This is a genomic window from Exiguobacterium sp. s5, assembly GCF_018618075.1.
Taxonomy (GTDB): Bacteria; Bacillota; Bacilli; order Exiguobacteriales; family Exiguobacteriaceae; genus Exiguobacterium; species Exiguobacterium mexicanum_A.
Genome location: NZ_JACSLK010000009.1, coordinates 1 through 53,632, shown reverse-complemented (window position 1 = coordinate 53,632; position 53,632 = coordinate 1). Strand labels below are relative to the sequence as shown.

Below are 53,632 nucleotides of genomic sequence, written 5' to 3'. Positions count from 1 at the left end.
GAGCCAGGATCAAACTCTCCAAAGAATTTGATATAGCTCTTTAAAAATGACGAAGCTTGCGCTTCATTCAAAAATTGTAAAACATTTTTGCCTCATCGTTCAGTTTTCAAAGACCAAGTGTCTGTCGTGTTAGCGACTTTTTAATAATAGCGATTTGACTTTTGAAAGTCAACCGTTTTTTATTATTTTTTTCATCCGCTTTCTGTTGTTCAGATTTGAACAGCAGCGACGTTTATTAATATATCAGCGCCCCGCATTTTCGTCAACTGTTTTTCTAAAAAAACTTTATTTTCTTCGGGAATCTTTTTTCCAACGTTGAAAACCGACTTTCCTCACATAAAAACAACGTAGCGTCCTCCCACCTAGGGCGACGCTACGTTGTTGAAGAGTGTAACTATCGAGTGCTTCCGTTCCTATTGGTGTTAGGACGATTTAGAAGACACCCGTTTCTTAGATTTAGCTTTAGCCTGATTCTTCGTCGATGGTTTGGCATCCTCTGCTTGAGCAGGCGCTTGGAATCGATGTAGCATCAATACTTGATACGCGTTAGCAAATACGAGCGTCGCTAACGCTGGCCACAAGAGCGCAATCTCATCCGTCGCCTGAAGGGCTGGAATCCATTCGATCAATGTTATAACGATCATCAAGAAGAGCGTCGGGATGAACGCACTCGCGTTCGTCTGTTTCGCCTTACTCGTTGCGATAATCCATGAAACGATCACTAACACGACCATCTCCCCGATATACCGCCACATATGATCGTTACCAAAAGCGAGCATACGAAGGTAAACCGCATCAAATAGCGCGAAGGCGATTAACAGCACTTGTACACGATTCCATAGTCTTGGGCCACGGAACAAATCCAATCCGACCCGGTGGACAATCAAGTAGGCGAAGAAGCCCATCATGCTAATCCCGGTCCATGTGCTCGAGTAACTGAGTGCCGTCACGATTGCTTCCCACGATTGACTCACTAAATAGCCAGGATTGGCCAGCAAGTTCATAACGAACCCAAACAACGTCCCGAAGACGAGCGTCGTCCAAAATAACCTTAAAAATCCTTGTACCTTCATCTATAAACCATTACCCTTCTATCTGTTGAATGACCGCTTGCGCTAGTCCGTCGTATGTCTTCTCAAACGGATGCCCATCTCGGTAAACCGATGGTGCAAAGTCTTCTTCATTCTCATACGGCTGACCGAGCGGAATTTGCGCGAGCAATTTGCTTTTCAACGCTTCAGACAATTTTTCGCCGCCGCCATAGCCGAAGACGTACTCTTTCTCCCCTGTCACTTTACTTTCAAAATACGCCATGTTTTCGATGATACCAAGCACTTTGTGGTTTGTCTTGATGGCCATTGCCCCAGCACGCGCAGCGACAAAAGCAGCTGTTGCGTGTGGCGTCGTGACGATCAACTCTTGACATGCCGGGAGCATCGAATGAATATCGAGGGCGACATCACCCGTCCCTGGTGGCAAATCGAGGAGCAAGTAGTCTAGGTCGCCCCACTCCACATCGTTGAAGAAGTTATTAAGCATCTTCCCGAGCATTGGTCCACGCCAGATGACTGGAGCGTTATCTTCTACAAAGAAGCCCATCGAAATCACTTTCACGCCGAAACGCTCGACAGGAATGATTTTCTCGCCACGGACGACCGGCCGCTCTTCAATCCCGAGCATGTCAGGTACACTGAAGCCGTAAATATCCGCATCAATCAATCCGACCTTCTTCCCTGCCCGCGCTAGCGCGACTGCCAAGTTGACCGAGACTGTCGATTTCCCGACGCCACCTTTGCCCGAAGCAATCGCAATGAATGTCGTGCCAGCATTTTCACGGAGAATAGCAGGCTTCGTCGCTTCTTTCAAACTTTCGTCATTGAGCGCCTCGAAGCGAAGACCGACCGTCTTGAATCCTTTTCCTTTGAGCAACGTGACAATCTCTTGTTGAAGTTGGAGTTGCTCGCCGCTCCCGGTTTGACCGAGTGCCACTTTTACACTGACATAATCTTCTTTAATGCGAATATCCTTCACGCCAGCTGTATCTCCAAGCGTACGGTTGATTGTTGGATCGATCAACCCCGCCAATTCTTCACGAACTTGTTCTACTGTAAGCATGTGGTTTCCCCCTAATTTCTGTCTCGCTAACAGTATATCAAAAAAAGCGTTTTCTTGAGGGAATGGAAACCAACAATTTCATGAGCAACAAAAAAACTCTCTACCCCGATGGGCAGAGAGTTTGAACCAAATTGTTCGAAGATTAACGCTTCGAGAATTGTGGTGCGCGACGTGCAGCTTTAAGACCGTATTTTTTACGTTCTTTCATGCGAGCGTCACGAGTCAAGAAGCCTTTTTCTTTGAGGCTTGGACGGAATTCTGGGTCCGCTTGAAGAAGCGCACGCGATACGCCGTGGCGAATTGCTCCAGCTTGTCCAGTGAATCCACCACCGTTAACGTTAACGATTACATCGTATTTACCTTCTGTTTCAGTCAATACGAGTGGTGATTTTGCCATCATGATCAAAGTCTCATGTCCGAAGTATTCTGAAATATCACGGCCATTTACAACAACTTTGCCGTCACCTGCAACGAGGTGAACGCGAGCCACCGAGTGTTTGCGGCGGCCTGTTCCGTAGTAACGTACATCTGCCATCGTTTAGTTCCTCCCTGTGTCCCGATTAACCGCGAAGTTCGTAAACTTCTGGTTTTTGTGCTGCGTGGTTGTGCTCAGCTCCAGCGTAAACGTGGAGTTTAGTGAATGATTGACGACCAAGTGATCCTTTTGGAAGCATCCCTTTGATTGCGAGTTCAAGCATACGCTCTGGGCGTTTTGCGAGAAGCTCTTTTGCAGTTTGTGATTTCAAACCGCCTGGATGACCTGAATGACGGTAGTAAATCTTGTCGTTCATTTTGTTACCAGTCAAGTGGATTTTCTCAGCGTTGATGATGATGACGTGGTCTCCGCAATCAACGTTTGGTGTGAAAGTCGGCTTGTGCTTACCGCGAAGAAGTGATGCTACTTCACTAGTCAAACGACCAAGTGTTTTGCCTTCTGCGTCGATAAGGAGCCATTTGCGTTCTACTTCAGATGCTTTTGCCATGAATGTCGTGCGCATGTGGAATACCTCCTAAAATGTCTGTTTGCTTAATTTTTTTAGTGCTTGTTTGATGCTTTATCATAATCCTAGTTTACGGGGCTAAGATTGTGGTTCATCTCTCAATGTGAAAATGAAATGCCAATGAATATAATACGATTTTATAGGGGGAATGTCAATCTACTTTTTCATAATTCACATTCCACAAGTATAGACCGTGCGGTGGGGCTGTAATCCCAGCGCTACGCCGGTCTTTTGAGGCGAGCATCCGGCTCACGTCTGCCGGCTCATATTTCCCACGCCCGACCTCTAACAACGTCCCTACCATAATACGGACTTGGTTATAAAGAAAGCCCGAGCCGACGAAACGAATATACATCTCATCGCCCGCTTCGACGAGCTCCGCTTCATAGATTGTGCGGACACGATCCTCTACCTCAGCCTTCGTCACTGAAAAGGAGGTGAAGTCGTGAGTCCCGACGAGCATGCGTAGCGCCTGTCGGATCCGCTCATAGTCGAGCGTGTACGTGACCGTTACAGCATGGTGGCGCCGGAACGGGTCCGCGTCGCTTCGGAAGAAATAGCGATACTCTTTCCGTTTTGCCCCGTAACGCGCGTGAAACGACGTATCGACCTCTTCGGCGGACCGGACAAGAATATCATCGGGCAACATTGCATTCAGCGCTTTGACGAACCGGTCGGCTGGCATAGCGAGGTGCGTATCGAAGTGTAGCACTTGCCCCCGAGCATGCACACGGGCGTCCGTACGACCCGAGGCCACTACTTTGACGGTCTGACTATGCATCCGCGCCAGCACACCCTCTACTTCGGCTTGAACCGTATTTCCGTTCGGTTGGACCTGATAACCGGCATAGTTCGTTCCATCATACGCAATCGTCAATTTAATTCGCTTCATCCTATCCCTCGCAATCCAATCAAGATGAGTGTGATGACCACGAAGATGATGAGTAACACCGTGTCACGACGGTGCCACGTCATCTCACGCAAGCGCGTCCGTCCTTCACCCCCACGGTACCCGCGGGCCTCCATTGCCGTAGCGAGGTCCTCAGCACGTTTAAACGCCGACACAAACAATGGGATCATAAGCGGGACGACTGCCTTCAAGCGATCCTTGAGCGGACCGCTCTTCAAATCGACGCCTCGCGCCTGCTGAGCCTTCATGATGCGATCGGTCTCGTCAGCCAAGGTCGGAAGGAACCGGAGCGAGATCGACAGCATGAGGGCGATCTCATGGGCAGGCACTCGGAATCGTTCGAGGGGGCGGAGCCCTGCTTCAATCGAATCGGTCAGTTCCATCGGTGTGGTCGTCAGTGTGACGAGTGTCGTCAACATGACGAGATAGAAGAAGCGGAGCGAGACGATCAAGCCCATCCGGACGCCTTCCGAATAAATCGCGAACGGACCGAATGCAATCAACTCCGTCCCGTCCCGGTTAAAGAACAGTTGCAACAACAGTGTAAAAATGATGAGGAATAAAATCATCTTCAATCCATTCCATAAATACCGCCATGACAATTGAGACAGTCTCACGGCGAACAAGGTAAAGCCAAGCAAGAACACGTTCGTCCATAAGTTATCAGCCAAAAAGACGATGGGAATGAAGCCGAGGATGAACAACGTCTTGGCTCGCGCATCAAGTGTATGGAGCCATGAATGTCCGGGAATGTACTGTCCGATGATCATGTCGCTCTCCCCTTTCTCAATTCGAGCGCGATCCAGTCCGCCAATTCGCCTTCGGTCCGTAAGGCCGGTGTCGCAACACCGAACGCAGGGGCAAGCTCACTCGCGAAGCGAAGCACATGTGGGATTTCAAGCTGGAGCCCTTTGACAAGCGCCTCATCTTTGAACAAGTCAAATGGATTCCCATCAAAGGCGACCTCGCCCCGTTCCATGACGACGACTCGTTCTGCGTACGCTAACACGTCGTCCATATCGTGCGAAACGAGAATGAGCGTCAAATCGAGTTCTTGTTTTAGCCGTTTGAATAACGCCAGCATCTCACGACGGCCGAGCGGGTCGAGTCCGGCCGTCGGCTCATCTACGACGAGAACATCAGGCCGACTAGCGAGCACGCCGGCAATGGCGACGCGACGCATCTGTCCGCCCGAGAGATCGAACGGGGAACGGCCCCATAACGTTTCATCCAGGCCGACGAGGCGCAACGCAGCATGAGCCCGCTCTTTCGCTTCGTCTTCAGACGCCCCAAAGTTTCGTGGACCAAACATGACGTCGCGTTCGACCGTCTCTTCAAATAGTTGATGCTCCGGATATTGAAAGACGAGCCCAACGCGGCGCCGAAGCGGTAGCAGGCTTTGCTTTTTGTCGCGACGCTTCGTAATCGCACGGACTTCGATGTCATCGACGACGACACGCCCTTTTGTCGGTCGCAGCAGTCCGTTCATATGTTGAACGAGCGTTGACTTGCCTGACCCAGTATGGCCAAGAAACGCAACAAGCGCCCCCGACGGAATCATTACATTCACATCGCGCAGCGCGGTTCGTTCAAACGGAGTATTCAATTGATATTGGTAAGTCACTTCTTCAATGCTAATCGGCATAGATGGTTCACCAACTCCGAATGTTGTAGCATCAGACGATCGAGTGGTATGCCCCGTTCCTTCAGTTCGAGTTGCATCCGGACAATAAACGGTACGTCGAGCTGAATGGCTCGTAACGCCTCCGGATTTTGAAACACGTCTTCGGGTGTACCGGTCATCGCAATCTTGCCTTTTGACAATGCAATGATACGGTCGGCAAACAACACTTCGTCGAGCTCGTGGGTAATGGCGACAACGGTCATCCCTTCTGAGACGAGCTGTTGTACCGTTTCAATCACCTCTTTGCGCCCAATCGGGTCGAGCATTGAGGTAGCTTCATCGAGCACGAGGACATGCGGGCGCATTGCGAGTGCCGAAGCAATCGCAACGCGCTGCTTTTGTCCACCGGATAACTGATGCGGTTCACGGTCCGCTAGTTCCGATAATCCAACGCGCGCTAGACTGTCATCAATTCGACGAACCATTTCTTGACGTGGAAGTCCCATGTTTTCGAGAGAAAATGCCACATCATCGCGCACGGTCGCCCCGACAAACTGGTTGTCAGGATTTTGGAAGACGACACCGATCCGTTTCCGAACGTCCCACACGTCTGTGGCGTCCGTTGGATCGAGTGTCTCAACCCGGACTTCTCCTTCTTGAGGAAGCAAAAGCCCATTCCACAACTTCGTCAAAGTCGACTTGCCAGAACCGTTATGGCCAACGATAGCGAGCCATTCCCCTTTGTATACGTCGAGTGACAGCCCGTTTAAGGCTGGCTCGGTTTGTCCCGGGTAACGAAACACGATATCGCGTACCATAATTTGAGATTCCATCTGCCGACTCCTTTCCGATGTGGAAACAGGGCAATACGTCACCGCATGCCCTGTTGACTGCCTAATGAATTAGACGAGTTCGATGATTACGACTTCTGCACCGTCACCGCGGCGTGGGCCGACTTTCATGATGCGTGTGTATCCACCTTGACGTTCAGCGTAGCGTGGTGCCACGTCTTCGAACAATTTTTGGATTGCGTCTTTTTCTCCAGCGTTCTCTTTACGAACGAATGAAGCTACTTGACGACGGGCATGAAGATCGCCACGTTTCCCAAGAGTGATCAATTTTTCAACGACTGGGCGAAGTTCCTTCGCTTTTTGTTCAGTTGTTTGAATGCGCTCGTTGATAATAAGGTCAGTTGCAAGATCACGTAAAAGTGCCTTACGTTGTGAGCTTGTACGGCCGAGTTTCGAATAAGCCATTACATTTCCCTCCTTCGGTTGAACTTAGTCTTCTTTACGCAAGCCCAAACCGAGCTCGTCCAACTTGAGTTGAACTTCTTCGAGTGATTTACGTCCGAGGTTACGAACTTTCATCATCTCTTCCTCTGATTTGTTTGCGAGTTCTTGAACAGTGTTGATGCCCGCGCGCTTCAAGCAGTTGTACGAACGAACTGAGAGATCGAGTTCTTCGATCGTCATTTCGAGTACTTTTTCTTTTTGGTCTTCTTCTTTCTCGACCATAATTTCTGCATTGAGAGCCTCGTCAGTCAAGCCAACAAAGATGTTCAAGTGTTCTGTCAAAATTTTCGCCCCGAGCGATACCGCTTCTTCCGGACGGATTGAACCATCTGTCCACACGTCTAATAGAAGCTTATCGAAGCTAGCATCTTGACCGACACGTGTTTTATCTACTTCGTAGTTCACGCGTTGAATCGGTGTGTAGATCGAATCGATTGGAATAACGCCAATCGGCATATCATCACGTTTGTTATCTTCTGCCTGGACGTAACCACGACCACGGCGAGCAGTCAAACGCATGCGAAGCGTCGCGTTGTCAGCGAGAGTCGCGATGTGGAGCTCAGGATTCAAGATTTCAACGTCGCTATCATGGGTAATGTCTGCCGCAGTGACAGCACCGGCACTTGAAACGTTAATCTCAAGCGTTTTCTCTTCGTCCGAGTACACTTTGAGAGCCAACTTCTTGAGGTTTAATACGATTTGCGTGACGTCTTCGACGACTCCGTCAATCGTAGAGAACTCATGAAGAACGCCATCGATTTGAACCGCTGTTACCGCTGCACCAGGGAGCGATGACAAAAGAATTCGACGTAGTGAGTTGCCGAGAGTAGTGCCATATCCACGTTCAAGCGGTTCCACCACGAATTTACCAAACGTAGCATCCTCGCTGATTTCGACCGTTTCGATCTTTGGTTTTTCAATCTCGATCATCTGAACCCCTCCTTGAGTGTATCCTGCCATGCAGCGCGAGCTGCATTGTATATGCTGTTTGTGCTAGGTAAGCCCTTCACACGCACAAGCGATTATACGCGGCGACGTTTTGGAGGGCGGCAACCGTTGTGCGGAACTGGTGTTACGTCACGGATTGCAGTTACTTCAAGACCAGTAGCTTGGAGGGCACGGATAGCCGCTTCACGTCCAGCACCAGGACCTTTAACGTTAACTTCTACTGTACGCATACCGTTGTCCATTGCAACTTTCGCTGCAGTTTCAGCAGCCAATTGTGCTGCGAACGGAGTCGATTTACGTGATCCTTTAAATCCAAGGTTACCAGAAGTAGCCCATGAGATCGCGTTACCTTGCGTGTCAGTGATTGTAATGATTGTGTTGTTGAATGTAGAGCGGATGTGTACCACACCGACTTCAACATGTTTTTTGACTTTACGTTTTGAACGTACATTTTGCTTACGTTTCGCCATTGTTCAATTCCCTCCTTTACTTCTTCTTGTTCGCTACTGTACGGCGTGGGCCTTTACGAGTACGCGAGTTGTTCTTCGTGTTTTGTCCGCGAACAGGGAGACTACGACGGTGACGAACACCGCGATATGCGCCGATCTCGATCAAACGTTTAATGTTGAGTGAAACTTCACGGCGAAGGTCACCTTCAACTTTAATTCCGTCAATTGCTTCACGGATACGGTTGATTTCGTCTTCTGTAAGATCACGTGTGCGTGAATCTTCAGATACGTTTGCAGCCTTCAAAATTTCTTGTGCTCTTGTTTTACCAATACCAAAGATGTATGTGAGCGAAATAACGATACGTTTTTCGCGTGGAATATCTACACCAGCAATACGTGCCATGTGTGCACCTCCTCTTAGATTAACCTTGTTTTTGTTTGTGTTTCGGGTTTTCGCAAATTACCATTACTTTACCCTTACGACGAATAACTTTACATTTTTCGCAGATCGGTTTTACCGACGGTCTTACTTTCATGATTATACCCTCCTCCTGGAAAAATCGGAGTTACTTGTAACGGTACGTAATCCGCCCGCGAGTCAAGTCGTACGGAGACAACTCGACAGTTACGCGGTCACCTGGAAGGATTCGAATGTAGTGCATCCGAATTTTCCCTGAGACGTGCGCGAGCACCGTGTGGCCGTTTTCTAACTCCACTTTAAACATTGCGTTTGGAAGTGGTTCGACAACAGTGCCTTCCACTTCAATGACATCTTGTTTCGCCATCATTTATTCCCCTTTCTATATGAAGATATTTAGGAGCACAGACGATCTATCGCATTGTACTGTGAGAGAAGGATCCGTAACGGATCAGCACGAAGCAATAGAGCCTCATTCACCGGAATCGAGTTTCGTTAAAATCTCGTATCCATCGTCTGTGATGGCGATGGTGTGCTCAAAGTGGGCGCACATGCTACCGTCCACTGTCACAACTGTCCAGTTGTCAGCCAGTGTCCGAACATAGCGTTGACCAGCGTTGACCATTGGTTCAATGGCTAACGTCATTCCAGTCTTCAGGCGCGGCCCTTTCCCCGGTGGACCATAGTGCGGAATTTGCGGTTCTTCATGCAAATTTTGTCCGACACCATGACCGACGTATTCGCGGACGACAGAGAAATCATGAGATTCCACATACGCTTGAATCGCATGCGAAATGTCTGTCAAACGCTGTCCAGCCTTAGCGTGCTCCAATCCTTTATACAGACTTTCTTCAGTCACGTCAAGTAACTGCTGTGTCTCTTCCGAGATTGTTCCCACTGGATACGTCCAAGCGGAATCTCCATGGTATCCGTTATAGTAGGCACCGATGTCGATCGAGATGATATCCCCATCGTTCAATACCCGTTTTCCGGGAATCCCATGAACAAGCTCTTCGTTCACTGAAGCACAAACGCTACCGGTAAACCCGTTATAGCCTTTGAACGACGGTGTCGCACCTTGGCTGCGAATGTATTCTTCCGCGATCCGGTCGAGCTCAAGCGTCGTAATACCTGGTTTGATGTGCTCTTTGAGCACCTGGTGTGTTCGAGCAACAATTTGCCCAGCCTCACGCATAATCGCTATTTCACGAGGCGTCTTCGTGATGATCATTCAGTACCACCGAGTAACGCTTTGACATCGGCGTATACGACATCGATTGGACGATCTCCATCCAATGTACGAAGATACCCTTTTTCAGCGTAAAAGTCAATGAGTGGTTTCGATTGCTCGATGTTGACGTCAAGGCGACGGCGGACCGTTTCCTCTTTATCGTCTTCACGTTGCATGAGAGCCGACCCATCCACATCACAGATGCCTTCCACTTTAGGTGGGTTGAAGATCACGTGATATGTCGCACCACACGTCGGGCAGATCCAACGACCTGTCAAACGCGGGACGAGAATTTCCGCATCCACATCGATATTCACGACATGGTCAATCTGTTTTCCCAAATCTTTAAGCAAACTTTCGAGTGCCTCTGCTTGAGCAACAGTACGCGGGAATCCATCGAGCAGGAAGCCGTTTTTCGTATCATCTTGACTCAAGCGTTCGCGTACGATTCCGATTGTTACCTCATCCGGTACGAGTTCGCCTTTATCCATGAACGATTTTGCTTCTTTGCCGAGTGGCGTTCCGCCTTTGATTGCCGCACGAAACATGTCGCCTGTCGAAATGTGTGGGATTTGGTACTCTTCAACGATTTTAGCCGCTTGAGTCCCTTTCCCTGCACCCGGTAAGCCCATGAGTACTAGATTCATCTCAGTTAGCCTCCAGTTTTGATTTTCACAACACGTCGTAAACACGACAGGAAGGAAGGGTGTACCCTTCCTTCCGCTTTAACGGATAAAGCCTTTGTAGTGTCGTTTTACGAGTTGACTCTCGATTTGTTTCATCGTTTCGAGGGCTACCCCGATGACGATCAACAAGCTCGTTCCTCCGATTTGCACCGAAGTTGGGAGACCGGCAAGCTTAATGAAGATTGTCGGCATGATCGCTACGAGCGATAAGAAAATCGCTCCGAAGAAAGTCAATCGATAAAGCAACTTCGTGATGTACTGTTCTGTTTGCGCCCCAGGACGAATCCCAGGAATATAGCCACCTTGCTTCTGCAGGTTTTCTGCCATCTGTTCAGGGTTTACCTGAATGAATGTATAGAAGTAAGCGAACGCGATGATGAGCGCTACGTAGATCGACATTCCGATTGGAGACGTCGTATCGAAGTAAGTCTGCAACTTCTGCGTCGTTTCCGGAGAAGCAATGAAGCTTGCAACAGTTGGTGGTGTCACCATGAAGGAAATCGCGAAGATGACCGGGATGACACCGGCAGCGTTTAGTTTGATTGGCAAATGCGTTGACTGTCCGCCCACAGGGGTACGGTTCGCCGTGCGTTTTGCGTATTGAATCGGAATTTTGCGAGCGGCCTGTTGAACATAAATGATCCCCATGGTCACTGCAAGAATGACGAGCAATAGCACAACCAAGTAAACGATGTTAATGAATAACGCGTCTCCAGCATTTTGGAGCTTCGTTTCATAAATCTGCGTAAAGATTCTTGGGAACCCAGCGACGATACCGGCGAAGATAATGATGGAAATACCATTCCCAACACCTTTCTCCGTCGTCATCTCACCAAGGAACATCAAGAACGCCGTACCTGCAGTCAGCACGATCGCGATCACGAAATAGGTTGCCGTGCCCCACGTCTCGTTGACGAGACCTGGATAGAGGCGGTTAAACCCGAACGACAATGACGTCGCTTGGATAAACCCTAACATGATCGTCCCATAGCGCGTGACCGTCGCTAGCTTTTTACGCCCAGACTCGCCTTGTTTTGCCCATTCGGCAAACTTCGGAACGACGTCCATTTGTAAGAGCTGCACAACGATCGATGCCGTGATGTACGGCATGATCCCCATTGCGAACAGGGAGAAGTTCTGTAAAGCATTTCCTCCAAACAAGTTCAAGAAGTCTAAAAGACCACCTGAGTCAAAACGCAACACATCCGTATTCACCATCGGCACCGGGATATGGGCCCCGATGCGGAAAATGATGATGATTGCGAGTGTGAAGAGAATACGCTGTCGAATATCTTTCACGCGCCACATATTGGAGATCGTCTGAAACATCAGATCACCTCAACTGAACCGCCAGCTGCTTCGATCGCTTCTTTCGCTGCACCCGAGAATTTGTTGGCTTTTACAGTCAATTTTGTTTCAAGCTTGCCGTTAGCAAGCACTTTGATTCCGTCTTTAGCAGAGCTGACAACACCAGTCTCAATTAAGAGTTCTGGAGTAACTTCAGTACCTGCCTCGAAACGGTTAAGCGTGTCTAGGGAAACAACTGCATACTCTTTACGAGTAGGGTTGTTGAAACCGCGTTTTGGAAGACGACGGTAAAGTGGGTTTTGCCCACCTTCGAATCCTGGACGAACGCCACCGCCCGAACGAGCTTTTTGACCTTTATGTCCACGGCCAGAAGTTTTACCGTTACCAGTCGCCATACCGCGACCGACACGGTTGCGTTCGTGACGCGAACCTGGAGTTGGCTTCAATTCATGGAGTTTCATAGTGGCACCTCCTTATTTAGTAAGATCTTTATTATTCGTTGATTTCGTTTACAGTCACAAGGTGCGACACTTTTTTGATCATACCGCGCATCGCTACGTTGTCAGGGACAACGACAGTCTGATGCATTTTACGAAGACCGAGTGTACGTACTGTTACACGCTGATCTTCCGGACGACCAATAGTGCTGCGTGTGAGGGTGATTGCGAGTTTCGCCATGTCTAATTCCCTCCCTTATTTAAGAAGTTCTTCTACGCTTTTACCGCGTAGTTTAGCAACTTCCTCTGCTTTTTTAAGCTCTGTCAAGCCTTTAACCGTCGCACGGACGATGTTGATTGGTGTGTTAGATCCAAGCGATTTCGAAAGGATGTCACCTACACCTGCGAGTTCGAGCACTGCACGAACTGGACCACCAGCGATAACCCCAGTACCTTCAGAAGCTGGTTTCATGAATACACGACCTGCTCCGAATACTCCTGTGATTTCGTGTGGAATTGTTGTACCGACCATCGGTACTTGAACCATGTTTTTCTTAGCGGCTTCAATAGCCTTGCGGATCGCTTCTGGCACCTCTTGTGCCTTACCTGTACCGAAACCGACGTGACCATTTTTGTCACCTACGACGACGAGAGCGGCGAAACGGAAGCGACGGCCACCTTTCACGACTTTCGCGACGCGGTTTACGGTAACAACGCGTTCTTCAAGTTGTTCCATGTTAACGTCTAACTGGCGCATCGAGTGTCCCCTCCTTTTTGTTAGAATTTAAGACCTGCTTCACGAGCTGCTTCAGCAACAGCTTTGACGCGGCCATGATAGAGGTATCCACCACGGTCGAACACAACAGTGTCGATACCTTTCTCGAGTGCACGTTCAGCTGCAAGTTTACCAACAGCTTTCGCTGCTTCAACGTTGCCGCCGTTTGTAAGATCGAGAGCTTTATCTTTCGAAGATGCTGACACAAGCGTTGTTTGTGCTGCATCATCGATGAGTTGAACGTAGATGTGCTTGCTCGAGCGGAATACGTTCAAACGTGGACGAGCTGCTGTCCCTGTGATCGTACGACGTACACGAGCATGACGTTTCTTACGAACTGCATTTTTGTCTGCTTTTGTGATCATTTATGCCACTCCTTTCCGTTCATTTCGTGACGAATTACTTACCAGTCTTACCTTCTTTACGGCGAATACGTTCATCAGAGTAACGAACACCTTTACCTTTGTAAGGTTCTGGAGCACGGTACGAGCGGATTTGAGCTGCAACGTGACCGACGCGCTCTTTGTTAATCCCTTTAACGACGATTTGCGTGTTTGAAGGAACTTCGATCTCGATACCTTCTTCAGCAACGTACTCGATTGGGTGCGAGTAACCGAGACTGAGGACGAGTTTGTTACCTTGCTTAGCTGCACGGTAACCAACCCCTGAGATCTCAAGTGTTTTCTGGAATCCGTTAGACACACCTTCCACCATGTTGGCGATAAGGGCACGTGTCGTCCCGTGGATCGTACGGTTCTCTTTCGAGTCATCCGGACGAACGACGTTCAATTCGTTCTCTTCAACTTTGATTTCCAAGGCTGGGTTAGCTGAAAGCGAAAGTTCACCTTTAGCACCTTTTACTGTGACCGTGTTGTCTTCTGCAACCGTGACAGTAACGCCAGCTGGAATCGTAACTGGTTTTTTACCAATACGTGACATTGATTACACCTCCGTTCTTGTTAGAAAAGTGACTTACCAGATGTAGGCGAGCACTTCGCCGCCGACTTGTTGTTGGCGAGCTTCTTTATCAGTCATAAGACCTTTTGATGTCGAAAGAACTGCGATACCGAGTCCTCCGAGTACTTTTGGTACTTCATCAGCTTTTGCGTATACACGAAGACCTGGTTTCGAAATGCGTTTGAGACCAGTGATAACACGTTCGTTGCTTGCTCCGTATTTAAGGAACAGACGAAGTGTACCTTGCTTAGCGTCCTCGATATATTCAACATCGCGAATGAAACCTTCACGCTTGAGGATCTCTGCAACCTCACGTTTGATATTAGAAGCTGGAAGCTCTAATTTTTCATGGCGAACCATGTTAGCGTTACGGATACGTGTAAGCATATCTGCAATTGGGTCTGTCATTACCATGCGATGTACCTCCTTTCACACTGTTAGTGGATTACCAGCTTGCTTTTTTAACACCAGGGATTTGACCTTTGTATGCAAGATCACGGAACTTGATACGGCTGATCCCGAATTTACCCATGTAACCATGTGGACGACCTGTGATACGGCAACGGTTATGAAGACGTACAGGTGAAGAGTTACGTGGCAATTTGCTGAGTCCGATGTAGTCGCCTTCAGCTTTCAATTGTGCACGTTTCTCAGCGTACTGGGCAACGAGTTTCTCGCGTTTGTGTTCGCGATTCACCATTGACTTTTTAGCCATGTTGTCGACCTCCCTTTAGATTATTTTTGGAATGGCATTCCGAGAAGTGTGAGCAATTCACGAGCTTCTTCGTCTGTGTTCGCTGTTGTAACAACAACGATGTCCATACCGCGTACTTTCGTTACTTTATCGTAATCGATCTCAGGGAAAATAAGTTGCTCTTTCACACCAAGCGTGTAGTTACCGCGTCCGTCGAATGCTTTCTTCGATACACCGCGGAAGTCACGTACACGTGGAAGTGAAACAGTTACCAATTTGTCGAGGAAATCGTACATACGCTCGCCACGAAGAGTAACCTTCGCACCGATTGGCATGCCTTCACGAAGTTTGAAACCAGCGATTGATTTCTTAGCCTTCGTTACGAGTGGTTTTTGACCAGAAAGAATTGATAATTCTTCCACTGCCATGTCAAGAGCCTTCGAGTTCGAAACAGCGTCACCTACACCCATGTTGATGACGATCTTGTCGACCTGCGGGACTTGCATGACTGAGTCATAGTTGAATTTATCCATCATCGCTTTCACGATGTCGCTTTTATACTTCTCTTGCAAACGGTTCATAGTCGAATGGACCTCCTTTCGTCACGTTCTTCTTATTTATCGAGTACTTCGCCCGATTTCGCGACACGAACTTTTTTACCATCGACTACTTTGAAACCAACGCGAGTCGGTTTGCCCGTTTTAGGGTCGAGTGGCATGACGTTCGAGACGTGAATTGGTGCTTCGATTTCAAGGATACCGCCTTGTGGATTCGCTTGTGATGGTTTCGAGTGTTTTTTAATCACGTTGATACCTTCTACGACTACGCGGTTCTTGCTTGGCATAGCTTTGAGGATAACCCCTTGCTTGCCTTTATCTTTACCAGACATTACCTGGACTGTATCGCCTTTTTTAACATGCATCGTTTTGCGCACCTCCTTATAGGATTGAAATTGGAAATTAAAGTACTTCCGGTGCCAACGAAACGATCTTCATGAATTCTTTTTCACGAAGTTCACGTGCAACTGGCCCGAAGATCCGAGTGCCGCGTGGGCTCTTGTCATCTTTGATGATGACTGCTGCGTTCTCATCGAAACGGATGTACGAACCATCTTTACGACGAGCGCCGCGTTTTGTACGAACGACAACTGCTCTGACAACGTCACCTTTTTTAACAACGCCACCTGGTGTTGCTTGTTTTACCGTCGCGACGATGATGTCACCGATGTTGGCAGTCTTACGACCTGAACCACCGAGGACTTTAATTGTCAACAGTTCACGCGCGCCAGAGTTGTCTGCTACTTTCAAGCGAGATTCTTGTTGAATCATGCGAGTGTACCTCCCTCCGGATGTTTATAGATCCGAACTGTTATTAGATGATTACTGATTCTTCTACTACTGTTACGAGACGGAAACGTTTGTCTTTAGAAAGCGGACGTGTTTCCGCGATACGGACGACATCGCCGATTTTAGCGACATTGTTCTCATCGTGCGCTTTAAATTTCTTCGTGTAGTTTACACGTTTGCCATAAAGCTTATGACGTACTTTTGTTTCAACTGCAACGACGATCGTTTTGTCCATTTTGTCAGACACGACGCGTCCAGTGAGTACTTTACGCTTATTGCGTTCCATGAGTGTTACCTCCTCTTAAAGAATCCGATTAGATTAGCCGTTGTTGATGCCGAGTTCGCGTTCACGAAGAATCGTTTTAGCACGCGCAATCGACTTGCGTACTTCACGGATACGAGCAGGATTCTCAAGCTGACCTGTAGCTAATTGGAAACGAAGGTTAAAGAGTTCTTCTTTCCACTCGCCTACTTTACCGTTGAGCTCTTCAGTTGTTGATTGACGGAGATCAGTTGCTTTCATTCGTATCACCACCATTTTCTTCACGTTTCACGAACTTACATTTCACTGGAAGTTTGTGCGCTGCAAGACGAAGTGCCTCACGTGCAACTTCCTCAGATACACCCGCGATTTCGAACATTACTTTGCCAGGCTTAACTACAGCTACCCAGCCTTCTGGAGCACCTTTACCCGAACCCATTCGGACTTCGAGAGGCTTTTTCGTGTATGGTTTGTGTGGGAAGATCTTGATCCACACTTTACCACCACGTTTCATATAACGTGTCATTGCGATACGTGCTGATTCGATTTGACGGTTTGTGATCCAGCTCGCTTCGAGCGATTGGAGACCGAATTCACCGAAATGTACTGTTGTGCCGCGTTTTGCATTTCCGCGCATTTTACCACGGTGTACACGACGATATTTCACGCGTTTAGGTAACAACATAGTGTGTTGCCTCCTTCCTGAAAGAGTGTTTATTATTCAGCGTTTTTAGCTGTGTTGTTTTTTGTTGGAAGAACTTCACCATGGTACAACCAGACTTTAATTCCGATTTTACCATAAGTTGTGTCAGCTTCAGCTGTTCCGTAATCGATATCGGCACGGAGTGTGTGAAGTGGAACTGTTCCTTCCGAGTACTTCTCTGAACGAGCGATATCAGCGCCACCAAGACGACCAGAAACTTCTGTTTTGATCCCTTTGATGCCAGTGCGCATCGAACGTTGGATTGATTGTTTCATTGCACGACGGAATGACACACGGCCTTCCAATTGACGAGCGATGTTTTCAGCAACAAGTTTAGCGACAGCGTCCGCGTTTTTCACTTCAACAACGTTGATGTGAACACGTTTGCCTTCAGCAAGCTTGATGATGTTTTTGCGGAGTGACTCGATTTCCGAACCACCCTTACCGATAACCATACCTGGTTTCGCAGTGTGAAGCGAAATGTTCACGCGATTTGCAGCGCGTTCGATTTCTACTTTAGAAATACTAGCATCCTTCATTTTGTTTTCGATGTATTCACGAATAACGAAGTCTTCATGAAGGAGATCTGCGTAGTCTTTCTCAGCGTACCAACGCGAATCCCAGTCTTTGATAATACCAACGCGAAGACCGTGCGGATTTACCTTTTGACCCACTACATATCCCTCCTTATTTCTCAGTTACCACGATGTGGATGTGGCTTGTGCGTTTGTTAATACGGCTTGCGCGACCCATCGCACGTGGGCGGAAGCGTTTGAGTGTTGGACCTTCGTTGACGTAGATTTCCGACACCACAAGGTTCTCAATATTCATATCGTAGTTGTGCTCTGCGTTTGCAATCGCTGACTTCAATACTTTTTCAACGATTGGCGACGCTGCCTTGTTCGTGTGAGCAAGGACAGAGAGCGCTTCGCCGACTTGTTTCCCGCGAATTAAGTCTACAACGAGACGTGCTTTGCGAGGAGCAAGACGGACCATATTAGCTGATGCTTTAGCTTGCATGGATTTGACCTCCCCTCAAATTACCGTTTCGTTTTCTTGTCTGATCCGTGACCTTTGTACGTGCGTGTTGGAGCGAATTCACCAAGTTTGTGACCGACCATGTCTTCTGTCACGAATACTGGTACGTGTTTACGACCATCGTGTACACCGAACGTGTGACCCATGAATTCTGGGAAGATTGTCGAGCGACGTGACCAAGTTTTGATGACTTGCTTCTCACCAGATTCGTTGAGTTTGTCAACTTTAGCGAGCAAATGGTGATCTGCGAATGGACCTTTTTTCAAGCTGCGACCCATGATAGAACCTCCCTTTGGAATGATTCGGGAACGGCTCTTTCGAACCGCCCGAGAATCATGTAGTAATTATTTCTTGCGACGACGAAGAATGTACATGTCGCTCGATTTGTTTTTCTTACGAGTTTTAAGACCAAGAGCTGGTTTACCCCAAGGAGTAAGTGGGCCCGAACGACCGATTGGCGCACGACCTTCACCACCACCGTGTGGGTGATCAACCGGGTTCATTACAGAACCACGTACTGTTGGGCGTTTGCCTAACCAACGTGAACGTCCTGCTTTACCGATGTTTACGAGTTCGTGTTCTTCGTTACCAACTGAACCGACTGTCGCGCGGCAAGTGCCGAGGAACAAGCGTGATTCACCTGATTGAAGACGAACGATGACGTACTTGCCGTCACGTCCTTGGATTTGTGCCGATGCACCAGCCGCACGAACAAGCTGACCGCCCTTACCAGGCTTAAGCTCGATGTTGTGGATAGTAGTACCGACAGGGATGTTCACGAGTGGAAGAGCGTTCCCCACTTTGATATCCGCCTCAGGACCAGACATGATTTCCATGCCTACTTTGATGCCCTTAGGAGCGAGGATGTAACGTTTCTCACCATCTGCATAGTTGATGAGGGCGATGTTCGCTGAACGGTTTGGATCGTATTCGATCGTAGCAACGCGTCCGACGATGCCATCTTTGTTACGTTTGAAATCGATGATACGGTATTTGCGTTTGTGCCCGCCACCTTGGTGACGTACAGTCAAACGACCTTGGTTGTTACGACCGCCTTTTTTCGAAAGCTTTTCAGTTAACGATTTTTCAGGACGGTTCGTTGTGATCTCTGCAAAGTCGAGAGATGTCATGTTACGGCGACCGTTAGTGGTCGGCTTAAACTTTTTAATTGCCATCGAGGATTCCCTCCTTTTCTTCTAAGGTAGTAAATTAACCGAGGAAGTCGATTGTGTTGCCTTCAGCAAGGGTTACGATCGCTTTTTTACGACGAGCTGTGTAACCAGAGTGACGACCGACACGTTTCGCTTTCGGTTTCATGTTCATTGTGTTTACCGAAGCAACTTTCACATTGAAGATTGTTTCGATAGCGTACTTCACTTGCGATTTAGTCGCTTTAACGTCGATTTCGAAAACGTATTTGTTAGCTTCCATGAGGCTAACAGAACGCTCAGTGATGATAGGACGTTTGATGATATCGTATGCTTGAGCCATTATGCAAGCACCTCCTCTACCTTCGCAACCGCATCTTTAGTGAAGATGACTTTGTCGTTAGCAACGAGGTCAAGAACGTTAACGCCTGCTGCCTCGATCACAGTCACTCCTGGGATGTTACGAGCTGCGAGAGCGATAGTCTCATTGTAGTCCGCTGTGACTACAAGAGCCTTACGTTCTACTGACAAGCTGTTCAAAACAGCAGCCATGTCTTTTGTTTTTGGTGCATCGAAAGCAAGGCCTTCGAGGACGATCATTTCGTTGTTTTTCACTTTCGACGAAAGCGCCGAGAGAAGTGCTAAACGACGAACTTTTTTAGGAAGCTTGTAAGAGTATGAACGTGGTGTTGGACCGAAGACTGTACCACCACCAACCCATTGTGGTGAGCGGATAGAACCTTGGCGCGCACGACCAGTTCCCTTTTGTTTCCATGGTTTACGGCCGCCACCGCGTACTTCCGAGCGACCTTTCGTATCGTGAGTACCTTGACGGCGTGATGCTTGTTGCATGACGATCGCGTCGTAAAGTACTGAGTCGTTAGGCTCGATACCGAAAATGGCTTCTGCCAATTCGATCTCGCCAACTTGTGAACCTGTTTGGTTAAGCAAAGCTACTTTAGGCATTCGTAATTCCTCCTTTCCGTGCAGTTAATTAGTTACCTTTTACCGCTGTTTTGATGATGACGTTCGACTTGCGAGCGCCTGGGATTGCGCCTTTAACGAGTACAAGGCCGCGTTCCGCGTCAACTTTGACAACTTCAAGGTTTTGAATCGTTTTACGCTCGCCACCCATTTGACCAGGAAGAAGCTTCCCTTTAAATACGCGGTTAGGAGCTACAGGACCCATCGAACCAGGACGACGGTGGTAGCGCGAACCGTGAGCCATTGGTCCACGTGATTGTCCGTGACGCTTGATCGCACCTTGGAATCCTTTACCTTTCGATGTACCTGTTACGTCTACTAATTCACCTGCAGCGAAAATGTCCGCCTTGATCTCTTGACCGATTTCGTATCCTTCTACTGAAGTACGAATCTCTTTCATGAAGCGCTTAGGTGTCGCACTTGCTTTCGCAGCGTGACCTTTTGCCGGTTTGTTTTGACGTGATTCTTTGATGTCGCCGAAACCGAGTTGAACTGCTTCGTAACCGTCTGTTTCAACTGTTTTAAGTTGAAGAACGACGTTTCCTTCGACAGCAACTACTGTTACCGGTACGACTTCGCCTGCTTCGTTGAAGATTTGAGTCATACCAAGTTTTGTTCCTAAGATTCCTTTAGCCATGAGATACACCTCCTGTTTAATAATTATTGTCTCTTCTGGCTAGTATCTACTATATGAAGAATTAAAGTTTGATTTCGATGTCAACACCTGATGGTAATTCGAGGCGCATAAGCGCATCAACCGTTTTTGGTGTTGGGTTAACGATGTCGATCAAGCGTTTGTGTGTACGCATCTCGAACTGCTCACGAGCATCTTTGTACTTGTGAACCGCACGAAGGATCGTGTAGATCGATTTTTCAGTTGGAAGCGGGATTGGTCCCGAAACCTTTGCACCTGAACGCTTCGCAGTATCAACGATTTTCTCAGCTGATTGATCGAGTACGCGATGGTCGTATGCTTTTAAACGAATACGGATTTTTTCATTTGCCATGTAAGTTTCCCTCCTTTGTCGCCTATTTTTAAAAATAGACAGTTCTCCGCGGAAATTTCCACACCGGCCATGGCAAAGCTGCCTGGCGTGTCATAACCTCCCGCTTCATCGCAGCGTGCTTGTGTCAGCAGAGGTATCCGATCATTGCAAATCAACGATTGGACCCGATTTCTGCTGTAAAGTCTCTCACCACTCGCACAAACACTTAATCATTATATCGAATCTACATATGAAATGCAAGATTTGATTTTTAAATTGCGCCGGATGTCTGATGAGTTGTTCAACGTTCACTAATGTAACAAGATTTGAACCCATTTGCAAGCTATTTTCCTTCTTTTGTTGAACTATTTGTTACAAGAACCGCCATGCCAACTCTACCTAGCGTTTCATACGTGCTCCGAAGCGTTCCGTGACGGATTCGATGACCGAGGCTGGGGCTCGTTTCAAGCAGGTTTGGACGATCGTTTCATTCATTGGATGAGTCTCGAAGTATTGACTTAACCGTTCAAGCTTATCGATACGGTTCATTACCGTATACAGTACGACCCACTCTTCGAGATGCATCCAACTGCCGACCGGTTCAATATATGGATGTGTATAGATCCCATCGGTGCACTTCATCCGAAAGCTGGCCATCACATCAATGTCTCCGCCCTCGAACTCATATTCGCCAAAATAGGTCGTCACGTAATCTGGATGAGGCGTCGACTCGACTTTCTTTCCAGCACGGCTCAGTACTTGATCGACTCGCTCGAATTGATCCGGTTCGACAAACACATCCAAGTCGTTCGCCGTTTCAATTAGCCCATGATGCTTCAGTAACGTCGACCCACCGAACCGACACGCGATCCCGTTCAGCCGACATAACGTTTCGACTTGCTTCTCCATCTTCGTCTCCCCTTTCGTTCGACATATGTCCCATCTTACCACGTCTTGCCACAAAACAAAAAAGCAGCCCGCAAAATGCGGACTGCTTGAAAGGTCAGTGAATCAATCGATTACTCGATGATTTCAGTTACTGAACCAGCGCCTACTGTACGGCCACCCTCACGGATTGAGAAACGTGTTCCGTCTTCGATCGCGATTGTAGAAATCAATTCGATCGTCAACTCGATGTTGTCTCCTGGCATTACCATTTCAGTACCTTCTGGAAGGTGAACGATACCTGTTACGTCAGTTGTACGGAAGTAGAACTGCGGACGGTAGTTCGCGAAGAATGGCGTGTGACGGCCACCCTCTTCTTTAGAAAGAACGTAGATTGAAGCTTTGAATTTTGAGTGCGGCGTGATTGAACCTGGCTTAGCAAGTACTTGTCCACGCTCGATGTCTTCACGTGATACACCACGGAGAAGAGCACCGATGTTGTCGCCAGCTTCAGCGTAGTCGAGAAGCTTACGGAACATCTCTACACCAGTACATACAGTTTTCTTAGTTTCTTCTGTAAGACCAACGATTTCAACTTCGTCGTTGACGCGGAGAACACCACGCTCAACACGACCAGTCGCTACAGTACCGCGACCAGTGATTGAGAATACGTCCTCAACTGGCATCATGAATTCTTTGTCCGTGTCACGAACTGGCTCAGGGATGTACTCATCAACTGCGTTCATGAGTTCCATGATTTTTTCTTCCCACTGAGCTTCGCCGTTAAGCGCGCCAAGTGCTGAACCTTTGATTACAGGGAGGTCGTCGCCTGGGAAGTCATATTCAGAAAGAAGTTCACGGATTTCCATTTCAACGAGCTCAAGGAGTTCTTCGTCGTCAACCATGTCAACTTTGTTCATGAATACGACGATGAAAGGAACACCTACTTGACGTGAAAGAAGGATGTGCTCACGTGTTTGTGGCATTGGGCCATCAGTTGCCGAAACAACGAGGATCGCGCCGTCCATTTGTGCAGCACCAGTGATCATGTTTTTAACATAGTCAGCGTGACCTGGGCAGTCAACGTGTGCATAGTGGCGTTTTTCTGTTTCGTACTCGATGTGAGCTGTTGCGATTGTGATACCGCGCTCACGCTCTTCAGGAGCACCATCGATTGCGTCAAACTTTGTAGCTGTTTTCCCTTGTGCTTTTGAAAGTACAGCTGAGATCGCTGCAGTCAAAGTTGTTTTACCGTGGTCGACGTGGCCGATTGTACCAACGTTAACGTGCGGTTTAGAACGGTCGAATTTTTCTTTACCCATTCTAGATTCCTCCTCTATTAGACAATTAGTTTTTTATTTAACTAGGAAGACGTAGGCTACTTTTAACATACGTCCTCCTTAGCTTACAACAATCAATTAAGCGTTACAACCGTTATTAGCCGTTCGCTTTTTTGATGATTTCTTCTGCGATTGACTTCGGTACTTCTTCGTAGTGATCGAAGTGCATCGAGTACGTTCCGCGTCCTTGCGTACGTGAACGAAGCGATGTCGCATAGCCGAACATTTCTGAAAGTGGAACCATTGCTTTAACGACTTGAGCGTTACCGCGTGCTTCCATACCTTCTACGCGTCCACGGCGTGACGTGACGTCACCCATGATATCTCCCAAGTATTCTTCTGGGATGACAACTTCAACACGCATCATTGGCTCAAGGATAACAGCTTTCGCTTGCTCCTTAAGTTGTTTAACCGCCATCGAAGCAGCAACTTTAAACGCCATCTCGTTCGAGTCGACATCGTGGTACGATCCGAAGACGAGGGCAGCTTTAACGTCAACTACTGGGTAACCAGCGAGGATACCGTTTTCGAGAGCTTCTTCAATCCCGTTTTGAACAGCTGGGACGTATTCACGTGGTACAACACCACCGACGATCTTGTTCTCGAATGCGAATCCAGCGCCTTCTTCGTTCGGCTCGAATTCTACGACAACGTGACCGTACTGACCGCGTCCACCAGATTGACGTACGAATTTCGAATCGATCTTCGCAGCGCCACGGATTGTCTCACGGTAAGCAACTTGTGGTGCACCGACGTTTGCTTCTACTTTGAATTCGCGACGCATACGGTCAACGAGGATATCAAGGTGAAGCTCACCCATACCAGAGATGATTGTTTGACCAGTCTCTTGGTTTGTTTCAGTGCGGAAAGTTGGATCCTCTTCTGCGAGTTTCGCGAGGGCTTGACCCATCTTGTCTTGGTCAGCTTTCGATTTAGGCTCGATAGCGACCGAGATAACTGGTTCTGGGAATGTCATTGACTCGAGAACGACGTTGTCTTTCTCTGAGCAAAGTGTATCACCAGTCGTAGTATCTTTGAGACCAACAGCCGCGGCGATGTCACCAGCGTATACCATTGGAATCTCTTCACGGCTGTTCGCGTGCATTTGAAGGATACGACCGAGGCGCTCACGCTTACCTTTAGTCGAGTTCTTCACATACGAACCAGCTTGTGCTGTACCAGAGTACACACGGAAGAACGTCAATTTACCGACGTAAGGATCCGTCATGACTTTGAACGCAAGTGCCGAGAACGGCGCGTCATCTGAAGGCTCACGCGTGATTTCTTCTTCTGTGTCGAGGTTGATCCCTTTGATTGACTCAACATCAACTGGTGATGGGAGGTAATCAACAACAGCGTTCAACATCAATTGAACACCTTTGTTTTTGAAGGCCGAACCAACGAGTACAGGGTAGAATTCTACGCTGAGTGTTGCTTTACGAATACCAGCTTTGAGTTCGTCGATTGAGATCTCTTCGCCTTCGAGGTATTTCATCATCAACTCTTCGTTGTAGTCTGCGACCGCTTCGATCAATTGACCGCGAAGTTCTTCAGCTTGGTCAGCCATGTCAGCTGGGAAGCCATCTGTTACTTCGATGTCAGTACCGAGGTCGTTCGAGTACATGTACGTCTTCATTTCGACGAGGTCGACGATTCCTTTGAATTCGTCTTCCGCACCGATTGGAAGTTGGATTGGGTGTGCATTTGCATGCAAGCGCTCGTGAAGTGTTTTCACCGAGTACAAGAAGTCCGCACCGATCTTATCCATCTTGTTGACGAATACGACACGTGGAACACCGTAAGTCGTCGCTTGACGCCATACAGTTTCTGTTTGTGGTTCAACACCTGACTGAGCGTCAAGTACTGCAACTGCGCCATCAAGTACACGGAGTGAACGTTCAACTTCAACCGTGAAGTCTACGTGTCCAGGTGTATCGATGATGTTTACACGGTGGCCATTCCACTGTGCAGTTGTCGCAGCAGAAGTGATCGTGATTCCACGCTCTTGCTCCTGCTCCATCCAGTCCATTTGTGAAGCTCCTTCATGAGTTTCACCAATCTTGTGGATACGACCTGTGTAATAAAGAATACGTTCAGTTGTTGTCGTCTTACCGGCATCGATGTGAGCCATGATCCCGATGTTACGAGTATTCTTTAGGGAGAATTCTCTTGCCATACTGGGTATTCTCCTTCCGCATGTGTTTTTCGTGTGCTGGCACACGATATGATTATACCCGAAAGCCACTCCATTAAGCCACCGCTTGGTGACGTGGAGTGGTCTTTACGTTTAACTTACCAACGATAGTGAGCAAACGCTTTGTTCGCTTCTGCCATCTTATGCATGTCTTCGCGTTTCTTAACAGACGCACCAGTGTTATTGGCTGCATCCATGATTTCATTCGCGATACGTTGCTCCATCGTTTTCTCGTTGCGGAGACGAGCGTAGTTCACGAGGTAACGAAGACCAAGTGTCGTACGGCGCTCTGGACGAACTTCAACAGGAACTTGGTAGTTTGCTCCACCAACACGGCGAGCTTTAACTTCAAGTACAGGCATGATGTTGTTCATTGCTTCTTCGAACACTTCCATAGGCTCTTTGCCTGAGCGTTCAGCGATGAGGCCAAATGCGTTGTAAATGATAGTTTGAGCTGTACCTTTTTTACCGTCTAACATGACACGGTTAATGAGGCGAGTTACCAATTTCGAGTTGTAGATCGGATCTGCGATAACGTCACGACGTTCTGCACGGTTTTTACGCATCCGAGTACCCTCCTTTCAAAATTTCAGTAGTTTTTAGTTTTGCGAGAATTACTTCTTCGCAGCTTTCGGACGTTTCGTACCGTATTTAGAACGGCCTTGCATACGTCCGTCAACACCTGCAGTGTCAAGCGCACCACGAACGATGTGGTAACGTACCCCTGGTAAGTCTTTTACACGTCCTCCACGGATAAGAACAACGCTGTGCTCTTGAAGGTTGTGGCCAATACCTGGAATGTACGCAGTCACTTCGATTTGGTTAGTCAAACGAACACGAGCATACTTACGTAATGCCGAGTTCGGTTTCTTCGGAGTCATTGTACCAACACGTGTACAAACACCACGTTTCTGTGGCGAGCTCACGTTAGTTTGTGACTTGATGAAACTGTTGTAACCTTTGTTAAGTGCTGGAGAGTCAGATTTAACGACTTTCGATTTACGTCCTTTACGGACTAACTGGTTGATAGTAGGCATCTTTGAAGATCCTCCCTTCCTGAATTATGCTATTTTCTAGACCCACCGACCCGGGTGGTTCATTTAAGGTCATAACGAAACGCTTTTACGAGGCGTAGGCATTCCATGACCTCGCAAAAACGTGAGTTATACCTTGAAAGTGGCAATAATAGCAGCCAAACCTTTCCGAAGAAAGATCGGGTGACGTCCGAGTAGCTTGCCGACTGCTGGACACCGTTGTCATCGACAACAACCGATTGGCGGCACTAAATCATAGTAGCACCGCCAACCTATGCTGTCAAGACGTTTTTATTCTACAGTCGTGTCTTCGAGGACGGCTTTCGTCTCATCTTCTTTGAGCTGTACATCGCGGTAAACCGGCATCCCAGTACCAGCTGGAACGAGTTTCCCGATGATGACGTTCTCTTTGAGTCCGAGAAGATAGTCGCGCTTGCCTTTGATGGCAGCATCTGTCAACACACGAGTTGTTTCTTGGAACGAAGCGGCCGAGAGGAACGAATCTGTCTCAAGCGACGCTTTCGTGATTCCGAGAAGGACCGGTTTCGCTGTTGCCGGGCTCTTGCCTTCGCGGAGCGCATCTTTACATGCTTCTTTGAAGACGCTGATGTCGACGAGCGAACCAGGGAGGAGCGGCGTATCACCAGACTCGATGACTTTGACGCGGCGAAGCATTTGGCGAACCATAACTTCGACGTGTTTGTCGCCGATCTCTACCCCTTGCATCCGGTAAACTTTTTGTACTTCTTGGAGAAGGTAGTTTTGTACGCCAGATACACCACGGACGGCGAGCAATTCTTTCGGATCGATCGAACCTTCCGTGAAGACTTCCCCAGCTTCTACCGTATCTCCGATTTGAACACGAAGACGTGCTCCAAACGGAATCGTGTACGTACGTGTCTCGCTAAGTCCTTCGACCGTGAGTTCACGTTTGTCACGCGATTCTGTGAAATCGATGACCGTACCCGGGATTTCCGAGATGACCGCTTGCCCTTTCGGGTTACGAGCCTCGAATACCTCTTGGATACGCGGAAGACCTTGTGTGATATCATCTCCGGCTACCCCACCTGTGTGGAAGGTACGCATTGTAAGCTGCGTTCCTGGCTCACCGATTGATTGCGCGGCGATGATTCCGACAGCTTCGCCGACTTCAACGTTCGAGCCAGTCGCCAAGTTGCGGCCGTAACATTTTTTACATACGCCGTGTGACGTGTTACATGTAAAGGCTGTCCGGATTTCAACTCGTTCGATTCCAGCGTCGACGATGTCGCGAGCGAGATCTTCGGTAATCAATTGGTTCTTCTCGACCATGACTTCACCCGTTTCCGGATGTGCCACTGTCTCGAACGCTGTACGGCCGACGAGGCGGTCATACAAGTTTTCGATTTCTTCCGTGCCTTCGCGGAGAGCGGCGACGCGGATACCGCGGTCCGTTCCACAATCTTCTTCACGGATGATGACATCTTGGGCTACGTCAACGAGACGACGTGTCAAGTAACCTGAGTCAGCCGTCTTAAGGGCTGTATCGGCAAGACCTTTACGCGCACCGTGTGTCGAGATGAAGTATTCCTGTACCGTCAGACCTTCACGGAATGAAGATTTGATCGGAAGTTCGATGATGCGGCCAGATGGAGCGGCCATCAAACCACGCATCCCTGCGAGCTGCGTGAAGTTGGACGCGTTACCACGGGCACCTGAGTCAGACATCATGAAGATTGGGTTCAAGCGATTGAGGGATTTCATCAATCGTGATTGAATCTCATCTTTCGCTTCGTTCCAAGAGCGTACAACGCGCTCGTAACGCTCATCTTCAGTGATGAGACCGCGACGGAATGACTTCATGATTTGATCGACTTGGGCTTGCGCTTCATCGAGAATTTCTTGTTTGTCCGGAAGAACGATGATATCAGCGATTCCGACCGTCACACCGGCTTTCGTCGAGTGTTTGAAGCCGAGATCTTTCATCCGGTCAAGCATGCGGCTTGTTTCAGTCGTTTCAAACTTCTGGAACACTTCCGCGATGACTTTTCCAAGGAATCCTTTTTTGAACGGTTCGATGAGTGGACGTGAGGCGATTTCTTCCGCCACGTTGGCACCTTTGTCGATGAAGTACTTATCAGGCGTTGCTTCCTGCAAGTTTTCCATCGTCGGTTCGTTCAAGTATGGGAACGTGTTCGGTAAAATCTCGTTAAAGATCATCTTACCGACCGTTGTGATCAACAATTTCTCGTTTTGCTCATCTGTGAACGTCGGGTTGTTAAGCGTCCGTGCTGGAAGAGCCACACGTGTATGCAAGTGGACGTAGCCATTTTGATACGCGATGAGCGCTTCGTTCACGTTCGACAACACTTTCCCTTGTCCGATGGCATCGTCGCGTTCAAGCGAGATGTAGTAGTTACCGAGGACCATATCCTGCGATGGTGTAACGACTGGTTTTCCATCTTTCGGGTTCAAGATGTTTTGCGCCGCGAGCATAAGAAGACGAGCTTCGGCTTGCGCTTCGGCAGAAAGTGGTACGTGGACCGCCATTTGGTCACCATCGAAGTCGGCGTTGTAGGCCGTACATACGAGCGGGTGAAGACGAATCGCACGACCCTCGACGAGAATCGGTTCGAAAGCTTGAATCCCTAGGCGGTGAAGCGTAGGGGCACGGTTCAAGAGAACCGGGTGCTCACGAATGACTTCTTCGAGGACGCCCCAGATTTCTGGTTGCATCTTCTCAATCTTACGTTTGGCGTTCTTGATGTTCGAAGCAATGCCGCGACCGACAAGTTCTTTCATCACGAACGGTTTGAAGAGTTCAAGCGCCATCTCTTTCGGGAGACCACACTGGTACATCTTCAAGTTCGGTCCAACGACGATAACTGAACGTCCTGAATAGTCGACCCGTTTACCAAGAAGGTTTTGACGGAAACGACCTTGTTTCCCTTTCAACATGTGTGAAAGTGATTTCAATGGACGGTTACCTGGACCTGTTACCGGACGACCACGACGACCATTGTCGATGAGGGCGTCAACCGCTTCTTGAAGCATACGCTTCTCGTTTTGCACGATGATGTTCGGCGCGCCGAGGTCGAGCAAACGTTTGAGACGGTTGTTACGGTTGATGACTCGACGATATAAATCGTTCAAGTCAGATGTCGCAAAGCGTCCACCGTCGAGCTGCACCATCGGGCGAAGCTCAGGCGGAATGACAGGAAGTACTTCGAGGATCATCCAATCTGGATCATTGCCTGATGTGAAGAATGCATCGAGCACTTCAAGGCGTTTGATCGCACGTGTACGACGCTGACCTTGAACTGTCTTCAATTCTTCGCGGAGTTCTCCGACTTCCTTCTCGAGTTGCACGTCTTGAAGGAGTGTCCGGATTGCTTCCGCACCCATGTCTGCTTTGAAGTCACTACCGTATTTTTCACGGTAGAGACGGTATTCTTTTTCCGAGAGAAGTTGTTTCTTCTCGAGCGGAGTGTCACCTGGCTCCGTCACGACGTACGACGCGAAGTAGATCACTTCTTCGAGTGCACGTGGTGACATGTCGAGAACAAGCCCCATTCGGCTTGGAATCCCTTTGAAGTACCAGATGTGCGAAACTGGTGCCGCGAGCTCGATATGGCCCATACGCTCGCGACGCACTTTCGCTTTCGTCACTTCAACGCCACAGCGGTCACAAATGACTCCTTTATAACGGATCCGTTTGTACTTTCCACAGTAACATTCCCAGTCTTTCGTAGGACCGAAGATTCGTTCACAGAACAATCCGTCCTTCTCTGGTTTGAGTGTACGATAGTTGATCGTTTCCGGCTTTTTGACTTCCCCGTAAGACCACGAACGGATCTTCTCAGGTGAAGCCAAGCCGATTTTCATATATTCAAATCGATTAACATCTACCAAGGGGCCGACCTCCCTTTTCGCCTTATTCCTCTTCCGTAACAGTCGGTTGAACGACTTGTTCTAACGCCGATGTTGCGTTCGGGATGTTGTCGTCATCTTCATCTTTCATTTCAACTTCTTCATCGTCCGCAGACATCATCTTGACTTCCATACCGAGCGCTTGGAGCTCTTTGATCAAGACGCGGAACGACTCAGGAACGCCCGCTTTCGGAACGCTCTCACCTTTCACGATGGCCTCGTATGCTTTCACACGGCCCACCGTGTCATCCGACTTGATTGTAAGGATCTCTTGGAGCGTGTAGGCTGCGCCGTACGCTTCAAGTGCCCATACTTCCATCTCACCGAAACGCTGTCCACCGAACTGTGCTTTACCACCGAGCGGTTGTTGTGTGACGAGCGAGTATGGTCCTGTCGAACGAGCGTGAAGTTTATCATCAACCATGTGCGCGAGTTTGATCATATACATGACACCGACCGAGACGCGGTTATCGAACGCTTCACCAGTACGACCGTCATAGAGACGAGTCTTGGCATCTTTGTCCATTCCAGCTTCTTCAATCGTTGCCCATACGTCTTCCTCACGCGCACCATCGAATACAGGTGTCGCCACTTTGATGCCGAGCTTTTTAGCCGCCATTCCAAGGTGGAGTTCGAGTACCTGACCGATGTTCATCCGCGATGGTACACCTAGTGGGTTAAGCATGATGTCAATCGGTGTGCCGTCCGGCATGTATGGCATGTCTTCTTCAGGGAGGATCCGCGAGATAACACCTTTGTTACCGTGACGTCCCGCCATCTTATCCCCTTCGTGAATCTTACGTTTTTGAACGATGTAGACACGAACCATTTGGTTCACGCCCGGTGAGAGTTCGTCACCGTTTTCACGATCGAACACTTTGACGTCCAAGATGATGCCGTCGCCGCCGTTTGGTACACGGAGTGACGTATCACGGACTTCACGTGCTTTCTCACCGAAGATCGCGTGCAAGAGACGCTCTTCCGCCGTCAATTCAGTCACGCCTTTAGGCGTTACTTTACCGACGAGGATATCGCCATCCTTGACTTCCGCACCGATGCGGATGATTCCACGATCGTCCAAGTTGCGAAGCGCGTCATCGCCGACGTTTGGAATATCACGTGTGATTTCCTCAGGTCCGAGTTTCGTGTCGCGTGATTCTGACTCGTACTCTTCGATATGAATCGATGTGTACACGTCATCTTTCACGAGACGCTCACTCATGATGATCGCATCCTCATAGTTGTAACCGTCCCATGTCATGAAGGCGACAACGACGTTACGGCCGAGCGCGAGCTCACCCATATCCATCGATGGACCGTCAGCAAGGATTTCTCCTTTTTCGACACGGTCGCCAGCAGCGATGATCGGCTTCTGGTTGTAGCATGTCCCTTGGTTCGAACGAACATACTTTTGAAGTTTGTAGCGGTCAAGGTCACCCGACACCTCAGAACCGTTCACGTCAGACGTGCGGCGGACCAAGATTTCGCGCGCTGTGACACGCTCGACGACACCTGGGAATTTCGCGATAATCGCGGCTCCAGAGTCTTTCGCTGACACGTACTCCATACCAGTACCGATAATCGGTGAATCAGGTTGGAGAAGCGGTACAGCTTGACGTTGCATGTTCGCTCCCATGAGGGCACGGTTCGAGTCATCGTTCTCGAGGAACGGGATACATGCCGTCGCGGCAGAAACAACCTGTTTCGGCGAAACGTCCATGTAATCGACTCGGTTTGGCTCAACTGACAAGTTTTGTCCGCGGAAACGGCAAAGGACTTGTTCGTTGGCGAAACCGCCTTCTTCTGTGAGCGGCATGTTCGCCTGGGCGACGACGTAGAGATCTTCTTCATCCGCCGTCATATATTGAATCTCGCTCGTGACGAGACCTGTTTCTGGGTCGACTCGACGGTACGGTGCTTCGATGAAGCCGTACTCGTTTACTTTCGCATAAGACGAAAGCGAGTTGATGAGACCGATGTTCGGTCCTTCTGGTGTTTCGATTGGACACATCCGACCGTAGTGCGAATAGTGAACATCTCGAACTTCGAAACCGGCACGCTCACGTGTCAAACCACCCGGTCCAAGTGCAGAGAGACGACGCTTGTGCGTGAGCTCTGCGAGCGGGTTTGTTTGGTCCATGAACTGTGACAACTGCGAGCTACCAAAGAACTCTTTTAGCGACGCGATTACCGGGCGAATGTTGATGAGTGCCTGTGGTGTGATCGCGTTTTGATCTTGAATCGACATCCGCTCTTTAACAACACGTTCCATACGAGAAAGCCCGATCCGGAATTGGTTTTGGAGAAGTTCTCCGACTGAACGAAGACGACGGTTTCCTAGGTGGTCGATGTCATCTGTTGTTCCGACTTCGTGTAGCAAGTTAAAGAAGTAGTTGATCGATGCGATGATATCAGCCGGCGTGATGTGTTTCACACTGCGGTCGATATTGCCGTTACCGATAATGTTCAAGATACGCTCTCCATCTGGGTCATCTGGTGAGATAACTTTGATCGATTGAAGACCGAACGGTTCACCTTCAGCGACGCCGCCTGTCGGCTCAGCATCCATATAACCGAGGCCGTTTTCCAAATGTGGAAGAACGCGGTCAAGGTTGCGACGATCGAGGATTGTTCCAGCTTCAGCGATGACTTCGCCTGTTTCTGGGTCAACGAGCGTCTCGGCCAATTTTTGACCGAAGAGACGGTTTTTAAGATGAAGTTTTTTGTTCATCTTGTAGCGACCGACGTTTGCAAGGTCGTAACGTTTTGGGTCGAAGAAACGAGATACGAGAAGTGACTTCGCGTTCTCAACCGTTGGTGGTTCACCAGGGCGGAGACGCTCGTAAATTTCGATCAACGCTTTTTCTGTTGATTCTGTATTATCTTTTTCAAGGGTATTGCGAAGATATTCATCATCCCCGAGAAGGTCGATAATCTCTTGGTCCGTACCGAATCCGAGGGCACGCAACAACACCGTTACCGGGATCTTACGGGTACGGTCGATACGAACGTAAACGATATCTTTGGCATCTGTCTCAAGTTCGAGCCATGCACCGCGGTTCGGAATGACTGTCGCACCGAAACCACGCTTACCGTTTTTATCGAGTTTGGCGTTGTAATAAACGCTCGGCGAACGAACAAGCTGGGAAACGATAACGCGTTCTGCACCGTTAATGATAAACGTTCCCGATTCTGTCATGAGTGGGAAATCTCCCATGAACACTTCTTGTTCTTTGAGCTCACCTGTTTCTTTGTTTTGCAGACGTACTTTTACGCGCAATGGCGCAGAGTAAGTAACGTCTCGCTCCTTCGATTCATCAATCGAATACTTCGGCTCACTGAGCGAATAATCGATGAACTCGAGCACAAGGTTTCCAGTGAAGTCGGAGATTGGCGAAATGTCCGTAAACATCTCTTTCAATCCTTCACGTAAGAACCACTCGTAAGAAGCAGTTTGAATTTCAATCAAATTCGGAAGCTCTAATACCTCACTGATACGGGCAAAGCTTCTTCTCTGACGGTGACGACCGTACTGAACAAGTTGACCAGTCAACTGATTCACCTCTCAGACCCCCAATTCTCTATCGAATTTTTCGGGCGTAATAATCGAACATTGTCATTGAATGTCGTCTCTTTTCCGCGTCTAAAAAGCGGCAAACGCGGCAGTTCAAGGCGAATTCCATTCCAATGGCATTTTATAATGTTAGCATATACGTTATAGCGAGTCAACAAGACTTCACCGTTTGTCAAGAGCGAATTGCTCGGAAAATGAAATAGCCTTTTTCTTTCACAACCGTCTCGACTTGACCAAACACATCTTCAAGCAACTTCTTGGCAGAAGGCGCTCCTTGTTTCTTTTGGATGACGACATAGAGCGCTCCACCTACGACGAGATGCGCATGCGCGCCTCGCAAAATCGTGTGGACCACTTGCTTTCCGGCCCGAATTGGCGGATTGGTCACGATTGCGGCGAACTGTTCGTCACCGACCGCGTCGTAAGCGTGGCTGAGCCGCGTCTCGATCGTCACTCCGTTCTGGGCGGCGTTTTGCTCTGACAAGGCAAGCGCTCGCTCGTTCACGTCGACGAGGAGTGCTTCACGCCCAGAGGCATCGGCAAGCGAGATCCCCATCGGACCGTAGCCACAGCCCACATCTAAAATGCGCCCTTCGACGTCAGGCACTTCAAATGATTCGATTAAGAGACGTGACCCAAAATCGACCGATCCTTTCGAGAACACGCCGCGGTCCGAGGTGAAGCGATATGTCTTCCCTCGCAACTCGTACGTCCATGTCTCAGGGGCACTTTTCGAACTAGGGTCGTTCGTATAGTAATGATCTCCCATGCATTGAACCTCCTAACCCACTCTTCAAGGAAATAAAAGAAGCTCGCCATAGCGAGCTTCTATAGGTTGTGAAGTAAAAGTTGGATTACTTAACTTCGACAGTTGCGCCAGCTTCTTCAAGCTTAGCTTTGACTGCGTCTGCGTCTTCTTTAGAAACGCCTTCTTTGACTGGAGCCGGAGTTCCGTCAACGAGTGCTTTCGCTTCTTTAAGACCGAGGCCTGTAAGTTCACGAACTGCTTTGATGACGTTGATTTTACCAGCGCCAGCGTTTGTGAGGATTACGTCGAATTCAGTTTGCTCTTCAGCTGCTGCTGCGCCTGCACCTGCAACTGCTACTGGAGCTGCTGCTGATACGCCGAATTCTTCTTCGATTGTTTTTACGAGTTCGTTAAGTTCGAGAACCGTCATTGATTTGAGGTCTTCGATGAATTGCTCTTTGTTGAAAGCCATTATGGTTTTCCTCCTTTGATGTTGTAAAGATTGGTTTTGGTTACGCTACGAGACAAAAATTAAGCAGTTTGCTCTTCTTTTTGTTCTGCGATTGCGTTTGTTGCGACTGCGAGCCCACGGATTGGAGCTTGAAGTACGCTGAGAAGCATCGAGAGAAGACCATCGCGTGATGGAAGTTCTGCAAGGGCTTTAACTTCTTCGAGTGAAGTTACTTTGCCTTCGATGATTCCGCCTTTCAATTCGAGCGCTTTGTGCTCTTTCGAGAAGTCGTTCAAGATCTTCGCAGGGGCAACAACGTCTTCGTTAGAGAAGGCGATTGCTGTAGGACCTGTGAAGACTTCGTCAAGACCTTCGAAGTTCGACTGAACTGCCGCGCGGCGAAGAAGACCGTTTTTGTATACTTTGAACTCGATTCCAGCGTCACGGAGTGATTTACGGAGTGTAGTCACTTCTTCAACTGTAAGTCCACGGTAGTCAACAACGATTGTTCCGACGCTCGCTTGCATTTTTTCAGCGATCTCATCGACGAGTGCCGATTTTTGAGATACGATTTTTTCGCTTGCCATGTGTTTGCACCTCCTAGTCAATTCTTATACCGGACGAGAGGCTGCTCTCCAAAAAGAAATCCCTCGTATGAAGACATACGAGGGCGTAATTGTTTGAAAGTAAACCTGTGACAACAGGCTCAAGTTCGAGCAAAGACACCTCGGAAGGGTTTACGGACCGATGTCCACCTTCTGTCTACGGTAATCCAACATATTCGGTTGAACGTGTATTACTTTAACAGCGGTATCACACGTTGTCAACAGTTTATTTCAAGTAGATTACTTGATGAAGTCGGCAGTCGCGACACGGATTCCAGGACCCATTGTCGAAGAAAGCGCGATGTTTTTAAGGTAAGTTCCTTTTGCAGTAGCAGGCTTCACTTTCATGAGTGTCTCGATGATTGTCTCGATGTTCTCAGAGAGTTTTGTTGCTTCAAATGACTTCTTACCAACTGGTACGTGGATGTTACCGGCTTTGTCAACGCGGTACTCTACTTTACCAGCTTTGATGTCCGCGATTGCTTTCGCAACGTCGAACGTGACTGTGCCTGTTTTCGGGTTAGGCATGAGGCCTTTTGGTCCGAGAACGCGACCAAGTTTACCAACTTCACCCATCATGTCAGGTGTCGCAACGATTACATCGAAGTCGAACCATCCTTGTTGGATTTTAGTGATGAACTCAGAGTCACCGACGTAGTCAGCGCCAGCCGCTTCAGCTTCTTTAACTTTTTCGCCTTTTGCGAAGACGAGAACTTTTTGTGTTTTACCAGTACCGTGTGGAAGTACGACGGCACCGCGGATTTGTTGGTCCGCTTTCTTCGGATCTACGCCGAGACGGACAGCAACTTCGATTGTTTCATCGAATTTAGCAGTAGCTGTTTTCTGAACGAGTTCAACGGCCTCAGCGAGTTCGTATGACTTCATGCGGTCAACAAGCTTAGCTGCTTCTTGGTGTTTTTTACCCATGATTCTTTTCCTCCTTGTGGTTAGCGGAATTTCCTCCCACATAATGAAGGGATTGAAGGTGAGCATAATATTCACCGACAATCCCAGAGACTAATAAATTAGTCTTCGATTACAATACCCATACTACGCGCAGTACCTTCAACCATAAGCATCGCTGTTTCAACAGACGACGCGTTAAGGTCAGGCATTTTAAGTTCAGCGATTTCGCGAACTTTATCACGCTTAACCGTTGCTACCTTCTTACGGTTTGGTTCACCAGAACCGCTCTCGATACCAGCAGCTTTCTTCAAAAGAACTGCAGCTGGTGGAGTTTTCGTAATGAATGTAAACGAACGATCTTCGTATACCGTAATGACTACAGGAATAATCAATCCGGCTTGGTCTTGTGTACGAGCGTTGAACTCTTTACAGAATCCCATGATGTTAACACCTGCTTGACCAAGTGCTGGACCTACTGGTGGTGCTGGGTTAGCTTTACCAGCTGGGATTTGAAGTTTAACGAGTTTAGTAACTTTTTTCGCCACGAGACACACCTCCTTAAGTCTAAAATGTGGTTTCTTGGACGTTGTGCGCCCTCCCACTCAATCTATTAGGTCGAGTTTGTACCGAAATATAGCACAACATCAAACATTTCCGATTGTACCATCCGTTTCCGAGAATGGCAAGTGGGTATTAGTTAATTTTCTGAACTTGTTCGAAATCAAGCTCAATTTTTGTTTCACGGCCGAACATGTCAACGACAACTTTGAGCTTCTCTTTATCGGCTTCGATTTCATCAATCGTACCTTCAAAGTTCTCAAATGCGCCTTCTTTGACACGGACGAGGTCGCCGAGTTCGTAGTTGTAACGATCTTTCTTCTCGATGAGACCCATCTGTGACAAGACGTTCGTCACTTCGTCCGGTTGAAGCGGGATCGGCTTGGCGCCGCCGCCTGTTGAACCGAGGAAGCCGGTGACGTTCGGCGTGTTCCGCACGACATACCACGAGTCGTCAGTCATGACCATCTCGACGAAGACGTAACCTGGGAAGCTCTTCACTTCTTTTTCTTTAATCTTCTTCTCGCCACTCTTGAGCGTGACTTCTTCTTGCGTTGTTTCAGTCGGAACGAGGACGCGGAAAATTTTATCTTCCATGTTCATCGAACCGATCCGACGTTCTAGGTTTTCTTTGACGTTGTTTTCAAATCCAGAATACGTCTGGACAACAAACCATTGTTTCTCCACGGCTTTCACCTCTTTCCTTAGTTGATTAATAGGTTGACGAGATAGCTGACACCAGTATCTACGCCGAACACGAACAGGCCGATCACGACGACCGTCGCGATGACCGTGATGGTATATTTTGTGAGCTCTTTACGAGTCGGCCAACTCGTTTTCTTTAACTCTTTCCATACATCGCGCAAAAAGTTCATGGTAGCTTCCTCCTACGTTGAATGCCAATCTACATTACTTCGATTCTCGGTGTGTCGTATGCGCATTGCAACGCCGACAGAACTTTTTCAGCTCGAGCCGTGTCGTCACGTCGTCTTGTTTCATGGTCGAATAACCGCTCGACCCGCAATCTGAACACGCGAGACTTACTTTCTTTGCCATTCATGAGCGCCCCTTTCGACAGCTCTCCTATAAAAAAGAGCGAAAAAAAAACGCCTCCTGTAAATGGCGTCTACGGACAAGGCGCTGCCTTAAAAGTATCACATAGGAGGCGTGCGGTCAATATCGGTTAGCTCGTCATCGTTTTGACGTCGACATGCCGCTCAAACTTTTTCTTCACGCGCTGTAACGCATTATCAATCGATTTCACATGACGGTCGAGGTCGTCCGAGATTTCTTGGTACGAACGGCCGTCCAAATAAAGACGCAACACTTTTCGTTCCAAGTCACTCAGGAGCTCTTCCATCTTTTCTTCCATGAACAGTTGTTCTTCTCGCGTCACGAGCAAATCCTGCGGGTCCGTCGGATGCGGCGGCAAGATCACATCGAGCAGTGTCCGATCCGACTCGTCGTCAAAGATTGGCTTGTCGAGCGAGACGTAAGAATTGAGCGGGATATGCTTTTGACGGGTCGCCGTTTTGATGGCAGTGATCATTTGACGGGTGATGCACATCTCGGCAAAACTTTTAAACGAGGCGAGCCGCTCATCGCGGTAATCCCGGACACCTTTATACAGACCGATCATGCCTTCTTGCACGATGTCCTCGTGATCGGCACCGATCAAAAAGTAAGACCTTGCCTTCGCCCGGACGAAATATCGGTAACGTTCAATCAAAAACTCAAGAGCGTCGCTATCCCCCTCATTACGCGCAAGAAAGACCAGCTCTTCGTCGGACATGCTTTCAAATTGCTCGTATGGCCATCCGTTCATGTTTCATACCCCCCGGCGATTGATGAACTTATGTAAGTTTGTGCTCTCATTATAGGCGTCGGTTAAAACGACCGTCAAATAAAATTCTAAAAATTCCGTCAATTACATATCGTGTAACTCATACATCTATTAGTATACAACATTTCTTTCCAAATAAATGTCAAATTAAAAACAAAAGACGAGTCCATTTGATGAACTCGTCTGTGATATCCTTCACCGCCTTATTTACGACGGCGTATTTCTTCCAATCGGGCTCTTATGTCTGGTGAAAGGTCAATCGTTTTTCGATTCGACCGGTCCTGTTCGAGTGCCGACCGTTCTTTTTCAATCAACACCTGGGCGTGCTTCCAATCCTTCAGTAACTCATTGGCAGGAACCCGGAGCGCTCCTTGTCCGAAGATAACCCACTGTTCGGTGAAGTCGTTCGTCGCGACAAACAACGTCACGAGCCGATCATCGACAAGGGCGTGCGCACGGCGTTCAATCCATTCATCCGCCGTCTCGTTTTCTTTCGTATAGACGACCGCGACACGACTCTGATTCGCTTTCGATTCCCGCCCGTATCGCATATGGGCATCGAAGACGATTGTCACTTCGCGACCCGTGACCGCTTGGTACTCGGCCATCGCTTCAATCAAATCGTTTCGCGCTTTCTCAAAATCGATGTCGCGCAGCTTTCGAAGGTGCGGCCATGCGCCAATAATGTTATATCCATCCACGAGGAGCAATTCCCGTTTCTTGATGCTCATGACAATGGGTTACGTGAGCGATGCACTTCATACAAGAGAAGCGCGGCCGCGACCGAGGCGTTCAGCGATGTGACGTGACCGACCATCGGCATGTGGACGAGGAAGTCACACGATTCGCGTACGAGGCGGCTCATCCCTTTACCTTCACTACCGATGACAACGACGAGCGGCATGTTCCCATCGAGGCGACGATAATCTTGGCTCTCGCTCGCGTCTGTCCCGACAACCCATAGTCCTTTCTCTTTCAGTTCTTCAAGCGTCCGCGTCAAGTTTGTGACGCGTGCGACCGGAATGTACTCGATCGCGCCTGTCGAAGCTTTCGCCACCGTCTGCGTCAAACCGACCGAGCGGCGCTTCGGAATGATAATCCCGTGCGCCCCGACCGCATCCGCTGTCCGCAAAATCGAACCGAGGTTATGCGGGTCTTCGAGTTCATCGAGCAGGATGAACAACGGCGTTTCTCCTTTTGACTCGGCAAGGGCGAACATATCTTCGATCGACTTATATTCGTAGGCGGCGACCGCAGCGACGACACCTTGGTGATGTTCGCTACCGGCCATCTTCTCGAGTTTCGTTTTCGGGACGAACGAGACTTGAACCGATGCCTCGTTGGCCATGCCGATGATTTGAGCGAGCGGCCCTTTCTGTTGCCCTTCCATAATAAAGACCTTGTTCATATCGCGACCGCTCCGGAGCGCTTCCATCACCGGGTTGCGCCCGTAAAGGAAGTCGATTCCTTCCTCGAGCACGTCGACTTCTTGATAGTCTGGTCGTTCTAGTTTTTGACGCTTCGGTCGATCATTTCGTTCGCCGCGCGGACGATCAAATGACCGTTGCTCATGCGCCCTTCCTCCGTCATGTCGTTTCGAATGACTCGGTTTCGAGCCATGTGAACGCTTGTTCGATGAGTTCTTCAAGACGATCCCTTCTTTCCATTAGATATGTGTAACCAATCAATGCTTCGAACGCTGTCGAATAGCGATACGTATGAACATCTGTCCGCTTCGGGATTGAACCGGATTTCGCGTTCTTCCCACGGCGGACGACAGCCGCTTCATCATCACTCAAGACACCCGTCTCGAGCCAGTGAGTCACGATCCCAGCCTGCGCTGCCGCATTCACGTAGCGGATGGCGCCACGGTGTAGGTCGTTCGGCTTCGTCATCCCTTGTCCGAGCAGTCGTTTGCGTACCGCCATCTCATAGACGGCGTCGCCCATATAGGCGAGGGCGAGAGCGTTCAGTTGGGGGGCAAGTTGTTTCATAACCGCTTCCACCGCACCCCTTGGGCTGTATCCTCGAGTTGAATCTTCTGTTCTTTCAAGAGATCTCGAATCTCATCGGCACGCGCGAAATTCCGCTCCGCCCGAGCCGTGTTCCGCTCTTCAATCAATTGATCAATTTCCGCGTCAAGAAGCTCTAGCTCTTTCTTGATTGTCAAACCAAGCACACCTGTCAATTCTTCGAAGAGAGCAATCACGTGTTCGAGCGTGACTTTCGAGACGTGGTCTGCTTTTGCGTAGATGTTCGCTTCACGTGCCAAGTCAAATAGGACGGTCACTGCATTCGCCGTATTGATATCATCATCCATCGCTTCGATAAACGTTGTTTTAATCGTCGCGAGCTTGCGTTCCATCGCCTCGCTCGGCTCTTCAAGGCCGGCCGTGACCGATAAGCGGTATTCAACGTTTTGATACGACTCCTTGATGCGATCCCATCCGTTCGCCGCTTGCTCGATCAACTCACGGCTATAGTTGATTGGATGACGATAGTGGACCGATAACATAAAGAAGCGGAGCACCATCGCATCCACTTCCTTCAACGCCTCATGGACGAGCAGGAAGTTCCCGAGCGATTTTGACATCTTTTCATTCTCGATATTGATGAATCCGTTATGCAGCCAGTAGTTGGCGAACTTCGTATGATTGCACGCCTCCGACTGGGCAATCTCGTTCTCGTGGTGCGGGAACTTGAGGTCGTGTCCTCCAGCATGAATATCAATCGTTTCGCCGAGGTGTTTCTTTGCCATCGCCGAGCACTCGATATGCCAACCCGGACGACCTTGTCCCCATGGGCTCTCCCACGCCGGCTCGCCTGGCTTCGCCGCTTTCCATAAGACGAAATCGAGCGGGTCTTCTTTCTTTTCCCCAACGTCGACACGTGAACCCGCGCGCAAGTCTTCGATTGATTGCTGGCTCAATTTTCCGTACGTCTCGAACTTACGAGTACGGAAATATACGTCCCCCCCTGCCTCATACGCAAAATCTTGCGTCTCAAGTTCGCGGATGAACGTGATAATCTCGTCCATCGTGTCTGTAACGCGTGGATGGACGTCAGCCGGTAACACGTTCAAAGCACCCGTGTCTTCTAAATAGGCGTCGATAAAACGGTTCGTCAGCGTCCCGACGTCTTCACCGAGTTCGTTTGCGGTCCGGATGATTTTATCGTCCACATCCGTGAAGTTGAGAACATATTTGACCTCATAACCTCGGTACGCTAAATAACGACGAACTGTATCGAAGGCGATGGCCGGCCGGGCGTTACCGACGTGAATGTAATTGTAGACGGTCGGTCCGCATACGTACATCGACACTTTTCCCGGAACGATCGGGACGAACGGTTCTTTCTTATTCGTGAGGCTGTTGTAAAACTGAATCATGTGTTTTTTCCTCCATCCGTTTCTCTAATGACGCAAGCTTCCGCTGCAAATCAGCGACGGCATTTTCGAGTCGCTCTTGGCATTCACGGTCCGGGTCCGGCAATCGATGATCGAGGTCATGTTGTTTGACCCGCTCCCCGTTTCGGATGACGACTCGGCCTGGAATCCCGACGACGGTCGAGTCAGACGGGACGTCTTTTAAAACGACGGAACTCGCCCCGATTTTGACGCAATCGCCAATCGTGATATTTCCGAGCACTTTGGCCCCAGCTGAGATGAGCACATCGTTCCCGATGGTCGGATGTCGCTTCCCTTTCTCTTTGCCCGTCCCACCAAGCGTCACGCCTTGATAAATGGTCACGTTATTACCGATGATGGCGGTCTCGCCGATGACGATGCCGAACCCGTGATCGATGAACACCCCTTCGCCGATGACCGCCCCGGGATGAATCTCAATCCCTGTCAACCAACGGCTCGTCTGAGCAATCATTTTCGCCAACAATTTCACGTTACGCGTCCACAGTCCGTGCGCAATCCGATGTGCCCAAAGCGCATGCAAACCAGGATATGTTAAGATGACTTCTGCTTTCGAGCGGGCAGCCGGATCGAGCTCGAGCACGTTCCGAATATCCTCACTCACACTTTTCCAAAATCCCATAATTGTTCTCCTTTTCCATATCAAAAACAAAGACGCCCCTGTGCCAAGGCACAGAGACGCCGTAAGCGCGGTTCCACTCTGTTTGGGAAAGTTCCCCTCTCAAGTCTCGTTAACGCCGAGTCGCGGTCCCGACTACATATCGCCGGAACGGCTCCGAGGTGCACTTCGACGGGGGACGCTTCTAGAACTTCCAGCCTAGGTTCTAGTCTCTGTTAAGTGTCATACCGCTTACTTTCCTCATCGTTGCCTTTTAAGCTAATAATGTTGTGAGACGTGCCAAGACACGCTCTTTGCCAATCAATGAAATGGCGTTCGGAAGCTCTGGTCCGTGCGTCTGCCCAGTCGTGGCGACCCGGATCGGCATGAACAAGTTTTTCCCTTTTTGACCTGTTGCTTTTTGTGTCGCTTTCGTCGCTGCTTTGATAGCTTCAGGCGTGAACTCCTCAATCGCTTCAAGTTGAGTCTTGAATTCGGCGAGGACAGCCGGTACCGTTTCACCAGCGAGAACCGTATTGGCCTCTTCGTCGTAATCGACCTCATCTTTAAAGAATAGGTCCGTCAACGACACGATTTCAGCACCGTGCGTCATTTGTTCTTTATAGAGGGCGATGAGCGCCGTAGCCCAATCCGCCTGTTCCATCGACAAGGCGTTCGGTAAACGTCCTGCTTCTTGTAAGAATGGTAAACTGAGTGCCACCACTTCGTCAAGCGAAGCCTGTTTCATGTAGACACTGTTGATCCAAGCGAGTTTCTGTTGGTCGAAGACGGCCGGGCTCTTCGAAAGACGACCGGCGTCAAACATCTCGATGAACGCTTCTTTCGTGAAGATCTCTTCTTCTCCGACCGGCGACCAGCCGAGAAGCGAGATGAAGTTAAAGAGCGCCCCTGGGAGATACCCGAGGTCGGCATACTGCTCGATGAATTGGATGATCGACTCATCACGTTTCGAGAGCTTCTTATGGTTTTCGTTATAGATCAATGTCATATGGCCGAACGAAGGGTAGTCCCAACCGAGCGCATCATACACCATCATCTGTTTCGGTGTGTTGGCGATATGATCGTCCCCACGCAATACGTGGCTGATTTTCATCAAGTGGTCGTCGACGACGACAGCAAAGTTATATGTCGGGATCCCATCCTGTTTGACAATGACCCAGTCGCCGAAGTCTTTCGATTCGAACGAGACATCCCCTTTGACGACATCCGTCCACTTGTACGTGACCGCTTCTGGTACGCGAATCCGAATCGATGGTTTACGTCCCTCGGCTTCGAACGCCGCACGTTCTTCTTCGCTCAAGTTACGATGGGCACCCGAATAACGAGGTGCTTCGCCACGTGCGATTTGGGCTTCGCGCTCCGCCTCAAGTTCTTCAGACGTCATATAGCACTTATAGGCGAGTCCTTTGTCCATCAACTCGTTCACGTATTGATTGTAAAGGTCGAGGCGTTCCATTTGGAAGTACGGGCCGAAGTCGCCGCCGCGGCCTGGGCCTTCATCCCAATCAATGCCGAGCCATTCCAAGTATTTCATTTGGCTCTCGACACCGTTCTCGACGTTCCGTTTCTGGTCCGTATCCTCGATTCGGAGAATCATCTTCCCGCCAGCATGGCGAGCATATAAATAGTTAAATAGCGCGGTCCGGGCGTTCCCGATATGAAGGTGACCCGTCGGACTCGGCGCATAGCGTACGCGCACTTCACTCATAATATTTCCACCTTTCTTCTCTTCTGCCCAAATAGTATACCACTTTTGTCAAGCACGGTTGAGCAGGATGACCGCCTGAGCGGCAATTCCTTCTTCACGTCCTGTGAAGCCGAGCTTTTCGGTCGTCGTCGCTTTGACGTTCACTTGGCTGATATCCGCTTCAAGCAACTCGGCGATAACCGCTCGCATGTCGTCGATGTACGTTCGGAGCTTCGGTCGCTCCGCCATCACCGTCGCATCGACGTTGCCAAGCACATAGCCTTCTGCTTTGACGAGTTGCCACACGTGTTGTAACAATACTTTCGAGTCTGCATCCTTAAACTCAGGGTCCGTGTCCGGGAAATGCTTGCCAATATCGCCCGCTGCAATCGCCCCGAGCGCCGCGTCGGCAATCGTATGCAACAAGACGTCCGCATCTGAGTGGCCAAGTAGGCCGCGGTCATGCGGAATCTCGATTCCTCCTAAAATAAGCGGGCGCCCTTCCGCGAACGCGTGTACATCAAATCCTTGTCCGATTCTCATCGATAATCCTCCTTCGTTAAAATCGCTTCTCCAAACAATAAATCTTCTGGGGTTGTCATTTTAATGTTGTGATAGTCCCCTGTAAGGACAATCACTTTTTTACCAGCCCACTCGAATAAACTCGCATCGTCCGTCCCGATAAATCCTGACGCTTCCGCCTGATCATGAACCGCTCGGATGTCAGCCGCAGGAAATGCTTGCGGGGTTTGCGCCAGCCAGAGCGCCTCACGCGGCACAGTCTGTGTGATGTGTCCGGTTGCGACTTGTTTGACCGTATCTTTGACCGGCACAGCAAGAATCGCACCTTCCGTTCGGGCAGCTTCCGCGATAGCGTGAAGTTGATCAATACGCACAAACGGCCGTGCCCCATCATGAATCAAGACGACGGCATCCGGGTCGACGACTTGTAAACCCGACCGAACGCTCTGTTGTCGTTCTTCCCCACCCGTCACGTATGTAATCGGGGTCTCTAAATGATGCAACTGTCGCTCGAACCACCCTTGTTCCTCAGGGCGCACTGCGAGCACGATGCGCTCACACCATGCATCTTTCGAGAACGCTTCGACCGTCCATACGATAATCGGCTTCCCTTGTAACGTCAGCATCAATTTATTCTCATCGGCTCCCATCCGCTTCCCTTTCCCTGCGGCTGGGATGACCACTGTATAACGCACCATTCCATTCACCTCTGTTCGTGAAAAAAGAGAGCGCTAATGCGTCTCTTTTTCCATGCTTATTCAGGACGCGCAAAAATCATACGGCCAGCCGATGTTTGAAGAACGCTCGTCACGACAACAGGCAATGTCTTCGAAATCAACTTGCGCCCACCTTCAACGACGACCATCGTGCCGTCTTCGAGGTACGCGACGCCTTGATTTTGTTCTTTACCTTCTTTAATGACCGTCACGACCATCTCTTCCCCCGGGATGACAATCTGTTTGACTGAATTTGCCAAATCATTAATGTTCAGCACAGGGACATTTCGAACTTCGCACACTTTATTCAAGTTGTAGTCGTTCGTGACGACAATCCCTTTTTTCAATTCGGCCAACTTGATCAATTTAATGTCCACTTCGGCGACGTCTTCAAAGTCCCCATCATAGATTTCTACTTCGATGCGGTCGTTGTCTTGTAACTCCTTCAAAATATCAAGACCGCGACGACCACGGTTCCGCTTCAACGTATCCGACGAATCGGCGATATATTGAAGCTCGCCGATGACGAATTGTGGCACGATGAGCGTGCCTTCGATGAAACCGGTCTTCGAAATGTCGGCGATCCGACCGTCGATAATGACGCTCGTATCCAAAATTTTATCGTTCGAGCGGCGCAACGGTTCTGCTTCCGGCTTCTCGCGTTCACTCTTGACGAACAGTTTAATCCATTCGTTCCGCTTCCGATAGCCGACAGCGAAACCGAAGTACCCGAACAAGGCGGTCACGAAAATCGGTACGATTTTGCTGAGTAAGAAGATATTTGTTACTTCTAATGAGACACTGATCAAAAAGGCAATCAACAAACCAATAATCAATCCGATCGACCCGAACAAAATATCACCGACCGGTAAACGGACGAGCCGTTCTTCAACAAAACGGATAAATTTAACGACCCCATCGGTCAAGAATAAACTAAGAATGAAGAAGATAAGTCCACCAATCAAACTAGCCACATAAGGAATCGTCAACCAAGCCGGCACATTCACTCCGAGGTCACCTAACAGCAACATCGCTTCGATAATACCGAACCAACCGACGACGAGTCCGATTAAAATAAATCCGATTCGTACAGCAATCTTCACTCATTCCACCTCCTTTATTATGAATTAAAATTTCAAGAAATTAACACTTTCATTGTAACATGGTTTTTTTGAAAGCGTTCGTTACAAAGCGTTAAAAACTGCCGGAAGCGCCCCGTCAGAACGGGATGGCAAGTTGGAGCGCTTCATCGACAGTACTGACACCGACGACATCGATACCAGGTGGGGCCGTCCAGCCCCCGAGGTTATTTTTCGGGATAATCGCCCGCGTAAATCCGAGCTTGGCCGCTTCGGCGACACGCTGTTCAATCCGTGACACCCGACGCACTTCCCCGGTCAATCCAACTTCGCCGATGCAAACATCCGTCGGACGGGTCGGACGATCGCGGAAACTTGACGCAATCGAGATACAAATCGCCAAATCAATCGCAGGCTCATCCAACTTGACACCGCCCGCCGCTTTTAAATAAGCATCTTGCGTTTGGAGTAAAAGCCCTGATCGTTTCTCAAGGACGGCCATGAGGAGCGCGACCCGGTTCTGGTCGATCCCTGTTGCCATCCGACGTGGATTTCCGAATGAGGTCGGGGAAATTAATGCCTGCAGCTCGACGAGCACCGTCCGCGTCCCTTCCATCGACGCGACGACCGTTGAGCCCGAGACCCCGGCAGTCCGTTCTTCTAGGAAAATTTCAGACGGATTGAGCACTTCTTCGAGACCGCCTTCCTTCATTTCAAAGATACCGATCTCGTTCGTCGATCCGAACCGATTTTTGACGGCCCGTAAAATACGGAACGTGTGGTGACGTTCGCCTTCAAAGTAAAGGACGGCATCGACCATATGCTCGAGCAGACGAGGTCCCGCAATCGACCCTTGTTTCGTCACGTGACCGACGATAAAGACGGCAATTCCACGGGTCTTCGCGATTTTCATGAGCGCTGCCGTACATTCCCGAACTTGGGCGACACTACCTGGCGCCGACTGAATCTCATCCATATAGACGGTTTGAATCGAGTCGATAATGACGAACCCTGGTTCCTCTTCATCGATGACCCGTTCAATCATCAACATATCCGTCTCCGCGAGGACATATAAGTCCTCGGTCGGGAGGCCGAGCCGCTCGGCGCGAAGTTTCGTCTGTTTGAGCGATTCTTCCCCGGAAATATAGAGCACTTTCCGTCCACTGTGCGCCAAATGGGCGCTCACTTGAAGCAAAATCGTCGACTTTCCGATTCCCGGATCGCCACCGACGAGGACGAGTGAGCCTGGAACGATTCCGCCCCCAAGCACGCGGTCAAACTCCTGACTGTTCGTATGGACCCGCGTCTCTTCTTGTGACACAACGTCCGACAGACGCTCCGGCTTCAGCTGTCTCGAGGAGCTATGGACGAATGCGGCCCCCCGCTTCGCCTTTTTCTCTTCGACAAACTCTTCAACGAGCGTATTCCACTCGTTACAACCTGGGCAACGCCCCATCCATTTTGCGGATTCGTATCCGCATGACTGACATACGTACTTCGTTTTAATTTTTGCCATGATGTTCCTTTCCGTCTAAAAAAGCCCCCTCACATGAGAGAGGGAGCCTTGTAGTTACTGAACGACACCTTCATTACGGACGACGAATTCGCCGTCTTGTACATCGAGCGCCACTTTGCTGCCTTTTGTGATGCTGCCGCTGAGCATCGCCTCTGAGAGTCGGTCCTCAACCTCACGCTGGAGCGCACGGCGGAGTGGACGAGCCCCGTATTCCGGGTCGTACCCGACTTCAGCGATTTTCTCGAGCGCTGATTCGGTGAGACTGAAATCAATGCCTTGTTCTCCGAGACGTTTCGTAAGTGTCTCGGCCATAAGTTTGACAATTTCTTGGATGTGCTCTTTTTGGAGCGAGTGGAAGACAGTGATCTCGTCAATCCGGTTCAAGAACTCGGGACGGAACGCTTTTTTCAACTCTTCCATGACTTTGTCTTTCATTTCGGTATATTCACGTTTCACATCATCTTCAACCGTGAATCCGACATATTTGTTGCGTTTGAGGGCTGCCGCACCGACGTTTGACGTCATGATGATGACCGTGTTCCGGAAGTCGACCGTACGCCCTTTCGAGTCAGTCAAGCGACCGTCATCGAGCACTTGAAGCAAGATGTTGAACACTTCAGGGTGGGCCTTCTCAATCTCATCAAGCAAGATGACCGAATATGGTTTGCGACGAACCTTCTCAGTCAATTGACCGCCTTCTTCATAGCCGACGTAACCTGGAGGCGACCCGACGAGACGGCTCGTCGCGTGTTTCTCCATATATTCAGACATGTCGATTCGGATGATGGCGTCTTCGTCACCGAACAACGCTTCAGCCACAGCACGAGCCAACTCGGTTTTCCCGACACCAGTTGGTCCGAGGAATACGAACGAACCAATCGGACGTTTCGGATCTTTCAATCCGGCACGAGCCCGGCGAATCGCCCGCGAAATCGATTTGACGGCCTCATCTTGACCGATGACCCGGCCGTGGAGAATCGATTCGAGTTTGAGGAGACGATCTGTCTCTTCTTCGGCGATCTTCGTCACCGGGACACCTGTCCAGTTGGCGACGACTTGCGCAATATCTTCTTTCGTTACTTCGAGTTTTTCGTTCCCTTGCTTATTCTGCCATTCCGACTTGAGCTGTTCGAGCTCATCCCGGAGTTTCTGTTCGGTATCACGTAACGAGGCAGCCTTCTCGAACTCTTGACTCTGTACAGCCGAATCTTTCTCTTTGCGAATCGACTCAAGACGAGCCTCGAGTTCTTTCAAATTCGGCGGTGCCGTGAACGAACGAAGTCTTACTTTCGAAGCAGCCTCATCGACGAGGTCGATCGCTTTATCCGGAAGGAAACGGTCCGAGATGTAGCGGTCCGAGAGAACGACGGCTTCATGAATCGCTTCATCTGTGATTGTGACGCGATGGTGCGCCTCGTAACGGTCACGTAACCCGAAGAGGATTTGTTCTGCCTCATCCGTTGTCGGTTCATTGACTTGGATCGGTTGGAACCGGCGTTCGAGTGCCGCATCTTTCTCGATATACTTCCGGTACTCATCAAGTGTCGTCGCTCCGATACATTGGAGTTCACCACGTGCGAGTGACGGTTTCAAAATGTTCGACGCGTCGATTGCGCCTTCAGCGCCGCCAGCTCCAATCAATGTGTGCAATTCGTCGATGAAAAGAATGACGTTCCCAGCTTGGCGAATCTCATCCATTACCTTTTTCAATCGGTCCTCAAATTCACCGCGGTATTTCGTTCCGGCGACGAGTGTTCCCATATCAAGTACCATGACACGTTTATTACGAAGAGTTTCTGGAACTTCGTTATTAATGATCTGTTGAGCGAGACCTTCGACGACTGCCGTTTTCCCGACCCCTGGTTCCCCAATGAGGACCGGGTTATTTTTTGTCCGGCGAGACAACACTTCGATGACGCGTTGAATCTCGCCAGCGCGGCCGATGACTGGGTCAAGACGCGACTCACGCGCCTGTTGGGTCAAGTCACGGGCCAAGCCGTCTAGCGTTGGTGTCGCGGCACTCGTTCCAGGTTGTGACGCATTAGAAGATGACTCCGTGTTTCCTAAGAGTTGAAGTACTTGCTGACGTGCCTTCGTCAAACTTACTCCAAGGTTGTTCAAAACACGAGCCGCCACACCTTCGCCTTCACGAATCACGCCGAGTAAAATGTGCTCGGTGCCGACGTAAGAATGTCCAAGTTTTCGAGCCTCGTCCATCGAGAGTTCGATTACTTTTTTTGCACGCGGTGTATAGTGAATCGTTGAGCCGTTTTCTGATCCACGGCCAATGAGTGCCTCTACTTCTTGTTGAATCTTTTCAGACGTGAGTCCGAGGGCGAACAGTGCTTTAGCAGCAATCCCTTCCCCTTCACGGACGAGTCCGAGTAAAATATGTTCCGTACCAATATTATGATGGCCAAGTCGTACCGCTTCCTCTTGTGCTAAAGCTAATACGCGCTGAGCTCGTTCTGTAAATCGACCAAACATCATTGACAAAACCTCCTTAAAGTTGGATCAAACTAAGCCATGATCTAACGTTCGACGAACGAGAGTCGCTCGTTCGCGATCTCGTTCTTTCGTAGATAATGTTTTCCCGAAATGTTTTTGTAGGAAACCTGATTGAAGCTTTACAATTAATTCGTGAAACTGAGGTGGACTCCAATCCGATAAAATACCCAGGTCACTTGCCAAATGCAAATCCGACAGACGTTCAATCGCTTCTGTTGACGATAGCAGTTTTGCATAACGTAAAATTCCGTATGAGCGATAAAACTGGTCCTCTAACTCGTCTTGGTTGCTAGCCAGTAGCTCTTCCCGTGCTTGTCGTTCCGCCTGAATGACTTGCTCCGTAACTTCCATAAAATCTGTCAACAACTGTGCTTCATGACTGCCGAGTGTGCGTTGGTTCGATAATTGAAACAACCGTCCCGCCGCGTCGCTACCTTCTCCATACCGTCCCCGAATCGTATATCCGAGCTTGCGAAGCTCTTTCAATATAGGAGTAATTCGCCCTGTCAACGTTAGCCCTGGGAGATGGAGCATCACTGACGCTCGAAGTCCTGTACCGATATTACTTGGACAAGTCGTTAAATATCCGAGCTGTTCGTCATATGCGTATGGGAGAGATTCGCCACAGAGAACATCGACTCGTTTCGCGAGTTCAAACGCTTCTTCCACTTGATAACCCGGGAGTAACGTTTGAATTCGTAAGTGATCTTCTTCATTAATAAGCACACTGATCGTTTCATCTTCACTTAACAAGACGGCACTTTCTTCTTTTCCAGCAATCGTTGGGCTAATCAAATGTTTTTCAACGAGTGCTTGTCGTGTCACTACATCGTAAGTGCCCATGTGCAAATACTCGAAGCCTTGCAATCCGCCAAGTGACGTTTCAACACGTTGACAAAGCTGATGTTGACTTTCTTTAGATAAAACCGGAGAAAAGACTGTATCTTTTAAATTACGCGCTAGACGGATACGAGTGGAGATGACTAAGTCATCAAGTTTCGCTCGCTCTTTCATCTTCGGACCGAGTGGATGCTTGAGAAATGGTTCCATCATGCCTCACCTTGTCCTTTCAGCTGAATTATTTCTTTTTTAATTCGCGCTGCACGTTCATAATCTTCTTGTTCGACGGCTCGTTGTAACTCCCCTGCTAACTTTTGGAGTCGCTCTTCGATTCGCTCGTCGGGTGTGCGCAAGGCATCAGGCATCGAACCGACGTGAACATCATGGCCTTGCTGGTACTGCCGAGTGATTTTAATCAGTTCATCACGAAATACCGTATAACAAGTAGCGCATCCAGCTTTTCGTAAATGAGCCAGCTCGTTTTGTGTCAGTTGACACGTGGGACAGCGTTTCACGACCGGTACATAACCTGACATGAGTTCTACTGTACAATTACGACATAGTTTACGCGTTACAGGAATTCCATTCTCCACTACTTGAATTTCATTGACGGCAGGTCGCCGTTTGCATCGTTCACATAGCATAGATGTATGCCTCCGTCAGTCAATGGTAACTAAGTAATTTCATTAATGCGAGTAACTGTTGTCTTCGAATCAAGTGTCGATCTTCAGCGTTCAAGCCGAGCGCTTCATCAGACAATAAATGATACAACAAGCGCACTTCCCGCTCACTCAACATCCCTTCTTCAAACAAGCGAATCAAGATGTTCTCGACAAGCTGTTCGGAAAGACGAGGATGGTCTTGTAAAATATCCATCAAGCTGACCAACACGTCTTGCTTTTCATGCAAAATCACACGACGAATGCGAATGTATCCTCCGCCTCCACGCTTACTTTCGACCAAATATCCCTTTTCGACCGTAAAGCGCGTATTGATGACGTAGTTGATTTGAGACGGAACACACTCGAAACGCTTAGCGATATCTTGCCGTTTAATTTCAATCGCTTCGGCCTGGCTCTCCTTCAGCACTTGCTTCAAATACTGTTCGATTACATCCGATATGTTTCTCATCTCCACCACCCTCTGACCATCTTTGACTTTTGACTATATTCTATCATTGATTCAAAAAAAGGCAAACGAAAAGCGATGTCGCAACTGCGACATCGCTAGATATACAAAAAAAGACGAGCAAGCGGATGCTTGATCGTCTTTCGCGTTGGCCTGGCAACGTCCTATCCTCACAGGGGGAGACCCCCAACTACTTTCGGCGCTGAAGCGCTTAACTTCCGTGTTCGGCAT

68 protein-coding genes, 1 rRNA gene and 2 other annotated features are annotated in these 53,632 nt (G+C 49.1%); all 69 genes read right to left on the bottom strand.

Annotated elements, in window-relative coordinates:
- Positions 1-422 precede the first annotated feature (422 nt).
- Positions 423-1,073: a KinB-signaling pathway activation protein gene (locus KNP60_RS15015; protein WP_034781671.1), complete on the bottom strand. Its 651-nt coding sequence runs from the start codon at positions 1,071-1,073 to the stop codon at positions 423-425.
- A gap of 10 nt (positions 1,074-1,083) precedes the next feature.
- The gene (locus tag KNP60_RS15010; RefSeq protein WP_021066632.1) at positions 1,084-2,115 is read right to left on the bottom strand and encodes an Mrp/NBP35 family ATP-binding protein; all 1,032 of its coding nucleotides are present in this window, start codon (positions 2,113-2,115) and stop codon (positions 1,084-1,086) included.
- Positions 2,116-2,257: 142 nt separating this feature from the next.
- Positions 2,258-2,650 carry a 30S ribosomal protein S9 gene (gene rpsI / locus KNP60_RS15005; RefSeq protein WP_021066631.1) on the bottom strand — a complete coding sequence of 131 codons (393 nt, stop codon included), beginning with the start codon at positions 2,648-2,650 and terminating at the stop codon, positions 2,258-2,260.
- Positions 2,651-2,675: 25 nt separating this feature from the next.
- On the bottom strand, positions 2,676-3,113 hold the full coding sequence (gene rplM, locus KNP60_RS15000; protein WP_034781675.1) for a 50S ribosomal protein L13: 438 nt from the start codon (positions 3,111-3,113) through the stop codon (positions 2,676-2,678).
- A gap of 154 nt (positions 3,114-3,267) precedes the next feature.
- Entirely contained in the window at positions 3,268-4,008 is a 741-nt protein-coding gene (gene truA, locus KNP60_RS14995) for a tRNA pseudouridine(38-40) synthase TruA (protein WP_214797793.1), read from the bottom strand.
- Positions 4,005-4,796 carry an energy-coupling factor transporter transmembrane component T family protein gene (locus tag KNP60_RS14990; protein WP_034781681.1) on the bottom strand — a complete coding sequence of 264 codons (792 nt, stop codon included), beginning with the start codon at positions 4,794-4,796 and terminating at the stop codon, positions 4,005-4,007. Before KNP60_RS14990 ends, truA begins: the two co-directional genes overlap by 4 nt.
- Complete coding sequence (locus KNP60_RS14985) at positions 4,793-5,671, bottom strand: energy-coupling factor transporter ATPase (protein ID WP_034781683.1); 879 nt, start codon at positions 5,669-5,671, stop codon at positions 4,793-4,795. Before KNP60_RS14985 ends, KNP60_RS14990 begins: the two co-directional genes overlap by 4 nt.
- Positions 5,647-6,483, bottom strand: coding sequence for an energy-coupling factor transporter ATPase (locus tag KNP60_RS14980; RefSeq protein WP_021066626.1), 837 nt, complete (start codon positions 6,481-6,483; stop codon positions 5,647-5,649). Before KNP60_RS14980 ends, KNP60_RS14985 begins: the two co-directional genes overlap by 25 nt.
- Before the next feature lie 69 nt (positions 6,484-6,552).
- Positions 6,553-6,906 (bottom strand): 50S ribosomal protein L17, encoded by a 354-nt coding sequence (gene rplQ / locus KNP60_RS14975; protein ID WP_012727650.1) that lies wholly within the window; start codon positions 6,904-6,906, stop codon positions 6,553-6,555.
- A 24-nt stretch (positions 6,907-6,930) separates the two neighbouring features.
- Complete coding sequence (locus tag KNP60_RS14970) at positions 6,931-7,875, bottom strand: DNA-directed RNA polymerase subunit alpha (RefSeq protein ID WP_021066625.1); 945 nt, start codon at positions 7,873-7,875, stop codon at positions 6,931-6,933.
- A gap of 92 nt (positions 7,876-7,967) precedes the next feature.
- The gene (gene rpsK, locus KNP60_RS14965) at positions 7,968-8,363 is read right to left on the bottom strand and encodes a 30S ribosomal protein S11 (protein ID WP_021066624.1); all 396 of its coding nucleotides are present in this window, start codon (positions 8,361-8,363) and stop codon (positions 7,968-7,970) included.
- A 16-nt stretch (positions 8,364-8,379) separates the two neighbouring features.
- Positions 8,380-8,745 carry a 30S ribosomal protein S13 gene (gene rpsM / locus KNP60_RS14960; RefSeq protein ID WP_024372197.1) on the bottom strand — a complete coding sequence of 122 codons (366 nt, stop codon included), beginning with the start codon at positions 8,743-8,745 and terminating at the stop codon, positions 8,380-8,382.
- A gap of 19 nt (positions 8,746-8,764) precedes the next feature.
- Entirely contained in the window at positions 8,765-8,878 is a 114-nt protein-coding gene (rpmJ, locus tag KNP60_RS14955; protein ID WP_003156543.1) for a 50S ribosomal protein L36, read from the bottom strand.
- 30 nt (positions 8,879-8,908) lie between these two features.
- Positions 8,909-9,127, bottom strand: a complete 219-nt coding sequence (gene infA, locus KNP60_RS14950; RefSeq protein ID WP_021066622.1) for a translation initiation factor IF-1 — start codon at positions 9,125-9,127, stop codon at positions 8,909-8,911.
- A 105-nt stretch (positions 9,128-9,232) separates the two neighbouring features.
- Complete coding sequence (gene map, locus KNP60_RS14945; protein WP_034781687.1) at positions 9,233-9,991, bottom strand: type I methionyl aminopeptidase; 759 nt, start codon at positions 9,989-9,991, stop codon at positions 9,233-9,235.
- Positions 9,988-10,638: an adenylate kinase gene (locus tag KNP60_RS14940; protein WP_029594431.1), complete on the bottom strand. Its 651-nt coding sequence runs from the start codon at positions 10,636-10,638 to the stop codon at positions 9,988-9,990. The genes map and KNP60_RS14940 overlap by 4 nt, the downstream gene beginning before the upstream one ends.
- A 78-nt stretch (positions 10,639-10,716) precedes the next feature.
- On the bottom strand, positions 10,717-12,006 hold the full coding sequence (gene secY / locus KNP60_RS14935) for a preprotein translocase subunit SecY (RefSeq protein WP_034781688.1): 1,290 nt from the start codon (positions 12,004-12,006) through the stop codon (positions 10,717-10,719).
- The gene (rplO, locus tag KNP60_RS14930; RefSeq protein ID WP_021066618.1) at positions 12,006-12,446 is read right to left on the bottom strand and encodes a 50S ribosomal protein L15; all 441 of its coding nucleotides are present in this window, start codon (positions 12,444-12,446) and stop codon (positions 12,006-12,008) included. Before rplO ends, secY begins: the two co-directional genes overlap by 1 nt.
- A gap of 31 nt (positions 12,447-12,477) precedes the next feature.
- On the bottom strand, positions 12,478-12,663 hold the full coding sequence (rpmD, locus tag KNP60_RS14925; RefSeq protein WP_021066617.1) for a 50S ribosomal protein L30: 186 nt from the start codon (positions 12,661-12,663) through the stop codon (positions 12,478-12,480).
- A 15-nt stretch (positions 12,664-12,678) separates the two neighbouring features.
- Positions 12,679-13,179, bottom strand: coding sequence for a 30S ribosomal protein S5 (rpsE, locus tag KNP60_RS14920; RefSeq protein ID WP_021066616.1), 501 nt, complete (start codon positions 13,177-13,179; stop codon positions 12,679-12,681).
- 20 nt (positions 13,180-13,199) lie between these two features.
- Positions 13,200-13,562: a 50S ribosomal protein L18 gene (rplR, locus tag KNP60_RS14915; RefSeq protein WP_012727661.1), complete on the bottom strand. Its 363-nt coding sequence runs from the start codon at positions 13,560-13,562 to the stop codon at positions 13,200-13,202.
- Between the two features lie 34 nt (positions 13,563-13,596).
- Positions 13,597-14,136, bottom strand: a complete 540-nt coding sequence (rplF, locus tag KNP60_RS14910) for a 50S ribosomal protein L6 (RefSeq protein WP_034781691.1) — start codon at positions 14,134-14,136, stop codon at positions 13,597-13,599.
- Positions 14,137-14,169: 33 nt separating this feature from the next.
- The gene (rpsH, locus tag KNP60_RS14905) at positions 14,170-14,568 is read right to left on the bottom strand and encodes a 30S ribosomal protein S8 (protein ID WP_021066614.1); all 399 of its coding nucleotides are present in this window, start codon (positions 14,566-14,568) and stop codon (positions 14,170-14,172) included.
- A gap of 31 nt (positions 14,569-14,599) precedes the next feature.
- Positions 14,600-14,869, bottom strand: coding sequence for a 30S ribosomal protein S14 (gene rpsN / locus KNP60_RS14900; protein ID WP_034781694.1), 270 nt, complete (start codon positions 14,867-14,869; stop codon positions 14,600-14,602).
- A gap of 20 nt (positions 14,870-14,889) precedes the next feature.
- On the bottom strand, positions 14,890-15,429 hold the full coding sequence (gene rplE, locus KNP60_RS14895; protein ID WP_016508927.1) for a 50S ribosomal protein L5: 540 nt from the start codon (positions 15,427-15,429) through the stop codon (positions 14,890-14,892).
- 32 nt (positions 15,430-15,461) lie between these two features.
- Entirely contained in the window at positions 15,462-15,770 is a 309-nt protein-coding gene (gene rplX / locus KNP60_RS14890) for a 50S ribosomal protein L24 (protein WP_021066612.1), read from the bottom strand.
- A gap of 37 nt (positions 15,771-15,807) precedes the next feature.
- Positions 15,808-16,176 carry a 50S ribosomal protein L14 gene (gene rplN / locus KNP60_RS14885; RefSeq protein WP_012727667.1) on the bottom strand — a complete coding sequence of 123 codons (369 nt, stop codon included), beginning with the start codon at positions 16,174-16,176 and terminating at the stop codon, positions 15,808-15,810.
- Between the two features lie 43 nt (positions 16,177-16,219).
- Complete coding sequence (gene rpsQ, locus KNP60_RS14880; protein ID WP_021066611.1) at positions 16,220-16,480, bottom strand: 30S ribosomal protein S17; 261 nt, start codon at positions 16,478-16,480, stop codon at positions 16,220-16,222.
- Positions 16,481-16,513: 33 nt separating this feature from the next.
- Positions 16,514-16,717, bottom strand: coding sequence for a 50S ribosomal protein L29 (gene rpmC, locus KNP60_RS14875; protein WP_012727669.1), 204 nt, complete (start codon positions 16,715-16,717; stop codon positions 16,514-16,516).
- On the bottom strand, positions 16,704-17,141 hold the full coding sequence (rplP, locus tag KNP60_RS14870; RefSeq protein ID WP_016508922.1) for a 50S ribosomal protein L16: 438 nt from the start codon (positions 17,139-17,141) through the stop codon (positions 16,704-16,706). The genes rpmC and rplP overlap by 14 nt, the downstream gene beginning before the upstream one ends.
- A 32-nt stretch (positions 17,142-17,173) precedes the next feature.
- On the bottom strand, positions 17,174-17,833 hold the full coding sequence (rpsC, locus tag KNP60_RS14865; RefSeq protein ID WP_034781696.1) for a 30S ribosomal protein S3: 660 nt from the start codon (positions 17,831-17,833) through the stop codon (positions 17,174-17,176).
- Between the two features lie 13 nt (positions 17,834-17,846).
- Positions 17,847-18,179, bottom strand: coding sequence for a 50S ribosomal protein L22 (rplV, locus tag KNP60_RS14860; protein WP_034781699.1), 333 nt, complete (start codon positions 18,177-18,179; stop codon positions 17,847-17,849).
- 20 nt (positions 18,180-18,199) lie between these two features.
- A complete protein-coding gene (rpsS, locus tag KNP60_RS14855) occupies positions 18,200-18,475 on the bottom strand; it encodes a 30S ribosomal protein S19 (protein ID WP_012727673.1) in 276 nt (91 codons plus the stop codon).
- 66 nt (positions 18,476-18,541) lie between these two features.
- On the bottom strand, positions 18,542-19,372 hold the full coding sequence (gene rplB, locus KNP60_RS14850) for a 50S ribosomal protein L2 (protein ID WP_034781701.1): 831 nt from the start codon (positions 19,370-19,372) through the stop codon (positions 18,542-18,544).
- A gap of 34 nt (positions 19,373-19,406) precedes the next feature.
- Positions 19,407-19,688: a 50S ribosomal protein L23 gene (rplW, locus tag KNP60_RS14845; RefSeq protein WP_034781704.1), complete on the bottom strand. Its 282-nt coding sequence runs from the start codon at positions 19,686-19,688 to the stop codon at positions 19,407-19,409.
- Positions 19,688-20,311, bottom strand: coding sequence for a 50S ribosomal protein L4 (rplD, locus tag KNP60_RS14840; RefSeq protein WP_034781706.1), 624 nt, complete (start codon positions 20,309-20,311; stop codon positions 19,688-19,690). The genes rplW and rplD overlap by 1 nt, the downstream gene beginning before the upstream one ends.
- 28 nt (positions 20,312-20,339) lie before the next feature.
- Positions 20,340-20,966: a 50S ribosomal protein L3 gene (rplC, locus tag KNP60_RS14835; protein WP_214797792.1), complete on the bottom strand. Its 627-nt coding sequence runs from the start codon at positions 20,964-20,966 to the stop codon at positions 20,340-20,342.
- A gap of 61 nt (positions 20,967-21,027) precedes the next feature.
- The gene (gene rpsJ / locus KNP60_RS14830; protein ID WP_012727678.1) at positions 21,028-21,336 is read right to left on the bottom strand and encodes a 30S ribosomal protein S10; all 309 of its coding nucleotides are present in this window, start codon (positions 21,334-21,336) and stop codon (positions 21,028-21,030) included.
- A gap of 378 nt (positions 21,337-21,714) precedes the next feature.
- On the bottom strand, positions 21,715-22,224 hold the full coding sequence (locus KNP60_RS14825; protein WP_214755080.1) for a nucleotidyltransferase family protein: 510 nt from the start codon (positions 22,222-22,224) through the stop codon (positions 21,715-21,717).
- Between the two features lie 110 nt (positions 22,225-22,334).
- Complete coding sequence (gene tuf / locus KNP60_RS14820) at positions 22,335-23,522, bottom strand: elongation factor Tu (RefSeq protein WP_131437953.1); 1,188 nt, start codon at positions 23,520-23,522, stop codon at positions 22,335-22,337.
- Positions 23,523-23,637: 115 nt separating this feature from the next.
- Complete coding sequence (gene fusA / locus KNP60_RS14815) at positions 23,638-25,716, bottom strand: elongation factor G (protein ID WP_214755078.1); 2,079 nt, start codon at positions 25,714-25,716, stop codon at positions 23,638-23,640.
- A 116-nt stretch (positions 25,717-25,832) separates the two neighbouring features.
- On the bottom strand, positions 25,833-26,300 hold the full coding sequence (gene rpsG, locus KNP60_RS14810; RefSeq protein WP_021066600.1) for a 30S ribosomal protein S7: 468 nt from the start codon (positions 26,298-26,300) through the stop codon (positions 25,833-25,835).
- A gap of 48 nt (positions 26,301-26,348) precedes the next feature.
- Positions 26,349-26,771, bottom strand: coding sequence for a 30S ribosomal protein S12 (gene rpsL, locus KNP60_RS14805; RefSeq protein WP_012727683.1), 423 nt, complete (start codon positions 26,769-26,771; stop codon positions 26,349-26,351).
- A gap of 288 nt (positions 26,772-27,059) precedes the next feature.
- On the bottom strand, positions 27,060-30,659 hold the full coding sequence (rpoC, locus tag KNP60_RS14800) for a DNA-directed RNA polymerase subunit beta' (RefSeq protein WP_034781713.1): 3,600 nt from the start codon (positions 30,657-30,659) through the stop codon (positions 27,060-27,062).
- A gap of 22 nt (positions 30,660-30,681) precedes the next feature.
- Positions 30,682-34,230, bottom strand: coding sequence for a DNA-directed RNA polymerase subunit beta (rpoB, locus tag KNP60_RS14795; RefSeq protein WP_034781750.1), 3,549 nt, complete (start codon positions 34,228-34,230; stop codon positions 30,682-30,684).
- 193 nt (positions 34,231-34,423) lie between these two features.
- Complete coding sequence (locus tag KNP60_RS14790) at positions 34,424-35,020, bottom strand: class I SAM-dependent methyltransferase (RefSeq protein ID WP_034781715.1); 597 nt, start codon at positions 35,018-35,020, stop codon at positions 34,424-34,426.
- Between the two features lie 85 nt (positions 35,021-35,105).
- Positions 35,106-35,471: a 50S ribosomal protein L7/L12 gene (rplL, locus tag KNP60_RS14785; protein WP_024372175.1), complete on the bottom strand. Its 366-nt coding sequence runs from the start codon at positions 35,469-35,471 to the stop codon at positions 35,106-35,108.
- A 59-nt stretch (positions 35,472-35,530) separates the two neighbouring features.
- Positions 35,531-36,037 carry a 50S ribosomal protein L10 gene (gene rplJ, locus KNP60_RS14780; RefSeq protein WP_034781718.1) on the bottom strand — a complete coding sequence of 169 codons (507 nt, stop codon included), beginning with the start codon at positions 36,035-36,037 and terminating at the stop codon, positions 35,531-35,533.
- Between the two features lie 45 nt (positions 36,038-36,082).
- Positions 36,083-36,236, bottom strand: a sequence feature (ribosomal protein L10 leader region).
- 59 nt (positions 36,237-36,295) lie between these two features.
- On the bottom strand, positions 36,296-36,982 hold the full coding sequence (gene rplA, locus KNP60_RS14775) for a 50S ribosomal protein L1 (protein ID WP_034781720.1): 687 nt from the start codon (positions 36,980-36,982) through the stop codon (positions 36,296-36,298).
- 98 nt (positions 36,983-37,080) lie between these two features.
- Entirely contained in the window at positions 37,081-37,506 is a 426-nt protein-coding gene (gene rplK, locus KNP60_RS14770) for a 50S ribosomal protein L11 (protein WP_021066593.1), read from the bottom strand.
- A gap of 148 nt (positions 37,507-37,654) precedes the next feature.
- On the bottom strand, positions 37,655-38,206 hold the full coding sequence (nusG, locus tag KNP60_RS14765) for a transcription termination/antitermination protein NusG (protein WP_034781725.1): 552 nt from the start codon (positions 38,204-38,206) through the stop codon (positions 37,655-37,657).
- A gap of 17 nt (positions 38,207-38,223) precedes the next feature.
- The gene (secE, locus tag KNP60_RS14760) at positions 38,224-38,394 is read right to left on the bottom strand and encodes a preprotein translocase subunit SecE (protein ID WP_012727692.1); all 171 of its coding nucleotides are present in this window, start codon (positions 38,392-38,394) and stop codon (positions 38,224-38,226) included.
- Positions 38,395-38,428: 34 nt separating this feature from the next.
- Positions 38,429-38,575 carry a 50S ribosomal protein L33 gene (rpmG, locus tag KNP60_RS14755; protein WP_034781727.1) on the bottom strand — a complete coding sequence of 49 codons (147 nt, stop codon included), beginning with the start codon at positions 38,573-38,575 and terminating at the stop codon, positions 38,429-38,431.
- Between the two features lie 127 nt (positions 38,576-38,702).
- Complete coding sequence (sigH, locus tag KNP60_RS14750) at positions 38,703-39,344, bottom strand: RNA polymerase sporulation sigma factor SigH (protein WP_034781729.1); 642 nt, start codon at positions 39,342-39,344, stop codon at positions 38,703-38,705.
- Between the two features lie 221 nt (positions 39,345-39,565).
- Positions 39,566-40,093 carry a YacP-like NYN domain-containing protein gene (locus KNP60_RS14745; RefSeq protein ID WP_034781731.1) on the bottom strand — a complete coding sequence of 176 codons (528 nt, stop codon included), beginning with the start codon at positions 40,091-40,093 and terminating at the stop codon, positions 39,566-39,568.
- A complete protein-coding gene (gene rlmB, locus KNP60_RS14740) occupies positions 40,090-40,842 on the bottom strand; it encodes a 23S rRNA (guanosine(2251)-2'-O)-methyltransferase RlmB (protein WP_034781752.1) in 753 nt (250 codons plus the stop codon). The genes KNP60_RS14745 and rlmB overlap by 4 nt, the downstream gene beginning before the upstream one ends.
- A gap of 106 nt (positions 40,843-40,948) precedes the next feature.
- Positions 40,949-41,356 (bottom strand): Mini-ribonuclease 3, encoded by a 408-nt coding sequence (locus KNP60_RS14735; RefSeq protein WP_138858558.1) that lies wholly within the window; start codon positions 41,354-41,356, stop codon positions 40,949-40,951.
- A complete protein-coding gene (gene cysS, locus KNP60_RS14730; RefSeq protein ID WP_214797791.1) occupies positions 41,353-42,750 on the bottom strand; it encodes a cysteine--tRNA ligase in 1,398 nt (465 codons plus the stop codon). Before cysS ends, KNP60_RS14735 begins: the two co-directional genes overlap by 4 nt.
- Positions 42,719-43,408, bottom strand: coding sequence for a serine O-acetyltransferase (gene cysE / locus KNP60_RS14725; protein ID WP_034781737.1), 690 nt, complete (start codon positions 43,406-43,408; stop codon positions 42,719-42,721). Before cysE ends, cysS begins: the two co-directional genes overlap by 32 nt.
- A 49-nt stretch (positions 43,409-43,457) precedes the next feature.
- Positions 43,458-43,661: a binding site (T-box leader), on the bottom strand.
- Complete coding sequence (gene gltX / locus KNP60_RS14720; protein ID WP_200881520.1) at positions 43,659-45,116, bottom strand: glutamate--tRNA ligase; 1,458 nt, start codon at positions 45,114-45,116, stop codon at positions 43,659-43,661. (Overlaps the previous feature by 3 nt.)
- 45 nt (positions 45,117-45,161) lie before the next feature.
- On the bottom strand, positions 45,162-45,635 hold the full coding sequence (gene ispF, locus KNP60_RS14715) for a 2-C-methyl-D-erythritol 2,4-cyclodiphosphate synthase (protein ID WP_021066582.1): 474 nt from the start codon (positions 45,633-45,635) through the stop codon (positions 45,162-45,164).
- Positions 45,632-46,309 (bottom strand): 2-C-methyl-D-erythritol 4-phosphate cytidylyltransferase, encoded by a 678-nt coding sequence (gene ispD / locus KNP60_RS14710; RefSeq protein WP_332908975.1) that lies wholly within the window; start codon positions 46,307-46,309, stop codon positions 45,632-45,634. The genes ispF and ispD overlap by 4 nt, the downstream gene beginning before the upstream one ends.
- Positions 46,310-46,368: 59 nt before the next feature.
- The gene (locus tag KNP60_RS14705) at positions 46,369-47,433 is read right to left on the bottom strand and encodes a PIN/TRAM domain-containing protein (protein WP_034781740.1); all 1,065 of its coding nucleotides are present in this window, start codon (positions 47,431-47,433) and stop codon (positions 46,369-46,371) included.
- A gap of 115 nt (positions 47,434-47,548) precedes the next feature.
- Positions 47,549-48,925 (bottom strand): DNA repair protein RadA, encoded by a 1,377-nt coding sequence (gene radA, locus KNP60_RS14700; protein ID WP_034781742.1) that lies wholly within the window; start codon positions 48,923-48,925, stop codon positions 47,549-47,551.
- A gap of 54 nt (positions 48,926-48,979) precedes the next feature.
- Complete coding sequence (gene clpC, locus KNP60_RS14695; protein WP_034781743.1) at positions 48,980-51,415, bottom strand: ATP-dependent protease ATP-binding subunit ClpC; 2,436 nt, start codon at positions 51,413-51,415, stop codon at positions 48,980-48,982.
- A gap of 24 nt (positions 51,416-51,439) precedes the next feature.
- A complete protein-coding gene (locus KNP60_RS14690) occupies positions 51,440-52,483 on the bottom strand; it encodes a protein arginine kinase (RefSeq protein ID WP_214797790.1) in 1,044 nt (347 codons plus the stop codon).
- On the bottom strand, positions 52,483-52,917 hold the full coding sequence (locus tag KNP60_RS14685) for a UvrB/UvrC motif-containing protein (protein WP_214797789.1): 435 nt from the start codon (positions 52,915-52,917) through the stop codon (positions 52,483-52,485). The genes KNP60_RS14690 and KNP60_RS14685 overlap by 1 nt, the downstream gene beginning before the upstream one ends.
- A gap of 19 nt (positions 52,918-52,936) precedes the next feature.
- The gene (locus KNP60_RS14680; protein ID WP_034781748.1) at positions 52,937-53,404 is read right to left on the bottom strand and encodes a CtsR family transcriptional regulator; all 468 of its coding nucleotides are present in this window, start codon (positions 53,402-53,404) and stop codon (positions 52,937-52,939) included.
- Positions 53,405-53,552: 148 nt separating this feature from the next.
- Positions 53,553-53,632 (bottom strand): 5S ribosomal RNA (gene rrf / locus KNP60_RS15680); the annotation flags it as partial.

Bases quoted from the DNA above. Each gene is read 5' to 3' on its own strand.
- KNP60_RS14940 (WP_029594431.1), bottom strand. From the start codon at position 10,638: ATGAATCTAGTACTCATGGGCTTACCGGGTGCAGGGAAAGGGACTCAA.
- cysS (WP_214797791.1), bottom strand. From the start codon at position 42,750: ATGATTCAGTTTTACAACAGCCTCACGAATAAGAAAGAACCGTTCGTC.
- ispF (WP_021066582.1), bottom strand. From the start codon at position 45,635: ATGAGAATCGGACAAGGATTTGATGTACACGCGTTCGCGGAAGGGCGC.
- rplX (WP_021066612.1), bottom strand. From the start codon at position 15,770: ATGCATGTTAAAAAAGGCGATACAGTCCAGGTAATGTCTGGTAAAGAT.
- KNP60_RS14735 (WP_138858558.1), bottom strand. From the start codon at position 41,356: ATGAAACAACTTGCCCCCCAACTGAACGCTCTCGCCCTCGCCTATATG.
- rplF (WP_034781691.1), bottom strand. From the start codon at position 14,136: ATGTCACGTATTGGTAAAAAACCAGTTACGATTCCAGCTGGCGTTACT.
- rpsH (WP_021066614.1), bottom strand. From the start codon at position 14,568: ATGGTAATGACAGACCCAATTGCAGATATGCTTACACGTATCCGTAAC.
- rplE (WP_016508927.1), bottom strand. From the start codon at position 15,429: ATGAACCGTTTGCAAGAGAAGTATAAAAGCGACATCGTGAAAGCGATG.
- KNP60_RS14970 (WP_021066625.1), bottom strand. From the start codon at position 7,875: ATGATCGAGATTGAAAAACCAAAGATCGAAACGGTCGAAATCAGCGAG.
- rpsS (WP_012727673.1), bottom strand. From the start codon at position 18,475: ATGGGTCGCAGCTTGAAAAAAGGTCCATTCGCAGATCACCATTTGCTC.
- radA (WP_034781742.1), bottom strand. From the start codon at position 48,925: ATGGCAAAAATTAAAACGAAGTACGTATGTCAGTCATGCGGATACGAA.
- rplR (WP_012727661.1), bottom strand. From the start codon at position 13,562: ATGATCACAAAAGCAGACAAAAATGCAGTTCGTAAGAAACGTCATGCT.
- rpsM (WP_024372197.1), bottom strand. From the start codon at position 8,745: ATGGCACGTATTGCTGGTGTAGATATTCCACGCGAAAAACGTATCGTT.
- rplD (WP_034781706.1), bottom strand. From the start codon at position 20,311: ATGCCTAAAGTAGCTTTGCTTAACCAAACAGGTTCACAAGTTGGCGAG.
- rplP (WP_016508922.1), bottom strand. From the start codon at position 17,141: ATGTTGTTACCTAAACGCGTGAAATATCGTCGTGTACACCGTGGTAAA.
- rplN (WP_012727667.1), bottom strand. From the start codon at position 16,176: ATGATTCAACAAGAATCTCGCTTGAAAGTAGCAGACAACTCTGGCGCG.
- KNP60_RS14690 (WP_214797790.1), bottom strand. From the start codon at position 52,483: ATGGAACCATTTCTCAAGCATCCACTCGGTCCGAAGATGAAAGAGCGA.
- rplJ (WP_034781718.1), bottom strand. From the start codon at position 36,037: ATGGCAAGCGAAAAAATCGTATCTCAAAAATCGGCACTCGTCGATGAG.
- sigH (WP_034781729.1), bottom strand. From the start codon at position 39,344: ATGAACGGATGGCCATACGAGCAATTTGAAAGCATGTCCGACGAAGAG.
- clpC (WP_034781743.1), bottom strand. From the start codon at position 51,415: ATGATGTTTGGTCGATTTACAGAACGAGCTCAGCGCGTATTAGCTTTA.
- KNP60_RS14825 (WP_214755080.1), bottom strand. From the start codon at position 22,224: ATGGAGAAGCAAGTCGAAACGTTATGTCGGCTGAACGGGATCGCGTGT.
- cysE (WP_034781737.1), bottom strand. From the start codon at position 43,408: ATGGGATTTTGGAAAAGTGTGAGTGAGGATATTCGGAACGTGCTCGAG.
- rpsI (WP_021066631.1), bottom strand. From the start codon at position 2,650: ATGGCAGATGTACGTTACTACGGAACAGGCCGCCGCAAACACTCGGTG.
- truA (WP_214797793.1), bottom strand. From the start codon at position 4,008: ATGAAGCGAATTAAATTGACGATTGCGTATGATGGAACGAACTATGCC.
- rplC (WP_214797792.1), bottom strand. From the start codon at position 20,966: ATGGCTAAAGGAATCTTAGGAACAAAACTTGGTATGACTCAAATCTTC.
- rplB (WP_034781701.1), bottom strand. From the start codon at position 19,372: ATGGCAATTAAAAAGTTTAAGCCGACCACTAACGGTCGCCGTAACATG.
- rplL (WP_024372175.1), bottom strand. From the start codon at position 35,471: ATGGCTTTCAACAAAGAGCAATTCATCGAAGACCTCAAATCAATGACG.
- rpmJ (WP_003156543.1), bottom strand. From the start codon at position 8,878: ATGAAAGTAAGACCGTCGGTAAAACCGATCTGCGAAAAATGTAAAGTT.
- rplM (WP_034781675.1), bottom strand. From the start codon at position 3,113: ATGCGCACGACATTCATGGCAAAAGCATCTGAAGTAGAACGCAAATGG.
- tuf (WP_131437953.1), bottom strand. From the start codon at position 23,522: ATGGGTAAAGAAAAATTCGACCGTTCTAAACCGCACGTTAACGTTGGT.
- map (WP_034781687.1), bottom strand. From the start codon at position 9,991: ATGATCATCACGAAGACGCCTCGTGAAATAGCGATTATGCGTGAGGCT.
- rpsK (WP_021066624.1), bottom strand. From the start codon at position 8,363: ATGGCGAAACGTAAGCAAAATGTACGTTCAAAACGTAAAGTCAAAAAA.
- rpmC (WP_012727669.1), bottom strand. From the start codon at position 16,717: ATGAAAGCAACTGATCTCCGTCAATCAACAACTGAAGAGCTCAACGGT.
- KNP60_RS14790 (WP_034781715.1), bottom strand. From the start codon at position 35,020: ATGGGAGATCATTACTATACGAACGACCCTAGTTCGAAAAGTGCCCCT.
- rpmG (WP_034781727.1), bottom strand. From the start codon at position 38,575: ATGGCAAAGAAAGTAAGTCTCGCGTGTTCAGATTGCGGGTCGAGCGGT.
- fusA (WP_214755078.1), bottom strand. From the start codon at position 25,716: ATGGCAAGAGAATTCTCCCTAAAGAATACTCGTAACATCGGGATCATG.
- rplQ (WP_012727650.1), bottom strand. From the start codon at position 6,906: ATGGCTTATTCGAAACTCGGCCGTACAAGCTCACAACGTAAGGCACTT.
- secY (WP_034781688.1), bottom strand. From the start codon at position 12,006: ATGTTTCAGACGATCTCCAATATGTGGCGCGTGAAAGATATTCGACAG.
- rpsL (WP_012727683.1), bottom strand. From the start codon at position 26,771: ATGCCTACTATCAACCAGTTAGTCCGTAAAGGACGTAAATCGAAAGTC.
- rpsE (WP_021066616.1), bottom strand. From the start codon at position 13,179: ATGCGCCAGTTAGACGTTAACATGGAACAACTTGAAGAACGCGTTGTT.
- secE (WP_012727692.1), bottom strand. From the start codon at position 38,394: ATGAACTTTTTGCGCGATGTATGGAAAGAGTTAAAGAAAACGAGTTGG.
- rpsG (WP_021066600.1), bottom strand. From the start codon at position 26,300: ATGCGTAAAAACCGTGCAGAACGTCGTGACGTTATCGCAGATCCGATC.
- rpsQ (WP_021066611.1), bottom strand. From the start codon at position 16,480: ATGGAACGCAATAAGCGTAAAGTACTCACTGGACGCGTCGTGTCTGAC.
- KNP60_RS14685 (WP_214797789.1), bottom strand. From the start codon at position 52,917: ATGCTATGTGAACGATGCAAACGGCGACCTGCCGTCAATGAAATTCAA.
- rpsN (WP_034781694.1), bottom strand. From the start codon at position 14,869: ATGGCTAAAAAGTCAATGGTGAATCGCGAACACAAACGCGAGAAACTC.
- KNP60_RS14990 (WP_034781681.1), bottom strand. From the start codon at position 4,796: ATGATCATCGGACAGTACATTCCCGGACATTCATGGCTCCATACACTT.
- rplV (WP_034781699.1), bottom strand. From the start codon at position 18,179: ATGCAAGCTAAAGCATCAGCTAATATGGTCCGTCTTGCTCCTCGCAAA.
- KNP60_RS14745 (WP_034781731.1), bottom strand. From the start codon at position 40,093: ATGAGCATCAAGAAACGGGAATTGCTCCTCGTGGATGGATATAACATT.
- KNP60_RS15015 (WP_034781671.1), bottom strand. From the start codon at position 1,073: ATGAAGGTACAAGGATTTTTAAGGTTATTTTGGACGACGCTCGTCTTC.
- rpmD (WP_021066617.1), bottom strand. From the start codon at position 12,663: ATGGCGAAACTCGCAATCACCCTCACACGCAGCACTATTGGTCGTCCG.
- rplW (WP_034781704.1), bottom strand. From the start codon at position 19,688: ATGGCTCAAGCATACGATATCATCAAACGTCCTATCATCACTGAGCGT.
- KNP60_RS14985 (WP_034781683.1), bottom strand. From the start codon at position 5,671: ATGCCGATTAGCATTGAAGAAGTGACTTACCAATATCAATTGAATACT.
- KNP60_RS14980 (WP_021066626.1), bottom strand. From the start codon at position 6,483: ATGGAATCTCAAATTATGGTACGCGATATCGTGTTTCGTTACCCGGGA.
- rpsJ (WP_012727678.1), bottom strand. From the start codon at position 21,336: ATGGCAAATGAAAAAATCCGTATTCGTTTAAAAGCATACGACCATCGC.
- KNP60_RS14680 (WP_034781748.1), bottom strand. From the start codon at position 53,404: ATGAGAAACATATCGGATGTAATCGAACAGTATTTGAAGCAAGTGCTG.
- rplO (WP_021066618.1), bottom strand. From the start codon at position 12,446: ATGAAACTCCATGAATTGAAGCCAACTCCAGGTTCGCGTCACGAACGC.
- infA (WP_021066622.1), bottom strand. From the start codon at position 9,127: ATGGCGAAACAAGATGTCATTGAAGTGGAAGGCACTGTTGTCGAACCA.
- rplA (WP_034781720.1), bottom strand. From the start codon at position 36,982: ATGGGTAAAAAACACCAAGAAGCAGCTAAGCTTGTTGACCGCATGAAG.
- KNP60_RS15010 (WP_021066632.1), bottom strand. From the start codon at position 2,115: ATGCTTACAGTAGAACAAGTTCGTGAAGAATTGGCGGGGTTGATCGAT.